Source organism: Pantoea sp. B65, assembly GCF_047308185.1.
Classification (GTDB): Bacteria; Pseudomonadota; Gammaproteobacteria; order Enterobacterales; family Enterobacteriaceae; genus Erwinia.
The window spans coordinates 57,672-115,342 of the sequence record NZ_JAHXPU010000037.1 but is presented as its reverse complement, the minus strand read 5'-3'; the positions used below and the strand labels follow the sequence as shown (position 1 = coordinate 115,342).

At 53.6% G+C, this 57,671-nt stretch carries 54 protein-coding genes and 1 pseudogene; 23 read left to right on the top strand and 32 right to left on the bottom strand.

What is annotated here, in order from left to right:
* Positions 1-977 precede the first annotated feature (977 nt).
* Both JWF83_RS17050 and JWF83_RS17045 read right to left on the bottom strand, forming a co-directional pair.
* The gene (locus JWF83_RS17050) at positions 978-1,928 is read right to left on the bottom strand and encodes an ATP-grasp fold amidoligase family protein (RefSeq protein ID WP_413651602.1); all 951 of its coding nucleotides are present in this window, start codon (positions 1,926-1,928) and stop codon (positions 978-980) included.
* Positions 1,929-1,936: 8 nt separating this feature from the next.
* Positions 1,937-3,193, bottom strand: coding sequence for an oligosaccharide flippase family protein (locus tag JWF83_RS17045; protein ID WP_413651601.1), 1,257 nt, complete (start codon positions 3,191-3,193; stop codon positions 1,937-1,939).
* A 539-nt stretch (positions 3,194-3,732) separates the two neighbouring features.
* Here JWF83_RS17045 and JWF83_RS17040 point away from each other — a divergent pair.
* Positions 3,733-4,131 (top strand): transposase, encoded by a 399-nt coding sequence (locus JWF83_RS17040; protein ID WP_413651600.1) that lies wholly within the window; start codon positions 3,733-3,735, stop codon positions 4,129-4,131.
* A gap of 1,068 nt (positions 4,132-5,199) precedes the next feature.
* Here the strand turns inward: JWF83_RS17040 and JWF83_RS17035 are convergent.
* Both JWF83_RS17035 and JWF83_RS17030 read right to left on the bottom strand, forming a co-directional pair.
* Complete coding sequence (locus tag JWF83_RS17035) at positions 5,200-6,165, bottom strand: DMT family transporter (protein WP_413651599.1); 966 nt, start codon at positions 6,163-6,165, stop codon at positions 5,200-5,202.
* Positions 6,166-6,241: 76 nt separating this feature from the next.
* Complete coding sequence (locus JWF83_RS17030; protein WP_413651819.1) at positions 6,242-7,075, bottom strand: AraC family ligand binding domain-containing protein; 834 nt, start codon at positions 7,073-7,075, stop codon at positions 6,242-6,244.
* A 126-nt stretch (positions 7,076-7,201) separates the two neighbouring features.
* On the opposite strand from JWF83_RS17030, the gene JWF83_RS17025 reads away from it, so the two are divergent.
* A complete protein-coding gene (locus JWF83_RS17025; protein WP_413651598.1) occupies positions 7,202-7,957 on the top strand; it encodes an alpha/beta fold hydrolase in 756 nt (251 codons plus the stop codon).
* A 15-nt stretch (positions 7,958-7,972) separates the two neighbouring features.
* Here the strand turns inward: JWF83_RS17025 and gstA are convergent, their stop codons facing one another.
* Together gstA and cybB are read right to left on the bottom strand one after the other, a co-directional pair.
* Positions 7,973-8,575 (bottom strand): glutathione transferase GstA, encoded by a 603-nt coding sequence (gene gstA / locus JWF83_RS17020; protein ID WP_413651597.1) that lies wholly within the window; start codon positions 8,573-8,575, stop codon positions 7,973-7,975.
* Between the two features lie 163 nt (positions 8,576-8,738).
* Complete coding sequence (gene cybB, locus JWF83_RS17015) at positions 8,739-9,278, bottom strand: cytochrome b561 (protein WP_413651596.1); 540 nt, start codon at positions 9,276-9,278, stop codon at positions 8,739-8,741.
* 360 nt (positions 9,279-9,638) lie between these two features.
* On the opposite strand from cybB, the gene JWF83_RS17010 reads away from it, so the two are divergent.
* Entirely contained in the window at positions 9,639-10,073 is a 435-nt protein-coding gene (locus tag JWF83_RS17010; RefSeq protein ID WP_413651595.1) for an ASCH domain-containing protein, read from the top strand.
* A 160-nt stretch (positions 10,074-10,233) separates the two neighbouring features.
* On the opposite strand, the gene yghX is transcribed toward JWF83_RS17010, so the two are convergent.
* The 3 genes from yghX to JWF83_RS16995 form a co-directional block, all read right to left on the bottom strand.
* Positions 10,234-11,118: a YghX family hydrolase gene (yghX, locus tag JWF83_RS17005; protein WP_413651594.1), complete on the bottom strand. Its 885-nt coding sequence runs from the start codon at positions 11,116-11,118 to the stop codon at positions 10,234-10,236.
* Positions 11,119-11,245: 127 nt separating this feature from the next.
* Entirely contained in the window at positions 11,246-13,114 is a 1,869-nt protein-coding gene (locus JWF83_RS17000; protein WP_413651593.1) for an amidohydrolase, read from the bottom strand.
* A 19-nt stretch (positions 13,115-13,133) separates the two neighbouring features.
* Entirely contained in the window at positions 13,134-13,730 is a 597-nt protein-coding gene (locus JWF83_RS16995; protein ID WP_413651592.1) for an antibiotic biosynthesis monooxygenase, read from the bottom strand.
* Between the two features lie 110 nt (positions 13,731-13,840).
* Here JWF83_RS16995 and JWF83_RS16990 point away from each other — a divergent pair, with 110 nt between their 5' ends.
* Complete coding sequence (locus tag JWF83_RS16990) at positions 13,841-14,749, top strand: LysR family transcriptional regulator (protein ID WP_413651591.1); 909 nt, start codon at positions 13,841-13,843, stop codon at positions 14,747-14,749.
* 45 nt (positions 14,750-14,794) lie between these two features.
* Here JWF83_RS16990 and JWF83_RS16985 read toward each other — a convergent pair whose 3' ends face one another.
* The 3 genes from JWF83_RS16985 to JWF83_RS16975 form a co-directional block, all read right to left on the bottom strand.
* Positions 14,795-16,378, bottom strand: coding sequence for an MFS transporter (locus JWF83_RS16985; RefSeq protein WP_413651590.1), 1,584 nt, complete (start codon positions 16,376-16,378; stop codon positions 14,795-14,797).
* Positions 16,375-16,794: a DoxX family protein gene (locus JWF83_RS16980; protein ID WP_413651589.1), complete on the bottom strand. Its 420-nt coding sequence runs from the start codon at positions 16,792-16,794 to the stop codon at positions 16,375-16,377. The genes JWF83_RS16985 and JWF83_RS16980 overlap by 4 nt, the downstream gene beginning before the upstream one ends.
* Positions 16,795-16,857: 63 nt before the next feature.
* A complete protein-coding gene (locus tag JWF83_RS16975; RefSeq protein WP_413651588.1) occupies positions 16,858-17,499 on the bottom strand; it encodes a hydrolase in 642 nt (213 codons plus the stop codon).
* Between the two features lie 273 nt (positions 17,500-17,772).
* Here JWF83_RS16975 and JWF83_RS16970 point away from each other — a divergent pair, with 273 nt between their 5' ends.
* Positions 17,773-18,594, top strand: coding sequence for an alpha/beta fold hydrolase (locus JWF83_RS16970; protein WP_413651587.1), 822 nt, complete (start codon positions 17,773-17,775; stop codon positions 18,592-18,594).
* A 92-nt stretch (positions 18,595-18,686) separates the two neighbouring features.
* Here JWF83_RS16970 and JWF83_RS16965 read toward each other — a convergent pair whose 3' ends face one another.
* The 4 genes from JWF83_RS16965 to iolG form a co-directional block, all read right to left on the bottom strand.
* Positions 18,687-19,859, bottom strand: a complete 1,173-nt coding sequence (locus JWF83_RS16965) for a Gfo/Idh/MocA family protein (protein ID WP_413651586.1) — start codon at positions 19,857-19,859, stop codon at positions 18,687-18,689.
* A 10-nt stretch (positions 19,860-19,869) separates the two neighbouring features.
* Complete coding sequence (locus JWF83_RS16960; protein ID WP_413651585.1) at positions 19,870-20,922, bottom strand: sugar phosphate isomerase/epimerase family protein; 1,053 nt, start codon at positions 20,920-20,922, stop codon at positions 19,870-19,872.
* Between the two features lie 69 nt (positions 20,923-20,991).
* Positions 20,992-21,846 carry a substrate-binding domain-containing protein gene (locus JWF83_RS16955; protein ID WP_413651584.1) on the bottom strand — a complete coding sequence of 285 codons (855 nt, stop codon included), beginning with the start codon at positions 21,844-21,846 and terminating at the stop codon, positions 20,992-20,994.
* A gap of 316 nt (positions 21,847-22,162) precedes the next feature.
* Positions 22,163-23,158, bottom strand: a complete 996-nt coding sequence (gene iolG / locus JWF83_RS16950) for an inositol 2-dehydrogenase (RefSeq protein WP_413651583.1) — start codon at positions 23,156-23,158, stop codon at positions 22,163-22,165.
* A gap of 695 nt (positions 23,159-23,853) precedes the next feature.
* Here iolG and JWF83_RS16945 point away from each other — a divergent pair.
* From JWF83_RS16945 to JWF83_RS16915, 7 genes and pseudogenes are all read left to right on the top strand, one after another.
* Entirely contained in the window at positions 23,854-24,711 is an 858-nt protein-coding gene (locus tag JWF83_RS16945) for a transporter substrate-binding domain-containing protein (protein ID WP_413651582.1), read from the top strand.
* Between the two features lie 11 nt (positions 24,712-24,722).
* Entirely contained in the window at positions 24,723-25,382 is a 660-nt protein-coding gene (locus tag JWF83_RS16940) for an amino acid ABC transporter permease (protein ID WP_413651581.1), read from the top strand.
* Positions 25,379-26,017, top strand: coding sequence for an amino acid ABC transporter permease (locus JWF83_RS16935; protein WP_413651580.1), 639 nt, complete (start codon positions 25,379-25,381; stop codon positions 26,015-26,017). Before JWF83_RS16940 ends, JWF83_RS16935 begins: the two co-directional genes overlap by 4 nt.
* Before the next feature lie 4 nt (positions 26,018-26,021).
* Complete coding sequence (locus JWF83_RS16930) at positions 26,022-26,834, top strand: amino acid ABC transporter ATP-binding protein (protein WP_413651579.1); 813 nt, start codon at positions 26,022-26,024, stop codon at positions 26,832-26,834.
* A 10-nt stretch (positions 26,835-26,844) separates the two neighbouring features.
* Positions 26,845-28,111, top strand: a pseudogene (locus tag JWF83_RS16925) (M20 family metallo-hydrolase).
* On the top strand, positions 28,080-28,778 hold the full coding sequence (locus tag JWF83_RS16920) for a DUF1989 domain-containing protein (RefSeq protein ID WP_413651578.1): 699 nt from the start codon (positions 28,080-28,082) through the stop codon (positions 28,776-28,778). Before JWF83_RS16925 ends, JWF83_RS16920 begins: the two are co-directional and overlap by 32 nt.
* 81 nt (positions 28,779-28,859) lie before the next feature.
* Positions 28,860-29,450, top strand: a complete 591-nt coding sequence (locus tag JWF83_RS16915; protein WP_413651577.1) for a cupin domain-containing protein — start codon at positions 28,860-28,862, stop codon at positions 29,448-29,450.
* Between the two features lie 305 nt (positions 29,451-29,755).
* Here the strand turns inward: JWF83_RS16915 and ssb1 are convergent, their stop codons facing one another.
* Positions 29,756-30,307 carry a single-stranded DNA-binding protein SSB1 gene (gene ssb1 / locus JWF83_RS16910; RefSeq protein ID WP_413651576.1) on the bottom strand — a complete coding sequence of 184 codons (552 nt, stop codon included), beginning with the start codon at positions 30,305-30,307 and terminating at the stop codon, positions 29,756-29,758.
* 242 nt (positions 30,308-30,549) lie between these two features.
* Between ssb1 and uvrA the strand changes: the two genes are divergently transcribed.
* Together uvrA and JWF83_RS16900 are read left to right on the top strand one after the other, a co-directional pair.
* Positions 30,550-33,378, top strand: a complete 2,829-nt coding sequence (gene uvrA, locus JWF83_RS16905; RefSeq protein WP_413651575.1) for an excinuclease ABC subunit UvrA — start codon at positions 30,550-30,552, stop codon at positions 33,376-33,378.
* 224 nt (positions 33,379-33,602) lie between these two features.
* Complete coding sequence (locus JWF83_RS16900) at positions 33,603-34,667, top strand: NAD(P)-dependent alcohol dehydrogenase (RefSeq protein WP_413651574.1); 1,065 nt, start codon at positions 33,603-33,605, stop codon at positions 34,665-34,667.
* A 122-nt stretch (positions 34,668-34,789) separates the two neighbouring features.
* Here the strand turns inward: JWF83_RS16900 and JWF83_RS16895 are convergent, their stop codons facing one another.
* Complete coding sequence (locus tag JWF83_RS16895; RefSeq protein ID WP_413651573.1) at positions 34,790-35,434, bottom strand: TenA family protein; 645 nt, start codon at positions 35,432-35,434, stop codon at positions 34,790-34,792.
* Between the two features lies 1 nt (position 35,435).
* Positions 35,436-36,281 carry a BtpA/SgcQ family protein gene (locus JWF83_RS16890; RefSeq protein ID WP_413651572.1) on the bottom strand — a complete coding sequence of 282 codons (846 nt, stop codon included), beginning with the start codon at positions 36,279-36,281 and terminating at the stop codon, positions 35,436-35,438.
* Between the two features lie 28 nt (positions 36,282-36,309).
* On the opposite strand from JWF83_RS16890, the gene JWF83_RS16885 reads away from it, so the two are divergent.
* On the top strand, positions 36,310-37,197 hold the full coding sequence (locus tag JWF83_RS16885; protein ID WP_413651571.1) for a PfkB family carbohydrate kinase: 888 nt from the start codon (positions 36,310-36,312) through the stop codon (positions 37,195-37,197).
* A gap of 1 nt (position 37,198) precedes the next feature.
* On the opposite strand, the gene JWF83_RS16880 is transcribed toward JWF83_RS16885, so the two are convergent.
* Positions 37,199-38,146 (bottom strand): substrate-binding domain-containing protein, encoded by a 948-nt coding sequence (locus JWF83_RS16880; RefSeq protein ID WP_413651570.1) that lies wholly within the window; start codon positions 38,144-38,146, stop codon positions 37,199-37,201.
* Between the two features lie 343 nt (positions 38,147-38,489).
* On the opposite strand from JWF83_RS16880, the gene JWF83_RS16875 reads away from it, so the two are divergent.
* From JWF83_RS16875 to JWF83_RS16850, 6 genes are all read left to right on the top strand, one after another.
* Positions 38,490-39,503: a LacI family DNA-binding transcriptional regulator gene (locus tag JWF83_RS16875; protein WP_413651569.1), complete on the top strand. Its 1,014-nt coding sequence runs from the start codon at positions 38,490-38,492 to the stop codon at positions 39,501-39,503.
* A 409-nt stretch (positions 39,504-39,912) separates the two neighbouring features.
* Complete coding sequence (locus tag JWF83_RS16870; protein WP_413651818.1) at positions 39,913-40,659, top strand: ATP-binding cassette domain-containing protein; 747 nt, start codon at positions 39,913-39,915, stop codon at positions 40,657-40,659.
* Between the two features lie 19 nt (positions 40,660-40,678).
* Positions 40,679-41,680 carry an ABC transporter permease gene (locus tag JWF83_RS16865; RefSeq protein ID WP_413651817.1) on the top strand — a complete coding sequence of 334 codons (1,002 nt, stop codon included), beginning with the start codon at positions 40,679-40,681 and terminating at the stop codon, positions 41,678-41,680.
* A 66-nt stretch (positions 41,681-41,746) separates the two neighbouring features.
* The gene (locus JWF83_RS16860) at positions 41,747-42,763 is read left to right on the top strand and encodes a phosphotriesterase (RefSeq protein ID WP_413651568.1); all 1,017 of its coding nucleotides are present in this window, start codon (positions 41,747-41,749) and stop codon (positions 42,761-42,763) included.
* Positions 42,764-42,776: 13 nt separating this feature from the next.
* Complete coding sequence (locus JWF83_RS16855) at positions 42,777-43,535, top strand: glutamine amidotransferase (RefSeq protein WP_413651567.1); 759 nt, start codon at positions 42,777-42,779, stop codon at positions 43,533-43,535.
* Positions 43,532-44,653: a M20 family metallopeptidase gene (locus tag JWF83_RS16850; RefSeq protein ID WP_413651566.1), complete on the top strand. Its 1,122-nt coding sequence runs from the start codon at positions 43,532-43,534 to the stop codon at positions 44,651-44,653. Before JWF83_RS16855 ends, JWF83_RS16850 begins: the two co-directional genes overlap by 4 nt.
* Before the next feature lies 1 nt (position 44,654).
* On the opposite strand, the gene JWF83_RS16845 is transcribed toward JWF83_RS16850, so the two are convergent.
* The 6 genes from JWF83_RS16845 to dnaB all read right to left on the bottom strand — a co-directional run bounded on the left by JWF83_RS16845 (position 44,655) and on the right by dnaB (position 49,688).
* Positions 44,655-45,005 carry an MmcQ/YjbR family DNA-binding protein gene (locus tag JWF83_RS16845; protein WP_413651565.1) on the bottom strand — a complete coding sequence of 117 codons (351 nt, stop codon included), beginning with the start codon at positions 45,003-45,005 and terminating at the stop codon, positions 44,655-44,657.
* Between the two features lie 2 nt (positions 45,006-45,007).
* Positions 45,008-45,424, bottom strand: coding sequence for a secondary thiamine-phosphate synthase enzyme YjbQ (locus JWF83_RS16840; RefSeq protein WP_413651564.1), 417 nt, complete (start codon positions 45,422-45,424; stop codon positions 45,008-45,010).
* A 125-nt stretch (positions 45,425-45,549) separates the two neighbouring features.
* Complete coding sequence (locus tag JWF83_RS16835; RefSeq protein WP_413651563.1) at positions 45,550-46,743, bottom strand: amino acid aminotransferase; 1,194 nt, start codon at positions 46,741-46,743, stop codon at positions 45,550-45,552.
* 62 nt (positions 46,744-46,805) lie between these two features.
* Positions 46,806-47,435: a YitT family protein gene (locus tag JWF83_RS16830; RefSeq protein ID WP_413651562.1), complete on the bottom strand. Its 630-nt coding sequence runs from the start codon at positions 47,433-47,435 to the stop codon at positions 46,806-46,808.
* 229 nt (positions 47,436-47,664) lie between these two features.
* Complete coding sequence (locus JWF83_RS16825) at positions 47,665-48,156, bottom strand: Lrp/AsnC family transcriptional regulator (RefSeq protein ID WP_413651561.1); 492 nt, start codon at positions 48,154-48,156, stop codon at positions 47,665-47,667.
* 110 nt (positions 48,157-48,266) lie between these two features.
* The gene (gene dnaB, locus JWF83_RS16820; protein ID WP_413651560.1) at positions 48,267-49,688 is read right to left on the bottom strand and encodes a replicative DNA helicase; all 1,422 of its coding nucleotides are present in this window, start codon (positions 49,686-49,688) and stop codon (positions 48,267-48,269) included.
* Positions 49,689-49,791: 103 nt separating this feature from the next.
* Between dnaB and JWF83_RS16815 the strand changes: the two genes are divergently transcribed.
* Positions 49,792-50,775: a quinone oxidoreductase gene (locus tag JWF83_RS16815; protein ID WP_413651559.1), complete on the top strand. Its 984-nt coding sequence runs from the start codon at positions 49,792-49,794 to the stop codon at positions 50,773-50,775.
* 433 nt (positions 50,776-51,208) lie between these two features.
* On the opposite strand, the gene pspG is transcribed toward JWF83_RS16815, so the two are convergent.
* The 3 genes from pspG to JWF83_RS16800 form a co-directional block, all read right to left on the bottom strand.
* Positions 51,209-51,439, bottom strand: coding sequence for an envelope stress response protein PspG (gene pspG, locus JWF83_RS16810; protein ID WP_413651558.1), 231 nt, complete (start codon positions 51,437-51,439; stop codon positions 51,209-51,211).
* A 189-nt stretch (positions 51,440-51,628) separates the two neighbouring features.
* Positions 51,629-52,624: a tRNA dihydrouridine(20/20a) synthase DusA gene (gene dusA, locus JWF83_RS16805; RefSeq protein WP_413651557.1), complete on the bottom strand. Its 996-nt coding sequence runs from the start codon at positions 52,622-52,624 to the stop codon at positions 51,629-51,631.
* A gap of 101 nt (positions 52,625-52,725) precedes the next feature.
* Positions 52,726-53,967 carry a conjugal transfer protein TraF gene (locus JWF83_RS16800; RefSeq protein WP_413651556.1) on the bottom strand — a complete coding sequence of 414 codons (1,242 nt, stop codon included), beginning with the start codon at positions 53,965-53,967 and terminating at the stop codon, positions 52,726-52,728.
* Positions 53,968-54,427: 460 nt separating this feature from the next.
* Here JWF83_RS16800 and zur point away from each other — a divergent pair, with 460 nt between their 5' ends.
* Positions 54,428-54,943, top strand: a complete 516-nt coding sequence (zur, locus tag JWF83_RS16795; RefSeq protein WP_413651555.1) for a zinc uptake transcriptional repressor Zur — start codon at positions 54,428-54,430, stop codon at positions 54,941-54,943.
* Positions 54,944-55,078: 135 nt separating this feature from the next.
* On the opposite strand, the gene JWF83_RS16790 is transcribed toward zur, so the two are convergent.
* The 3 genes from JWF83_RS16790 to lexA all read right to left on the bottom strand — a co-directional run bounded on the left by JWF83_RS16790 (position 55,079) and on the right by lexA (position 57,586).
* On the bottom strand, positions 55,079-55,291 hold the full coding sequence (locus JWF83_RS16790; RefSeq protein ID WP_413651554.1) for a CsbD family protein: 213 nt from the start codon (positions 55,289-55,291) through the stop codon (positions 55,079-55,081).
* Positions 55,292-55,527: 236 nt separating this feature from the next.
* Positions 55,528-56,844, bottom strand: a complete 1,317-nt coding sequence (gene dinF / locus JWF83_RS16785; RefSeq protein ID WP_413651553.1) for an MATE family efflux transporter DinF — start codon at positions 56,842-56,844, stop codon at positions 55,528-55,530.
* A 133-nt stretch (positions 56,845-56,977) separates the two neighbouring features.
* Complete coding sequence (gene lexA / locus JWF83_RS16780; protein WP_413651552.1) at positions 56,978-57,586, bottom strand: transcriptional repressor LexA; 609 nt, start codon at positions 57,584-57,586, stop codon at positions 56,978-56,980.
* Between the last annotated feature and the right edge of the window lie 85 nt (positions 57,587-57,671).

Sequence of the window (57,671 nt, the reverse complement as noted above, 5' to 3'; positions counted from 1 at the left end):
CTACAGCTGTCGCAAATTAATTGCGCCATCGGGCGCAACACAAACAGCAAAAACCTGGCAGCATCTCCGGGCCGGCAGCAAAAAAAATTAATAACCAAAAGCAGCACGGATAAATAACCCTGACAGTAATAGTCAGCGCTTCCATGCATCAGGGCAGACAGAATGGACTAAACAGATCTTCCGGTACGGCACAGAGGTATCAGAGTACCGCCGCACAACCTTTAACCTTTAGCGGCAACTGTGGCCTGCAATGGCATACATCATTCCCCTGGCTGTCTGCTGGCAGCCAGGGGAATGATGTCGCCAAAAAAGCACATAAGTAAACATAAATACGCCATAGTATTTTATCCTGTTCCATTATGTATTTGACACTGTTCAACTGTTCAGTGGGATCCGAATTATCCTTAATTTACGTTCGCAATTAATATAATTAAGTCTCCATTCTGGGTATAGAATAAGAATAGAGAATGCCGATTTATATTTTGCAAAAAAAATCCTACAGCCAATTGCTAAACAGTACAACTTTTAACTTGATAGGATTAATCTTAAATGAATTGATTTAGTTGCCCGGACACATTAAATGAATTTACGTTATTGTATAAACACTATATTTCTAATATAATGATATTCATATAACGTATTGATTTTTATATTTTAAAATAAATTAACCACTCTTTTATCCTCATAAACAATCAGCAAAGCTTATCAGTTATAATTTTACCTCTTCACCATATTAACCGCAAAAAAGCATAAAAAATGTTAATCTTGTAGCCCTGTCGGCAGCGAATTAGCTAGCGGCATAATGATATTGGCGTCAGACTTAATAACCTCCAATCGGCCAGATAAAATACGCCATCATCCGTGATGGCAATCCTGATCTGTGCTGAAAGTGACCGCTTAAAAAAACGCTGCGTTATAACGCGCGACAAAAAACGGACCCCGAAGAGTCCGTGTTTATTATCGCTGCTACGATATCGCTACACTTTTTTCAGCATCGCCGGAATATTCACCTCCGGCACGCCGGCATCCGAGCGCGGCGGCTGCAGACGATCCTGAATCCACATCTCTCCCATCATCTGGTCAAGCCCACGGCCAAGGCCGGTGACTAACCCGGCGCCCGGCGTAAAGGTCAGCTCGCCAAAGTACACATGATCCTGGTGGATATACCAGTCAACCCGGACATAGTCGAAGTCGGCGGCCAGCTTTTTGCTCAGCTCCAGCGCTTTCTCCAGCCCCGGCCTCACGCCGGAAAGATCCAGCCCGGTATCACGAATGCGGTGATATACCTCACTCAGATTATTCACGTAAAAATTCATCGACAGCGCCGGACGACCACGGTTATAGATCACCTGCATCACATATTCGAAGGTGCCATCCTTTTTATTGAACATATGAAATTTGTAATCGATCGGCGCGCTTTTACCATCGCCAATATACTTCTCGACCAGAATACGCGGTTTGATATAGCTGTAGTGGATCTCACGGACTTCCCGGGAAAAGTCCCGCCGCAACCATTCGTAGCAGCGATTAACAATCAGCTGCTTTTGCAGGCTGTCCGGTTCTTCCAGCAGGATATCAACCATACCAGAGCCATGATTGGGCTTAATTACTGTACCTTTTAAAGATATTAAGCTGAGTAGTGTAGTCGGATCGTCGGTTTCATAAACCAGCGGTACCAGATATTCATCACCAATGGTGCTGGCAATATATTCGCGCACCAAAAATTTGTCGGAAAGTCTTCCATAACGAAGGTTATCCCCATAGATAAACTTACGGTATAATACCTTTTCGTTAAACAATATGGGTTCACGTATATGAGGCAATCGTTTAAACTTATGAAAATAATAGATGCGGTCCTGTTGCATCCATGGCATTTTTTTGATGAAGTACTTCACGCTTCTGCGTAATTCATCTTTAAACTTCAACATTTTTCACCTCATCTGTAGGTTTTGTAGTTGAGTGAGGAAACCTGTATTTTTTTGATGACGCCATGCTTAAAGAAATAATTCATTACCGTCAGAGATAATAATTCAGTGATAAACACACTCCACGCCGCACCCATTAAGCCAAAAAGATGGATAAGCAGATACGAAGTGGGAAGGCTGATCACCATCAGGCTGATAATTTTTTTCAGCAGATAGTTAAAACCGCCCTCTTTTACCATATAACGATAGGCCACCGTCCCCATTGCCGAAAAACAGGTGGCTATCGACAATAACGTAACCAGACTTCCTGATTGTGTGTAGTCTTGCCCATAAAGTATTATGATGAGCTTTTCACCATAAACCGCTACGAACAGCAGCATCAGCAATGATACCGCCATAACATAACCGTTTAATTTAGCGGCCAGCTTCAATGCCATATCGGAACGTTCTCTGAATATCTCAGTGAAACAGGATGTAATAATCGCTACCGGAATAAAGATCCACGAGGCTGAAACCGTATTTGCTGCGGCAAACAGACCGAGATCCTGTGCCGACCCGACACCGACTAAAAAAAACTGTGCCATTTTCACCTGCAGCGAGATAAAAACACTGGAAATTGCCAGCGGCAGCCCGGCATACAGTAAATAGCGTAAATACTTCTTTATTTTATATTTTGGTGGCGCGCTGACAAAGTTATGCTGATAAAAAAAATAACGTTTAATCTGATAAGGAACCAGCGTCGCCGTAACAATTGATAATGTCAGAAACAGCGGACTCAGTTTCAGCCAGGCAATTAAAAAACTCAGCGAGAAGCTTAAGGTCATCCCCGCCGCATTCGCCAGGGTATTCAGTCGTGATGCCAGACGGGCATTATTGTAGACACTGAAAGTGTCCTGGATAACAAACAGCGCCGCCAGGCAGGAGGCCAGCGCAAAGACGACAAAGTTTTCCTGCAGGGCGTACCAGACGTAGGCCAGTACCGGTAGCGACAGCAGTAGAAAAATAGTCATACGCATTTTTTTGGCCACCACCATCAATTTCACGCCTTTCTGCGCGCTTTTACTGATGCGTTTAAACAGAATGGTTTCCGTACCAAAGATAGCAATAGTCTGTACCACTGAAAACAGCGATGCAGAAAATGCTATCTGTCCAAATACTGTCGGACCAAAGCATTTGGCCACGTAAGACGTCACAAATATCACGCCGAATACAGAAACAATTTTTTCTGACATCATCCAGGCGGCATTTGACATTACACTGAATTTCATTGACTCATCCTTTGTGTTTCCAAAAAACCACCTGATACAACACATCCATGTCCACAACTGACAATTTCATACAGTGCAAAGCGGCGGAAGCGGTTACCGGTTATTCATGTAAAATAACCACTCTGGAGAATTCGCCAAGACACTGAAAATGAAACTTACTTAAGAATAGCCCTGGGTTGGCTCTAATTAATTATGGTTCAGCGTGTAAACGATTTCATAAAATTATTTTTTTGTTTTCAACAGAGAACCCGCTAACTTAATGAAAAGTTTGTCGCTTAAATAACTCTTGCTTTAAAGATGCTTTCCCGATTGCCATGGAACGAATCTATAACAAAAAAACCTTTCCCGAAAGCGATGCAAACTCAATTAATAAAAAATAAGACTATTCCCATGATGCTATTTCTGAAAGATAACTTAACTTAATCCTTGCAATTCAAATCGCGTACTTAAAAACATGGCAATAATATTCTGGACTCTCAGGGCCAGTATTTATTGCGGTTATTCTCATCCATTAATACTTTAGAAAGGAACATGCATTTATGAGAAAGTCACGATATAGCGAAGAGCAAATCACCAACGCTATTAAAGCTTCAGAATGTGGCGTTAAGGTTAAGGAGATCTGCGATGAGTTAGGTATCTCTGAGGCAACATTCTATAGCTGGAAGAAGAAATATGCGGGTTTGTCTTCAGAGGATGGACGTAAAATCAAAGAGTTAGAGGATAAGCTGCAATCTCTGGCGCGCGAAGTGCAGATGTTAAGCTCCGATAAAGAGATGTTGCAGAGCGTGCTCAAACACTTTTTTACCACTAATGACAAGCGCCAGGCCGTTAATTTCCTTCAGGATACCTATGAAATCGGCACGCGTCGCAGTTGCCGCCTGCTGGATATCAGCCGCAGTGTGTACCATTACCCTTTACATTGCGATAGCCATTCATAACTTTATTTTTAAATTTATCTTACGGAGTAATACCGGTTATTAAATATGGACGCTTTTGATTAAATCAGTCAATTTTTAACAAGCATTATGGCTTTTTTCTGATACTTTCAGTATTGGGATGAGGGTGACTATGGCTCTTTTCCTAATCTACTATTATAAAACCCCAATATATCAGGCTATTCGTACGCGTTTATCGGTTTAAAACACCAATAAGCGCGTACGCCATTACTTTATGTTTATTAACCTATTAGCCAGTACTTCCATAAAGATGGTTAACAGTCTTAAACATTGCCCGCGTTTGCCGTCGCTTAGCAGAAAAAACCCATTGGCACTAAGAGCAGAATAACAGCGCCATGCCGTATCGATGCAGTTACTGCCGATCCGCGCTGAGCGGTTCGGCAATATGTGTATCACCGATGGATAAATAATGCTTAAGCCTCACCTGATTGTCCTCTGCCAGCGCCCGCTGCAAATTGCCCCATAGTCTTCACCAGCTTAACTATTACCCGATGTAACTCCCGCTTGCCGCCGGCTGGCTGGGGTGTTTTTTCCACTATCTGCTGGCTCGCAGCTGGAAAAATCAGCGCTAAAAACCAGTTTGCCGCGGCTTCCGGCATTCAGTAGATTGCTTTGAGATTTGTCAGTACCAACAAAATTTTAATAGCGACAATTCTGATAGCTATTTTTGCTCCGCTTATGGCAAGGCTGGAGCGCCATTGATGAAAAAAACAACAACCTTCCCCCGGCTAATAACGTGATAAACATCACATAATAACCCGAATTCGCCTGAGAAACGCACGAAAAACATATAAAAGAAATTTAAACAGTGGCCCGATGCACGCATTTACCGTCGGTAATTAGCGATTAACCCGCCGCTCAATATCTGAGTCGGTGGATTAGCACCCGCATTTATAGAGTGAAAAGTGATAAATAGGGTATTTTTTTAGCGCAGAAAAAGCTTAACGCACGACGACAGGCCAGCTGATAACAGTGCCGGAGGTGGGCATATTCTTAAATAACCTCCCCACTGGCATAATTAAAGCATGCCAGTAGCAACCTGACTGGCGCTCAGTTGGCTGAGGAGATATCGGCTATTGTTACTACCGGCCTGATGCGCATCGCATAAATGACACCAGCAATCAGACAAATAATACCCGATAGCGTGAGTAGTGGCGGCCACTGCTGTCGCAACAGGAAGGTATAAGCCAGACCCGCCAGAATCTCAAAAACAATCAACGGCCCGACCAGTACGGTCGGCAAGCGCTGGCTGGCTTCATTCCAGCACAGCGTTCCCAGCCAGGAACAAAACAGACCAATCACCAGCATCAGCGGAATAAACACTGCAGGCCGCGGGCCAAAAGGCAGGGTGAATGACGGCTGGGTCAACGCCAGCTGTGCTGTCACCACCGCCCCGGCGATTAACGCCACCGGTAAGGTCACAAGGCCTTGCGCCGTTGCCCAGGTGCCGGGCTTTTTATCGGGGTGTTCTCTGAGCCAGCGCGCATTGCGTAATGGATACCAGGTCCAGCAGGCCACCGCTACCAGCGCCAGCGCAATACCCGTGAGATAGCGACTGAGCGTGAAACCAGCCGCAACGGCATGGAGCTCAGCGGCGTTAACACAGACTAAACCCAGCGCGATCAGCAGTAAGGCGGGGGTCAGTTTACGCCACGATAATTTACCGTCGTGATGGCTATACAACAGATTGGCCGTGACTGAAATCACCACCGGTAAAGTACCGATGATCATGGTAGAGATCGGTGCGCCGGTACGCTGAATGGCACTGGCAAGGCAGGTGTAATACAGCAGATTGCCGACTAATGTCAGCCTGAGCGCTTCAATCCAGTCGCTGGCCACCAACTGGCGTAAACGATGGCGCTCATGCCAGGCCAGCGGCAGGGCAATCAGACCAAAAGCCACATAGCGTCCTGCCGATTGTAAAGCGCCCGGATACTCCGGTACAAACAGTGGCCCGACAAAAATTAATCCCCACATTAAACCCGCAGAGAGAGCAAAAAGTACGCCAGCGAACATGATCATTGCCTGAAATGGGTGGAAAGTCGCCGCTACTGTGACGCAAATAGCCGACGAAATATTGTATAAGATTGCGCTATCGCCGACCGCTGATGATCTGCTTCTGATAGCGAATGGGGGTAATGCCATAGCGTTGGCTGAAAGTCCGTGTCAGGTGCGCCTGATCGGTCAGTCCAACCGTCGCCGCCACTTCGGCCGCCGGCATTCCGCGCGTCAGTAGCTGCTTGGCTTCATATAAACGAAAGGCCATCAGCATCTGATGCGGTGTGACATGATGCTGTCGCCTGAACTGACGCAGGAAATGCCAGGGGCTGAGCGATACCAGTGCCGCCAGTTCAGCAAGGGTGATATTGCGTTCAAAATTTTCCCGCAGATAGTCGCGTACCCGGTCAAAACGCTGCGCGGGCTCAACAATCAGCGGTTTTGCCACCCTCGCATGGGGACGCAGCAGCTGCATAATGATCAGCATCTGACTCTCCACCGCCAGCGAATCAGTGGCCTGCCAGAGTAGCGCCAGCGCCTGCGATAGCCGTTGCGAGGTCAGCCGATCTTCGCGTACCGCATCGGTAAACCACCAACCCGCTTCACCGGACAGCGTTTCCAGCATCTGCGGTTCAATATAGATCATGCGGTAACGCCAGCCATCTTGTGTCGCCGATTCGCCAGTATGTAACTCATCCGGATTCATCAGCACCAGCGAATGGGTAGGCGCCACATGATTCACCCCGCGGTAACGAAAGCGCTCCGCACCAAAATCGATGGTGCCCATACCAAACGCTTCGTGAGTATGCGGTTCAAAGGCGTAGCGGGAAATATGCGCGTGATAGAGCTCCACGCCCGGCAGTTCAGGCAAATGCCGAAACCGGGCACGGTCTTTTTCACACGGAAACTGTTGCGGAACGCCTTGCACCACACACCTCCACGACGTTAAACGGCAGCCATACATGGCCGGCAGCCGTGCCGATGATTTTTTACAGCACCTGAGACTGAGAATAGAATGGCAGCAAACCACGCAACCATGCAAAGGAGTTTCGCCTTGAACCACTTTTTTTCTGCCGTGCTTTCGGGGGAAATACGCTACCACGACCTGCCTGGCGTAGGCGCGCCGATTGTTTTTCTGCACGGTCTGGGGTGTGCCTCTTCTTATGAATATCCCCGTGTTGCGGCAGATCCGGCGCTACGCGATCACCGTATTATTCTGGTTGATTTGGCGGGTTCCGGCTTTAGCGATAAGCCTGCCAGTTTCAGCTATACCACCACTGACCAGGCACGAATCATCGCCGAGCTGCTTAACCACCTGGCGTTACCGGCTTTTACCCTGTATGGCCATAGCATGGGTGGCAGTATTGCCATTGAAGTGGCCGCTATGGGAGTAAAAAACCTGACGACGCTGCTGGTTTCTGAACCGAACCTGTCAGCCGGTGGCGGCAGCTTTAGTCGCATCATTGCGGCGCAGGATGAAGTGGAGTTTATCGCTTACGGCCAGCAGTTATTAATCGAGGAAGATAACACCCCATGGGCGGGTTCGATGCAAATGACCTTAGCACAGGCCGCCTGGCGTGGCGCATCTTCGCTGGTGCATGGCATCACACCGTCGTGGTTTGATCTGCTAACCAGCCTGCCACTGCGCTGCGGATTTATAGTTGGTGAACACTCACTACCTGATACAGAGGTTAGCGCTCTGCAAACCGCTGGTATAGCTGTGGCGATAGTCGCCGCTGCCGGACATGAGATGTCGTGGGAAAATCCGCAAGGGTTAGCCGCGGCGATTGCAGCAGGATGCCAGCAATAAGCCGCGGCCTGCGGCTTAAATCAGACCTTCGGCTTTCATTGCCCTAATGACCGCCGGGCGCCGGGCAATATTTGCCCGGTATGCCTGCAGTGTCGGCCATTTATCCAGGCTGAAACCAACGTGACCACTCCAGTTCAGCACGGTAAACAGATAAGCATCGGCGATGGTAAAACCTGCGCCCTGTAACCCGCTTTTGTCACCCAGCGCGGCGGCTAACCAGTCGATACGTTTGGTCAGTGTGGCGGTGACGGCCGCTCTCCAGTCAGCAGACAGCGCCGGATTATACAGTGCGCCCATATTTTTATGCAGCTCGGTGGAGATAAAAGTCATCCACTCCAGCAGCTGGTAACGCGATTCGCCAGCGGCAGGGATCAGCTGCGTTTCCGGCTTCAGATCGGCCAGATATTGCGAAATTACCGCCCCTTCGGTCAGTAACTTACCGTTTTCCAGCTGCAATGCCGGAACATAACCCTTGCTGTTAATCGTCAGGAAATCTTCACCCGACTCAGTGCGGCGGGTTTTTAAGTCCACACGCTCAAGAGTAAAACCGAGACCTGCTTCTTCCAACACAATATGCGGCGCCAGAGAACAGGCTCCCGGGCAGTAAAAGAGTTTCATTAACCGTCATTCCTTACAGTTGTGATGCACAAAATAGTCTGGTACCAGCCCCAGTGTACCGCTTAGTTTTGCAGTAACAAGTATCCGGGGTTGGCTAAGTTATGAAGAAATGGACAGATTCTGACGTTGCGCCGGCTGGCGTATTCGGGGCGGATGAAACTTCCTATGATGGCTTTTTGCCCGGCATCATTCTGAGCAGCGTATTGTCACGCAGGATAAAATGATGGAACAACGCAGCGGCGGCATGCAGGCCAATAATAAAATAGCCCGCGTTAGCGATAAACTCATGAATATTTTTGATATTATGCGATAACGCACCGTCGGGAGTTGCCGCTACCGGCATTGGGACAGCAAAAATCACCCATGGCTGGCCTTTCAGATACAGCGTCAGCATACCTAATAGCGGTAGTGCTAAAAACATTGCGTAGATAATGCCATGGGTGGCGTGCGAAGCCGCAGTCATCCATTTCGCCGGGGCCGGGGTGATCGGCGGAGCGTGGCGCTGAAACCGTACCAGCAAACGTCCTGTCATCAGGATTAACATCAGAAAGCCAAAACTGTAGTGTGTGCTTACAAACCAAAATCTGCCCGCGGTGCCTGACTCCGTGACACCACGTAGTTCCATCGCCGCATAAGTGATCGCCACGATCACCAGTGCTGACCAGTGTAAACAAATCTGTAGTGCAGAATATTTGTTTGTCATACCCAACCCACCTTTGAATAAACTGTGACCATTATAAAACCAGCCTTAACCCGAATGGGTTGCGTAACCCCACGATTTAACAATAAAAAAATATCGGGCCCGCGAGAGATGATACCGCTATCGTTGATGATGATTAGCGACGGGTGGTTCAGAACCGCGCATCGGGATAAAATGATGTAAAGCGGGCAACGCACCTCCCTGCGCCGGAGGCTATTTTGGTAGGGTTTACTCACCGTTGATGGACGACAAATAGCTGCCTGCCATTACCATGACTAAATTTCTTGTTAACCTCGCTCAGATTACAGTCACTGATTTTGCGACTCACACCGGCTCCGATCAATGAGGAATCTCAGTAATATCATGAATAATAAGTTGCCATATTTACAGGCAAAATACCCGGGCGCATTGTCATGGTCCTTTGGCGACTCGGCGGAAATGGCGAATAACCTGGCCGCCCTGGTCATTCAGCAAGTTAAGAGCGCCAGTTGTGGTTCACTGCATGCTTACCTGCAGGAAACGACCCCGCCGACCGTCGGTAGTTTCAGTATTATTTTAGATGGCAGTAACCAGCCAGTTTGCGTTATCAGGACCATCGCACTGCGTATTATCCGCTTTTGCGATGTCACGGCCGAACTGGCCAGCAAAGAAGGTGAAGGCGATCTCAGTCTGGCATACTGGCGCAAGGAACATCAGGAATTCTTCACCCGCGCCGACAGTTACGCGGAAGATATGGAACTGGTATTTGAAGAGTTTCAGCTAGTGGAAGCGATTTCGCCGGCGGACGAAAGTCACTAATCAAATAAGCAAATTTGACGCCCTGCTACCGATTTTTACCCAGGATTGGCAGGTAATTCCGCCCGTCACTCTGACGAAGCCAGACGACGACAGGATGGCTATTTGCAGTACTGACGGACGCCACGATGAGCGGCGTCGTCAGAAAATAAACTGGCGGCCATTACACCAGGTAGCGGCGGAACCAGGCCATAGTGCGATCCCAGGCTAACTCCGCCGCCGCTTTATCGTAACGTGGCGTCGAATCGTTATGGAAACCGTGATGCACTCCGGGATAAATATAAGCTTCGTAGGTTTTATGCGCCGACTTTAGTGCCGCTTCATAAGCTGGCCAGCCTTCATTTATCCGCGTATCCAGTCCCGCATAGTGAATCAGCAACGGCGCTTTAATGCGCGGTACATCTTCCGCTTTCGGCTGGCGGCCATAAAACGGCACCGCCGCCGACAATTCCGGATAGGCCACCGCCGCCGCGTTAGCCACGCCGCCGCCATAACAGAAACCGGTGATCCCGACTTTGCCATTAACCTGTTTATGCTGCAGCAGAAATTCGATAGCGGCAAAGAAGTCATTCATAAGTTTGGTCGGGTCGATGGTCTGTTGCAGTTCACGGCCTTTATCATCATTACCCGGATAACCGCCCACCGGACTGAGTCCGTCAGGCGCCAGGGCGATAAATCCGGCTTTGGCCACCCGGCGCGCCACATCCTCAATATAAGGATTCAGCCCGCGGTTCTCATGCACCACCACCACGGCGGCTACCGGTGCGGTTGCCGCCGCAGGACGTACCCAGTAGCCGCGCATTTTCTGATGGCCATTGGGCGAAGGGTATTCAATATATTCCGCGACAATATCAGGATCGGTAAACTCCACCTGTTCAGCCAGCGCATAATTGGGCATCAGCGCAGCCAATATCGTCGCGGCGGTACCGCCGACGGCGAACTTCGAGGCGAGGGAGAGAAATTCACGTTTGGTGATCTTGCCATGCACGTAGTGGTCATATAGCTCAAGCAATTCCGGAGAGAAGTCTTTTGCCGTCAGACGGGCCATATCAGTGCTCCTTTCACATCAGCGAAGTGGGAAAAGTGGTCTCTACACTATGGCTGAAGCTACGCAAAGTTGCGAACAGAAAGCCCGGGCACAGGTCCGGCGACTGACGGACCTGCGCTGATAGCCGTTAAAACGCGAAGCAGGAACAGCCCAGCGCCCCCCAGAAAGCGTTGTCATCCGCTACCGGTACTGACGAGCGACGAGCAACATCGTGCTGATGCTGATGTACGCCGCAAGGGCCGCCACAGTGGTGAACCTGCGGCATCATCCCCACCCGGCCATTGGCCAGCGGCGGCGCGCTGCGATAGTGCCCCGGCACGTTAACCACCGGTGACCAGTCAGGCAGCACCGGAATCGACGGCGGCGCCAGCGGGCCGAAGCGTCCCGCCGCATAGACAATTTCGCCATCCACCACGGTTAACACCGATTCGATGCTTTTAATCGCCTCTTCCGGCACGCTGAAGTAGTCCTGCGACAGAATCACCAGGTCTGCCAGCTGTCCGACCTTAATCTGGCCTTTTTTCCCCTGCTCGCTGGAGAACCATGAGCTGCCCTGGGTCCAGAGCATCAGCGCGGTTTCACGATCGAGTCGGGCGCTGTCATCATACATTGCCATACCACCGACGGTGCGACCGGACACCAGCCAGTAAAGCGCGGTCCATGGATTATAACTGGCCACCCGCGTGGCATCGGTACCCAGTCCCACCGGTACCCCGGCATCCAGCATACGCGCCACTGGCGGAGTATGTTTAACCGCCTCTTTACCATAGCGTTCGGCAAAGTATTCGCCCTGGAATGCCATACGATGCTGCACCGCAATCCCGCCTCCCAGCGCCTTCACCCGTTCAATATTGGCTTCAGTAATGGTTTCAGCGTGATCAAAGAACCAGTGCAGACCATTGAACGGAATATCACGGTTCACCTTTTCAAACACATCCAGCATCCGGCTAATTGATTCGTTATAGGTGGCATGCAGACGGAACGGCCAGCGATGCTCCACCAGGTGACGCACCACCCGCTCCAGTTCATCCTCCATCCCTGGCGCCAGATCGGGACGCGGTTCGAGAAAATCTTCGAAGTCCGCTGCCGAGAACACCAGCATTTCCCCGGCGCCATTGTGGCGGTAAAAATCAGTGCCCTGACCTGGTTTCAGCATATCGGTCCACTTTTCAAAATCTTCCAGCTCATGACCCGGGCGCTGGGTAAACAGGTTGTAGGCAATGCGGATGCTAAGCTGCTTTTTACTGTGCAGTTCGGCGATCACTTCATAGTCATCGGGATAGTTCTGGAACCCGCCGCCCGCATCAATCGCGCTGGTCACACCAAGACGATTCAGTTCGCGCATAAACTGGCGCGTCGAATTCACCTGCTGTTCCAGAGGCAGTTTTGGCCCTTTCGCCAGCGTGGCGTACAGGATCATGGCGTTCGGGCGGGCAATCAGCATGCCGGTGGGATTACCTTTGCTGTCACGCTGGATCTCGCCACCCGGTGGATTAGGGGTATCACGGGTATAGCCCACCACTTGCAACGCGGCCCGGTTCAGCAGGGCGCGGTCGTAAAGATGCAGAATAAACACCGGGGTATCCGGCGCCGCCTGGTTAATCTCATCCAGCGTTGGCATGCGGCGCTCAGCAAACTGAAACTCGCTCCAGCCGCCGACCACCCGCACCCACTGCGGCGATGGCGTACGCAGCGCCTGTTCTTTCAGCATGTGTAACGCATCAGCCAGTGACGGCACCCCTTCCCAGCGCAGCTCAAGGTTGTAGTTCAGGCCGCCGCGAATCAGATGAAGGTGGGAGTCGTTGAGCCCCGGAATAGCCGTGCTACCCTGTAGATCCACGACTTTGGTTGCCGCATCGGCGAACTGCATCACCTCCGCTTCGCTCCCTACCGCGAGAAACTTGCCCTCTTTTATCGCCACCGCCGTCGCCTGCGGATGTTCGCGATCCACTGTATGAAACTTACCGTTGGTCAGAACTAATGAAGCTGTTGTCATTACTTTTCTCCAGGTAAGGCTAACCACGAGGGATCAGCCAGTTTTTTAACACGCGTGTCATCGCCGGCATCCATAACCACACTACCAGCGCCACCACGCAGGCATCGTTCAGCAGATGTCCCCACAGGGTGCCTTTACTGTCAGGCAATAACTGACTCCAGAACCAGGGAACCAGGTTGGTCGAAGGAAAGATAACCGCCAGCGTCACCAGGAATTGCTTCCAGCGCGCCGGGGCCGGAGAGGCTGGCGTTGCCGGAGTGAACCAGAATGCCGCACCCGGACGCATTTCAATATGTTCCTGTCCGAGCAACATTTCCGGCAGTTCAGCCACCAGCACCTGACGTTCACTGGAGTGGATCCAGTGATAAAGATTATCCATGCTGTCGAATCTGACCAGTATGGTCCAGGTCAGCTCGCCATGGACCGGACGCAGTACGTTAACCCCCAGATGACCGGGAAACAGCGCCGCCTGCGGCATAATCTTTTCCAGCCAGCGCTCATAGTCAGCCTGTTTACCCGCCAGCAGGCGGTGGGTAATCACCAAAGTGATATGGTTCGGTTGATGCGGATAATCCACGATACTCTCCCCGGTTTGCCGGCCAGCTATGCCGATCATTTAGCCGATTAAGGTTGCGTTACGTGGTAAAACAATACAAACCAGGCATTGTTATTGATAACGGAAAGATTTTGCCATGTTGTTAAATAAATTTGGGGGTTGGATAAACCATGCGATTAAACCTTGAAGCGCTGCTGATCCTGGATGCTCTGGATCGCCATGGCACCTTTGCCGCCGCCGCGGCGAGAATGTTTAAAACCGCTTCCGCACTCAGTTATACGATCCAAAAAATGGAAAGCGATCTGGGCATCACCCTGCTGGATCGTTCCGGTCATCGCGCCACGTTTACCGCCACCGGCCGTCTGATGCTGGAAAAGGGGCGGGTGCTGCTGCGCGCGGTTGGCGAACTGGAACAGCAGGCGAAATATGTCGAGAGCGGCTGGGAGAGTCGGCTGACCATCAGTCTCGACGCCTCGGTGCCCTTTTCCCTGTTGTCGCCACTGATTGATGAGTTCTATCAACAACATCAGCATACCCAATTACTGTTCCGCCACGACGTGCTGGCGGGGTGCTGGGAGGCGCTGAGCTACGGTGATGCCAACATCGTGTTTGGCGCCGTACAGCAACCCGCCAGACACAGCGGCATTCAGTGCAGCCCGATTGGCTGGCTGGAATATGTGTTCGCCATTGCGCCGCATCATCCGCTGGCCTCACTCCCGGAGCCGCTGTTGCGTGAGCAGATCCGCCAGTATCGGGCGGTAGTAGTGCATGATTCTTCCCGTCATAGCGAAGGTATCGATTTGCGTGTGCTGGATGAGCAGCCAATTCTGAGCGTGCATAGCTTTAGCGATAAAGTGCAGGCTCAGCTCGACGGGCTGGGTTGTGGTTATCTGCCGCGCTATCTGGCGACCCCCTATCTGGCCGATGGCCGTCTGGTTGAACGTCAGCTCGATAGCGAAACCCGTCGCGATCAGGCTTTCCTCGCATGGAATGAAAGCGCCAATGGCAATGCCGCGCAGTGGTGGCGGCAGCGGTTACAGAGCTTCGAGGGTATTCGGGCAGTCTATATGGCGGAATAGACACCGCTATTACCGCCAGAACCGGCGCATCGGTTAACGGCCCGTTTAATGGAGTGACAGCAGGTGATGTACCACTGGCTTAGCATCGCCACGATGGAAACGCACCACCTCACGTTGCAAATCAGCATCGGCGTTCGAGACACGCCGGTGCTGACGTAAGTGCTCCTGCCACGACTCCACCAGAAACCACTCCACCAGCGTATCAGGTTGCGCGCTATGTTCGGCAATGCCCCACGCCGAGGCGCCATCACGACGTCGCACCAGGGAAAGCTTGCGGATGGCAGCCAGAAACGCCGGACGATCCGCCATCGCCACCTGATAGTGGATCTGAATCATTACCGGGCCGCGATCGCCATTGTCGTCGCCTTCCAGCTGTGGCGTATCCCAGTGACCCGAGGGTTGTAAATCGGCGTCGCCAGCCGGCAGTTGCAGGCGCCAGCACAGTAGCGCCGCAACGATTAACGCGCCCCCCGCCAGCAGCAGCGTGGTCACTACGCCGATCTGACCGGCCACCAGTCCCCAAAACAAGCTGCCGCCGGCCATTGCGCCGTTAAACACCATCAAATAGACCGACAGCCCACGGCCACGCACCCAGTCCGGCAGTACCGCCTGCGCCACGCCGTTCAGGGTGGTCAGGGCAATAATCCAGCCGACGCCAAGCACCACCATAAGCGGCAGGGCCAGCCACTGTTGCGGTATCAGCGCCAGTAACATCATCACCAGCGCGGAAAGCGCCGCCGAGAGCAACATCAAGCCATCGCTATGCAGCAAGCGGCGTAAACGCGCCAGCAGCAGCGCGCCGACAATAGCGCCCACGCCCACCGCCCCGAGCATAATGCCGTAGAATCCGGCGCTACCCTGCAGCAGATGGCGCGCCACCAGCGGTAACAGAGCCCAGATGGCGCTGGCAAACGCAAAATAAATCGCGGCACGCAACAATACCCGATGCAACTCGCGACTGGCTTTTACGTAGCGCAGGCCGGCACGAAACGCGCCGAAAAAGTGCTCCTGTAACGCATCCTGCGCTTTATGTGGCCGCTGCCACCACAGTAAAGCGGCAATAACAAACACATAACTCAGCACGTCGGCGCCATACGCGGCCCAGGCGCCCAGGGCGGCCAGCAGTAAGCCACCCGTTGCCGGACCGACAGCGCGCGCAATATTAATTCCCAGCGAATTTAGCGCCACCGCATTTCTCAGCTGCGGGCGTGGCACCAGTTCCGGGACAATCGCCTGCCAGGCCGGCCCCATTAATGCCGCCCCGATACCGCCGACAAAGGTCAGCGCAATCAGATAATCCACCGTCAGCAGATTAAGGTGCGACAGCAACAGCAGAGTGGCGCTGACGCTGGCCAGCAGCAGCTGAACAAAAATCAGCAATCGCCGCCGATCAACAATGTCCGACAGTACGCCGGCAGGTATCGCCAGCAAAAAAATCGGCAGGGTAGCGGCAGTCTGCATCAGCGCCACCGCCGCCGGATGAGATGACAGCCCGGTCACCAGCCATGAGCTGGCGACATCGCGCATAAAACTGCCGGTATTACCCAGTACCGTAGCCGCCCAGATCACGGCAAACAGCCCTTGTTTAAGCGGCGCAAACGCGCCGGCGGATTCCGTCGTCTGGCTCATGCTTTGCTCCGCAGATCATTCAGCGCCACATATAGCAATGCGCCGACCAGCGCGATATGCTCAAAAAAGGCGTTCATCACCATGCCACGTTCCCCGGCGCTTAACAGCCAGTAGCGGTTGGCGATAAAGGTGGCGGCAAGCGTAAATATCGCCAGCGCCAGCGCCGCAAGCCAGCGCATGCGACCAGTAAGGATCAGCAGTGAGCCCCCCAGTTCAAGCAGGATCACCGCCACGGCAAAAGGCGCCGCAGGTAACAGACCAAAATGCTGCATTTCCGCCACCGCGGCGGAGAAGTCTGACAGTTTAACCAGTCCGCCTTGCAGCCAGGGAGCACAGATCGCCAGCAATAACAGCCACTCAATTCGCTTTACCGGCGTCGCCCGGACAGCCGCCGCAGAAACAGGGAAGTTACGCATTATTCTCTCCTGCCGGAACCGCAGAGTAATACGGCTCCGGCGTTAGTCGGGAAGGAAGCCGGCTTATGCCTGACGAGCCGGGGCTTTATGCACCATGGTGTAGGCGTAGTCGACGCCCATACCGTAAGCGCCGCTGTGCTCACGCACCAGATCCATCACCGCGTCATAGGTCTCTTTACGTGACCAGTCGCGCTGGTACTCCAGCAGCACCTGCTGCCAGGTAACCGGCACCGCGCCAGCCTGCACCATACGGTCAATGGAGCGCTCATGGGCATCTACGCTGGTACCGCCAGAGGTGTCAGTCACCACATAGACTTCATAGCCGGCTTTCAGCGCCATCAGTGCCGGGAAAGTCAGACAGACTTCAGTCCACAGGGCAGAGATAATCAATTTCTTCCGACCGGTAGCCTCCACTGCCTTTACAAAGGCCGCATCTTCCCAGGAGTTCATCGAGGTGCGTTCAATCGGCTGTACATCCGGATGTACCGCCAATAGTTCCGGCCAGATATAGCCGCTGAAGCTCTCCGTTTCCACCGAGGTGTAAATCACCGGCACGTTAAAAACCTTGCCCGTTTTCGCCAGGGCGACGGTATTATTTTTAAGCTGCTGACGATCAATATTGGCAACGCCGAAAGACATTTGCGGCTGATGGTCGATAAAAATCAGCGTGGAATTCTGTGGGTCAAGCAGGTCGAGTGTAGACATGATTATTTCCTCTCAGGATAGTGTTTTCGGTTAGTGTTGTGCTGCTGGAAATCACAATACGAGAGGAACCGGCTGACAGATAGCGGAAATATTTTACCAACTTGTTAAGAATTTTTTGACAGCGTTACGCGTATAAATATCCATTAAAGTCAGCGTGATAGCTTGTCAAAAATCGTTCAACAACTCGTTAAAATTAATGCCTTATCATTCCCGGTAACCAATGGTTAACCTGATGTTGAGCAACACGACATCACACCATCAGAGGGAAACATCATGAGCACATTCAACACGCAAGACGGCACGCAGATTTATTATAAAGACTGGGGCACAGGTAAACCGGTGCTGTTCAGCCACGGCTGGCCGCTGGATGCCGATATGTGGGACAGTCAGCTGAATTTTCTCGCCGAACGCGGTTACCGGGTCATTGCCTTTGATCGCCGCGGCTTTGGCCGTTCCGATCAGCCGTGGTCAGGCTACAACTACGACACTTTTGCTGCGGATATTAACGACCTGATTAATCATCTCGACCTGCAGGAGGTCACGCTGGTCGGCTTTTCGATGGGTGGCGGTGATGTCACTCGTTATATTGCCCGCTACGGCAGTGAGCGTATCGCCGCACTGGTGCTACTGGGCGCCGTCACGCCGCTGTTTATCCGGACGGACGATCATCCGCAAGGGGTGGCGCCAGAGGTATTTGACGGCATCAGGCAGGGATTGCGTGCCGATCGCGCCCAGTTTATCAGCGATTTTGCCACCCCGTTTTATGGTACCAACCAGGGTATGCAAGTCTCCGCCGGGGTGATGACTCAAACCCTGAATATCGCGCTAATGGCGTCGCTAAAAGGCACCATTGACTGTGTCACCGCTTTTTCAGAAACCGACTTTCGCGCCGATATGGCCAAAATTGATGTACCCACGCTGGTGATCCATGGCAGCAACGATCAAATTGTACCTTTCGAGGCCACCGGCAAGCTGGCAGCGGAGATGATCGCGGATGCCCGGCTGAAAGTGTATCAGGGTGCGCCACATGGCTTTGCGGTAACCCATCAGCAACAGCTGAATGACGATCTGCTGGCTTTTTTACAGCGCCAGTGAATTCCTGCACTGAACAAAGATAGCGGCCCCGCATCACGCGGGGCCGCTTATTTTCCGCCAGAGCATGGATTGCCCGAAAAGCGGGCCAACCGTCAGCGGTATTTCGGCGTTACCCAGCGCGTATTTTGTTCGTGGCTGTCTACCACCGCATCAACAAATGCCACCCCTTTCAGGCCATCATAGATTTGCGGAATATGGCGTCCAGCCCCTGCCGGCTCGCGCTGTTCATCGCGCGCGCGTAGCGCTTCGGCAAAACCCGCATACAGATTGCTGAACGCTTCAATATACCCCTCAGGATGCCCGGGCGGTGTACGGCTGCGTGCGGCAGTCAGCGCATCAAGATCGGCGCGGCCACGCTTAATAATGCGGGTATTTCCCTCAAGTGGCGTGTAAATCAGTTCATTGGGTTGTTCCTGAAACCACATCAGACTGCCTTTTTCGCCAAAAACACGTAACCGCAGCGAATTTGAACAGCCAATAGCGACCTGTGATGACCAGAGCAGTCCACGCGCGCCGCCCTGATAACGAATCATCACGTGCGCGTTATCATCCAGCATCCGGCCCTCAACGAAGGTGGCGAGATCAGCCACCACACTCTCGGCTTTCAGCCCGGTGACATAGCCGGCAAGATGATAGGCATGGGTACCAATATCGCCAACCGAGCCGCCGCGACCATTTTTTTTCGGATCCACACGCCAGGCGGCCTGCTGGTTATGGTTAAATTCAATACCTGTTGCCATCCATTCCAGTGGATACTCCACCTGCACCGTACGTACCCGGCCAATTAAGCCGGCTTCCACCCTTTGGCGCGCTTCCGCGATCATCGGGTAACCGGAGTAGGTGTAAGTCACCCCCAGAAACCGGCCGGTGTTACCGACCACCTCCGCCAGCGCCTCTGCGTCGGCAAGGGTGCTGGTGAGCGGTTTTTCACAAATCACATCGATGCCCGCTTCCAGGCAGGCGCGCGCAATCGGGTAATGAGTGAAATTGGGAGTACAGATGGCAACCACATCAACGCCATCTTCACGCCGCGACTCCGCGGCGATCAGCGACTGATAATCATCGTAAGAACGATCGGCGGCGATAAAGTTCTGCGCAGCAAAAGCATGCCCGCGTTCCGCGTTGACATCAAATGCACCGGCAACCAGTTCAAACTGATTGTCCAGACGCGCGGCGAAGCGGTGAATGCCGCCGATATAGGCGCCCTCGCCTCCCCCCACCATGCCGAGGCGGATACGGCGTCCTTTCAGTGTCTTGTTAGCCATGTTGTTCCCCTTAAACACCCAGTATTTTTCTGTTGAGTGAGCTATCGGCATATGACTTACAGAAGTCATCAAATGATTTATCTGTCACGCGGATGATATGGTCGCTAATAAAACGCGCACCTTCCCGTGCTCCGTCTTCCGGATTTTTGAAACAACACTCCCACTCCAGCACGGCCCAGCCATCGAAGTCATAGCCCGTGAGCCGGGAGAAAATAGCCGCGAAATCTGTCTGCCCATCCCCCGGGGAGCGAAAACGTCCGGCCCGGCTGCTCCATGGCTGATAGCCGCCATAAGCGCCCGTCTTGCCGTTCGGACGAAACTCGGCATCCTTAACGTGGAATGCTTTGATATGCTGGTGGTAATGGTCGATGTAGGTCAGATAGTCGATCCCCTGCAGCACCAGATGGCTGGGATCGTACATAATGTGGCAACGCGGGTGATTGCCGGTGCTGGCCAGAAACCGTTCAAAGGTCAAACCGTCGTGCAGATCTTCGGTGGGGTGGATCTCGTAGCAAACATCAACCCCCTGCTCATCAAAAGCGTTGAGGATCGGCGTCCAGCGCCGCGCCAGTTCGCTAAATCCCTCTTCAATCAGGCCTTCAGGCCACTGTGGGTAAGGATAGAGATACGGCCAGAGTAGCGTACCGGAAAAGGTGACGTGCTTCGTCAGGCCAAAGCGCCGCGATGCCTTTGCCGCCAGCAGCAATTGTTCTGTCGCCCAGCGCTGGCGTAGCCGGGGATCATTACGCACCTCTGCCGGTGCGAAGCTGTCCGCTGGCAGATCAAATGCCGGATGAAGCGCGACTAATTGCCCCTGCAAATGGCTGGCCAGATCGGTCAGTACCAGTCCGTGCTTATCCAGCACCCCCAGTATTTCATCAACGTATGTCTGGCTTTCGGCGGCTTTTTTCAGATCGATAAGTCGGCTATCCCAACTCGGGATCTCAACGGCGCGAAACCCTTTTTCTGCCGCCCAGCCAGCCATGCCATCCAGCGTATTAAAAGGCGCACTGTCTCCGGCGAACTGCGCCAGAAAAACGCCAGGACCTTTAATTGTCTTCATAACGACTCCCGAATTAAAAAGAGCACCTGCAAATTTCACAGGTGCGAAGACACAGAGAAAACGCTGACATTAATTGGTCATAAATTTCTGATAATTCTGCGGTGTAACCAATTGGAAAGGAATAAAGTTAATATCTTTAATGCTTTCACCTTTCGCGGCTTTGGCAGCCATATCAACCGCGCCGAATGCCTGCGATTTTGCATCCTGGAAAACAGTCACCGTCAGCATGCCGCTTTTAATCGACTGCAGCCCATTAGGACCACCATCTGTTCCGCCGACCAGAATATCCTTACCAATAGTCATGCCATTACTTTTGATAGCCATCGCGGCGCCAATTGCCATTTCGTCAGCATTTGCTGAGAGAATATCAATTTTATCTCCTGATAATATCCAGTTATTCATCAGGTTCATGCCATCTTCACGCATCCATTTAGCGGTATCTTCAACGATAACGTGCATATTAGGATGTTTAGCAATAATCTCTTTCGCGCCCTGGGTTCTGAAACGGGTGGCGTCATTACTGAGCAGACCTTTCATAATCGCCACATTTACGCTGGGACGGTCTTTCACCATATCGGCCAGATATTGCATTTGCAGGCGTCCCGCCTCGATCTCGTCGCTGCCGATATAGCTAATGCCATCACCCATTTTGGAGTCAGAAGGCATTCGGTTGAGATATATCAGCGGTATTTTCGCTGCCCGTGCAGCATCACTCATATTTTTAGTGCCCTGCGTATCAACCGGATTAACAATAATCACATCAACCTTACCGTTGATAAAACTCTGGACCTGACTCAACTGTTTATCTACAGCACCCTGAGCATCCTCAAACTGCAGTTTCATATCCGGATAAGTTTTAGAACGGTCAATAACGTATCCTCTCAGTCGGGAAAGAAATACATCATCCATTTGCGCAATACTCACACCTACCTGCAGAGCGAATACAGAAGGGCTTATTACTGAGAGTAATGTAAGACAGAGTAAGATTATTTTCTTCACGATAGTTTACCTTCATAGTGTGCATCAGATATTTCTGATTAGCAGGATTTTATTATTTACCGCTATTATGTAGGGCCTGTATTGACTACAGTTGAAACTCAGCATGGCACGCTGCTGCGATTAATCGCAGCAGGTACAGCACTTACTATAATTCTCGGTGATAATTTTATTTTTACCGCTCCCCTTATTCCGCCGGGGAGCGTAGCGTCAATGCGCTGTTGGCTTAAGGCTGCCGTTTGCTTTAAGCCAGGCTGACTACCGCGTGCGTATCCGCTGCCAGTTGTGCGGCATCCGCCAGCTTCAATGCCTGACAACCATCTTTAACCGTAACCGGCATCGGTTTGTCATGTTTGATCGCCGTAATAAAGGCGTCGATCTCCAGACGGTAGGCCTCGGTATAGCGCTGCATGAAAAAGTTCAGCAATGGTCCGCGCACCTCGGTTTCCTGCGCACTAAAACGCCGGGTGGTGGTTTCTCTCAGGTTGTCATTCAATATCATCCCGCCTGAGCCAAACACTTCCATACGCTGGTCATAGCCATAGACCGCCTGGCGGCTACAGTTGATCTGACACTGCTTACCGGATGCGGTACGCATCTGTACCATCACCGTGTCATAGTCCCCCATGGCTTCCAGCGCAGGTTCAAACATACGGCTCCCGCAGGCGGAAATTTCAACCGGTTCTTCACCCAGTATCCATCTTGCCAGGTCAAGATCATGAATCATCATGTCGCGGAAGATTCCTCCCGAATGCTTCAGGTAATTCATCGGGGCCAGGCCGGGATCGCGGCTGGTAATGATCAGCTGGTGAAAATCACCGATATCCCCCTCGGCAATACGCCGGTGAATTTCACTGAAACTGGGATCGAAGCGGCGGTTGAATCCCAGCATTACCCGCCTGGCACGTTCGCCCAGCGCGTTTTCCGCCGCATAAGCCTTAGCGATGTCGAGATCAACCGGCTTCTCGCACAGCACCGCTTTACCCGCTTTGGCGGCAGCCAGCATCAGTTCTACATGCGTGTGGGTGGGGGTGCCGATCACCACCGCATCAATATCCGGATGGCTGATGGCCTCCAGCGGATCGGCCAGCGCAATACCGCCATAAGCCGTGGTCAGCGCCTGTGCGTTTTCAATCAACGGGTCGACCACTGCCGCCAGGGTAGCCTCTTTATGCTGCGCAATATTTGCCGCATGTACCTGCCCAATACGGCCCGCTCCGAGCATTGCGATTCTGATCATTGTCTTCTCCGGGTAAGAGGTTGCGTTATTTTTATGCGATTTGGCTTATCGGTGTGTTGAGCGCAGACATTTGCTTAACCCATTCCCGGCGGCGGAAACATCGCCGCACGGCACCATTTCTTGCAATAGTAGTATTATGGCAACAAAAATTGCAACAGCGTTACATTGTCGTCACAAGTTAGATAAAATTGAAAATATTCAGATTAAAATCATATGGTTATTAAATAAATTCGCGTTATGCGGCGTTTTTTCTGCAGATATTCAGGCGAATTTTTAGAGACAAATCACAAATATCAGCAACAATTTTTCACCATCACCGGTGAAAAGGAGAGAAAAATTGCATGGGGTTTTACTTGCAATTTTTATTGAGCTGTCACGTAGCGAACCGCGGTTGCTGTGTCGATGACAGAAAAGGAAACCGTGCTGCGCGCTAAGCGCCACAGGAGTGTGCACAACAAAAGCGCAAATCTGCACTTTTTCTGTGCGCGACCGAGGTACTGCCTCCTGCCGCCTCTCTGCTGCAACCGTTTATTCGCCTGCGTCAGATTAATATTTATCGATTAAATTACAATGAGTTAATAGAAACCCAGCCCATTTTCCCTGCCTCTTATGCCAGCTGGCATAATTCATGCTTGTATCAATTGCATTCAAGTTACTTGAATTAACTTCATATCACTTTCACTGGGGCGGCAATCATGACACGACGTAAACAGACGATATCTTTGTGCTGGACAATGCTGTGTGCTGCCAGCGTATTTTCTGCCGCGGCTCATAGCGCAGACTTGCTGGATCGTATTAAAACCGATAAAGCGATCACCATCGCAACGGAAGCGCGTTATGCACCTTTTGAATCGGTGGAGAATGGCAAAATTGTGGGGTATGACGTTGATTTAATGAATCATATTCTGCAGAAAAAATTACCGGGCGTTGAGGTTAAGCAACTTGATTTACCTTTCCAGGGCATTCTGCCGGGCCTTGATGCGAAAAAATTCGATTTTGTCGTGACCGCCGTAACGGTGAATAAACAGCGCATGGATCACTTCGCCTTTACCGTTCCGATTGCCGAATCAACCGTGGCGCTGCTCAAACGTGATAATGATACCTCGCTCAATAGCTTAGATGACCTCAGTGGCAAAGTCGTGGGATCGCAAGCCGGTTCCGGTCAGCTTCAGGTATTGCAGGCATTCAATGAAAAACTAAAAGCCAGCGGTAAGCCCGGCATCAAAGAGATCAAGCAGTATGTCTCTTTCGACGAAGCCTATGCTGATCTGGCGAACAAGCGTCTGGATGGCGTTGCGCAATCGCTGGCAAATCTTGGCCCCCTGATCAAAACCCGTCCGGGAGTCTTTACCACGCTAAAACCAATGTTAGGACCAACCACCTATTTTGGCTGGGTCGGGCGTAAAGATGATGACAGCGCCAAGCTGGTCAGGCTTTTCAGCGACGGCATTAGCGAGGCCAGTCATGACGGCACGATGAAGGCGTTGCAACAGAAATGGTTCGGCTTTGTGATGGACGTTCCGGCTGACCAGATGCCGGTACCCGCGCTATAGGGGGAGTGAATATGGGCGAATTTTTCCCATTGCTGAGTTCCTGGCTGCCGATGCTGACAAACGGCGCGGTGACCACGGCCTCGCTGTGTATCGTCGCCATTGTTGCCGGTTTTTTTATCGGTGTGGTGATTTACCTGATGGAAAGCGGTCACTCACGCACTGGCAGAGGATTCGCCCGCGTCTATATCAGCCTGTTCCGTGGCACTCCAGTTCTGGCTCAGGTTTTATTGTGTTTTTACCTGCCGGGGGAATTGGGGTTGTCACTTCCCGGTTATCTGGCAGCGGTACTGGCGCTAACCCTCAATACCGCCGCTTATCAATCGCAAATTCTGCGCAGTGGTTTTAATGCCATCCCGGGCGGGCAATTAGAAGCTGCGGCAATATGCGGGTTAACTCCGCGCCAGATATTGTGGCATATCCAGATCCCACAAGTGTTGCGGCTGACCATGCCGTCCCTGATTTCCGAATTAATTGATGTGATCAAAGCCTCGGCGGTGGTGTCGGTGATCTCCATTACCGATTTGATGCGGGTGGGTCAACAGCTGGCCTCAGCAACCTACCGTCCGTTAGAGGTATATATAGCGATTGCCCTGTCTTACCTGGTGCTGACCAGTCTGCTGACGCTGTCAGGCAGCTATGTTGAACGGCGCTGGCGCAAGGAGGGCCAATGAGCGATTTCCTGCTTTATCTGCCGGACTTTGCCCGGGCGCTGGGCGTTACGCTGAGCATCAGCATCAGTGCTGCGGTCCTCGGCGCCTGCGCCGGGTTTATCCTGCAGGCAGTGTGCCGCCATAACCGCTGGCTGCTTTGGCCGTGGCGCATCTGCGTGTGGCTGATCCGCGGCACGCCTTATCTGGCGCAGCTGGCAGTGTTCTATTTCGGTTTACCGGCGATTGGTGTGACGTTGAGCGCCGTCGAAGCCACGGTGATATCGCTGGCAATCTACAGCTCTGTCTACTTCGGTGAAATCTTCCGCACGGCGTGGAAAAGCATCGGACAAGGACAGCTGGAAGCAGCGCAGGTGCATGATATTTCGGCCTGGCAGAGTTTCTGGCACATCCAGACGCCGCAAGCGTTGCGTTTCAGCCTGCCACTGCTGGGTAATCAGTTTATTTCCACGATTAAAGAGAGTTCAGTGGCGTCGATTATTACCGTCCCCGAGCTGACCATGACTACCGGGCAGATCGTCGCCAATACCTACACCTACATTGTGCCTTATAGCTTGCTGATCCTCAGTTACTGGCTGCTGGCGCAAGGGATTAGTGTCAGCGTGCGGCTACTCAGCCGCCAGGCAATCGAGGGATAAAACGATGAGTCACGAACCCATTATTGAATTACGTAACGTCGGTAAATCGTTTGCCGGCAGCCGGGTGCTGAAGGGAATTAACCTCACGGTGAGCGCCGGCGAAATTGTCACGTTGATCGGCCCCTCCGGCTCAGGAAAAACCACGACGCTGCGCTGCATGAATTTTCTCGAAGCCTATGACGAAGGGGATATTTTGATCAAAGGACAGCTGCTGGGCTATAGCAGCGCGGGGCGCGAAGTTAAGCACCGCGACAGCCCGGCGCTGATTGCGGAGGTTCGTCGCCCGCTGGCGATGGTTTTCCAGCAATTTAACCTGTGGCCGCATATGACGGTGCTGGAAAATGTCTGCGCGCCGTTAATTCTGGGTAAAAAACTGCCGCGCGATGAAGCCCGCAAAAAAGCGGCGGCGGCTCTGGCACAGGTCGGCATGTCGGACAAGGAGCAGGCGCGTCCGGCACGTCTTTCCGGTGGGCAACAGCAGCGGGTTGGCATCGCCAGAGCGCTGGCGCTGGGACCAGAGTTACTGTTGCTGGATGAGCCGACTTCCGCACTGGATCCTGAGCGCGTGGAAGAGGTGCAGGATGTGATTAAAGTGCTGGCGAACCACGGTATGACCATGGTGATGGTGACGCACGAAATGTCGTTCGCCGCGCGAATTTCTTCCCGCGTGGTATTTATGGCGGAGGGGGCCATTATCGAAAGCGGCGCCCCGGCGAGCCTGTTCCGTCAGCCGCAGACCGACCGTTTAAAATCATTTCTTGCCCCGTGGTTTAAGCGCCCGCTACAGCTGGATGAAGCGGAGGCCGGATATGCCTGATGCAGTCAGTATGCAGTTAGCCGGTTTTATCAGTCAGCAGCGACTGATGGATAAACTGACGCAGTTAGCCCAGTTTGGCGCGCTGGAAAATGGCGGTGTTGATCGGCAGGCCCTGTCGGCCGAAGAGTTAGAAGCCAGAGCCTGGCTGATTGACTGGGCCTGTACCCTCGGCTGCGAAGTTATCACCGATGACTGCGCAAACCTGTTTATCCGCCGCGCCGGTCGTGAGGACCTGCCGCCGGTGGTCACCGGCAGCCATATCGATACTCAGCCATGCGGCGGCAATCTTGACGGCTGTTATGGCGTGATTGCCGGTATGGAGTGTCTGAGCGCCCTGGCTGACGCGGGGATCACCACGCGGCGCCCGATTGAAGTCGCGGTGTGGATGAACGAAGAGGGTAGCCGTTTTTCTCCCGGTGCGATGGGTTCCAGCGCCTTCGTCCAGCCGCAACTGCTGGCGGGCTACCTGGGCCACCAGGATGCGCAAGGGGTGACGCTGGCCCAGGCGCTGGCGCGCTGCCACCAGCGTTTCCCTCAGTTGCCGCGCCGCGCTCCCCTGCCAATGGCCGCTTTTGTGGAGTTACATATTGAACAGGGACCGGTACTGGAGCAGGCCGGTCAGCCGCTGGCGGTGGTACGGGGGATTCAGGGCGTGCGCTGGTACCAGGTTACCTGCCAGGGACAATCGGCCCATGCCGGCACCACCCCGATGGCCGATCGCCAGGATGCCATGACGCTGGCGCGCCAGACGGTACAACAGCTGGAGCAACGGGCAGCCACCCTGCCGGCGGATGAACTACGCCTGACTTTTGGCCGCTGGGAAATCGAGCCTAACGCGATTAACACCATTGCCGGTCGCGCCACCTTTACTCTCGATTTTCGACATGCCGATGCGGCGGTATTAGCGCAGTTTGATCACTGGATGCAGCAAATCGCGGCGGACAATGTGGCAGTGGAGTGCGTATTCAGCCACTCGCCGGTAGCGTTCAATACGCAATTACAGGCGCAACAATATGCCTGCGCCCGGGCCTTGCAGATAGATACCGCCACTCTGACGTCCGGTGCATTTCACGATGCGATGCATCTGGCCAGTCATTGCCCTACCAGTATGTTTTTTGTTCCCAGCCATCACGGCATCAGCCATAACCCGGCTGAATACACCGATCCTCAGTATCTGTACCTTGGCGCAAAGGCATTAGCCTGTTGCCTGACAGAACTGGCTAATCAATCCACAGGAGTTACCCAATGAGCACCCACACTTATCCCGCCTGTTGTGAAAAAGACAATGGCAGCGCACTCGGCGCCAACGCGACCTTATCCGCGCCAATCTCTGCTGACGGCACCCCGGTTATCGGCGAACGGTACACCGTACCTGCCCGCTGTGGCCGCGCCGTACGTTTGAGTAAAGGGCAGGTTATCCGTATTATCAATACCCCTGGCAGTCAGGTGTGCGATACCTGGTTATTTAACAGTGCCGATTTGAGTGAGTTCTCCTCAATGGAACATACTCGCGCCTTTATTGATAAAATCATCCCGCAGGTGGGTGATGTATTAGTCACTAATCAGCGCCGCGCGATTGGCACGCTGCTGACGGATACCTCTCCGGGCGTGCATGACACGCTGATTGCCGCCTGTGACCTTTATCGCTATAGCAATATGGGCATTACGGAATACCACGACAGCTGTGCCGACAATATGCGGCTGGCGCTGAATGCCATCGGCCTGCGCGCGCGCGAAGTCCCACAGCCGTTGAATCTGTGGATGAATACGCCAGTCAATGCGGATTACACCATTTCCTGGTTACCGACGGTGAGTAAAGCCGGTGATTATGTCGAGATCCGCGCGGAGCTGGACTGCATTGTGGTAATGTCCGCCTGCCCGCAGGATATCGTGCCGATCAATGGCTGCAATCCGCAGGACGTACATTTTAGCGTTGCCGGGTAATCAGCCTTTTACCCGCAGGGAAAACGGCCCGGCACGACGTTGTCGGGCGTTTGCATTTCTTTCAGTAGCAGATATCAATTTATGAAAAAAAACGGTGATACTGGCGGTTTTGTTTTATCTGAGTTAGGGATGCGTCTGCGTCATGCGCGTTTGGCACAAGAGATCACCCTAAAGCAGCTGGCGCAGAAAGTCGGCTGCTCAGAAAGTTTATTGTCCAAACTGGAGAATGAAGTGGCCTCCCCCTCGCTGGCTATGTTGCATCGGCTGGCCAGCGCTCTGGAAACCAATATTTCTGATTTAATGGCGGAAAGCTGGGTGGCTGATTCACCGGTGCTGAAAGCAGATCAACGTATCCGTAAACGTTTTGTCCATCGCAATAAGAAAGGCGGTATTGAGCTGGAAAACCTGACTCATCACCACAAAGGCGGCCTGTTACAGGGCAATATTCATATCATTGAGCCGGGTGTCGCCAGCGACGGGCAGATTGAACATCATGGTGAGGAGATGGGCTATGTACTGGAAGGGGAGATCGCGCTCTGTTTAGGTGAGCAGACCTTTACCCTCGCTGCGGGAGATTCATTTTATTTCCCCAGCAATGTGCCCCACGGTTATCGCAATATCGGTGAATCGGTGGCGAAAGTGCTGTGGGTGAATACGCCGGTCACATTCTAAGCTTGCGCATAAAAAATCCGTCGCCTGCATGCGGCAACGCCGTGGTTTTTTATTCATACGTCAACGTCTCGCACCTGTCTGGTTCAGCGGTGACCAATAAATTAAGCCAATGCCGGTTTACGCTCTGGCTTGCTGATACTCGGTTTGATCATAACGATATGGTCACCCCATGGGTTGGCCACAGGGATAAGCGCCATCCCTTCCCGGTCATAATAATATCGATTAATATCAATTTGTTATATAAAAAAAGCCTCGTAGAACGAGGCCTTGGTATGAGCTTTGACAGAATGTGTCTGAGGTCAACCTCAGAACGGAATGTCGTCGTCAAAATCCATTGGTGGTTCATTATTCGCTGGCGCACTATTCTGCTGCGGGCGAGACTGCGCGCCGCCGCTGAACTGATTGCTGCCGCCGCTCTGGGCTGCCTGTGGCTGCTGTGGCTGACCCCAACCATTATTGTTGCCCTGACCAGCGCCCTGACCGCCTGCTGGCGCGCCGCCGCCCTGTGCACGGCCACCCAGCATCTGCATGGTGCCGCCCACGTTGACCACCACTTCAGTGGTGTATTTTTCCACGCCAGCCTGATCGGTCCACTTACGGGTCTGCAGGGCACCTTCGATATAGACCTGAGAGCCTTTACGCAGGTATTCGCCCGCAACTTCTGCCAGCTTGCCAAACAGCACTACGCGGTGCCACTCGGTTTTCTCTTTGGTTTCGCCGGTCGCCTTGTCACGCCAGCTTTCGGACGTGGCCAGGGTAATGTTGGCAACCGCTCCACCATTCGGCATATAACGGACTTCCGGATCCTGACCCAGATTTCCGACAAGAATCACTTTGTTAACGCCTCTGCTGGCCATGTTGGTGTCTCCGATGAATATTCAGTAAAGTCTAAACCCTAAATTCTAACATGGCATTCAGCCAGTTCCTACTTTCAGATCACCCTCGAAAAAAGGTGAGCCTTGTTGCAGCGTTGCAGACAAACACTGGATATCCATTCAGGTTTTTTTGTGTCATAATGACATGTTTAGTTCTGGCTGTGCCGGGCCTGGCGATGACGGGCGAAGGCACGGTGTGGTCTGCGTTAATCCGGGAAACGTGCATGGATAAGATTGAAGTCCGGGGTGCTCGCACCCACAATTTGAAAAACATCAACCTGACCATCCCTCGCGACAAACTGATCGTTGTCACCGGCCTGTCAGGTTCCGGGAAGTCCTCGCTGGCGTTTGATACGCTATACGCCGAGGGACAACGCCGCTACGTGGAATCGCTTTCCGCCTACGCGCGTCAGTTTCTCTCCTTGATGGAGAAGCCGGATGTCGATCATATCGAAGGCCTGTCGCCGGCGATCTCGATCGAGCAGAAATCAACCTCTCATAACCCGCGCTCCACCGTGGGCACCATCACTGAAATTCACGACTATCTGCGCCTGCTATTCGCCCGCGTTGGCGAGCCGCGCTGTCCGGATCATGACGTGCCGCTGGCGGCGCAAACCGTCAGCCAGATGGTCGATAATGTGCTGGCGCAGCCGGAAGGCACGCGTCTGATGCTACTGGCGCCGGTGGTGCAGGATCGTAAGGGCGAACATACCAAAACGCTGGAAAACCTCGCTTCGCAGGGGTATATCCGCGCCCGTATCGACGGCGAAGTATGCGATCTCTCCGATCCGCCAAAGCTGGAACTGCAAAAGAAACATACCATCGAGGTGGTGGTCGACCGCTTTAAAGTGCGTGAAGACCTGGCCCAGCGGCTGGCGGAATCGTTTGAAACCGCGCTGGAACTCTCCGGCGGAACAGCGGTGGTCGCCGATATGGATGATGCCAGCGTCGACGAGTTACTGTTCTCGGCTAATTTTGCCTGCCCGATTTGCGGCTACAGTATGAGCGAGCTGGAACCACGTCTGTTTTCGTTTAACAACCCGGCCGGTGCCTGCCCAACCTGCGATGGTCTGGGGGTACAGCAATATTTTGATCCGGACCGCGTGGTGCAAAACCCCGATCTGTCACTGGCCGGCGGCGCTATCCGCGGCTGGGATCGACGCAATTTCTACTACTTCCAGATGCTGCGCTCCCTGGCGGAACATCTCGATTTTGATATTGAAGCGCCATTTAATCAGCTGGATGAGAAATCCCGACAGGTGATCCTGTACGGTTCCGGTAAAGAGAGTATCGAGTTTAAGTATATCAACGATCGCGGCGATACCTCGGTGCGCCGCCATCCGTTTGAAGGGGTGCTGCATAATATGGAGCGCCGCTACAAAGAGACCGAATCTGCCGCTGTACGCGAGGATTTGGCTAAGTTTATTAGCAATCGCGCCTGCACCAGCTGTGAAGGCACCCGTTTGCGCCGCGAAGCGCGTCATGTGTTTGTCGAAAACACCACGCTGCCGACCATTTCAGATATGAGCATTGGTCACGCGATGGAGTTTTTCCAGAATATGAAGCTCAGCGGGCAGCGGGCGCAAATCGCGGAAAAAGTGTTGAAAGAGATTGGCGACCGCCTGAAGTTCCTGGTTAACGTCGGCCTGAACTATCTGTCGATGTCGCGCTCTGCCGAAACCCTGTCCGGTGGTGAAGCCCAGCGTATCCGTCTGGCGAGCCAGATTGGCGCCGGACTGGTTGGCGTGATGTATGTGCTGGATGAACCCTCGATTGGCCTGCATCAGCGTGATAATGAACGCCTGCTGGAAACCCTGATCCATCTGCGCAACCTTGGTAATACCGTGATTGTGGTAGAACACGATGAAGATGCGATCCGCGCGGCGGACCACGTTATTGATATCGGTCCGGGCGCCGGGGTGCATGGCGGTGAGGTAGTGGCCGAAGGTACGGTCGAGGATATTATGGCCAGCGAGAATTCGCTTACCGGCCAGTTCCTCAGCGGCAAACGTGAAATCCCGATTCCGCAGCAGCGCGTAGCGGCCGATCCGACCAAAGTGCTGAAGCTGACCGGCGCCCGCGGTAATAATCTGAAGGATGTGACCCTGACCCTGCCGGTCGGTCTGTTCACCTGTATTACCGGCGTCTCCGGATCCGGTAAATCGACGCTGATTAACGATACCCTGTTCCCGATTGCCCAGCGTCAGTTAAATGGCGCCACCATCGCCGAACCGGCGCCGTATCGTGATATCAGCGGGATGGAACATTTCGACAAGGTGATCGATATCGATCAAAGCCCGATTGGCCGTACGCCGCGTTCAAACCCGGCCACCTATACCGGTATTTTTACCCCGGTACGCGAGCTGTTTGCCGGCGTGCCGGAATCACGCGCGCGTGGTTATAACCCGGGCCGCTTTAGTTTTAACGTCCGTGGCGGTCGCTGTGAGGCCTGCCAGGGCGATGGCGTGATTAAGGTTGAAATGCACTTCCTGCCGGATATCTATGTGCCGTGCGACCAGTGTAAAGGTAAGCGCTACAACCGCGAAACGCTGGAAGTTAAATACAAGGGCAAGAGCATTCATGAAGTGCTGGAGATGACCATTGAAGAAGCGCGTGACTTCTTTGATGCGGTGCCCGCGCTGGCGCGTAAGCTGCAAACCCTGATCGATGTCGGTCTCTCCTATATCCGCCTCGGCCAGTCGGCGACCACGCTGTCCGGTGGTGAAGCGCAACGCGTGAAGCTGGCGCGTGAACTGTCAAAACGCGGTACCGGCCAGACGCTGTATATTCTCGATGAGCCAACCACCGGTTTGCACTTTGCCGATATTCAGCAGTTGCTGGAAGTGCTGCATCAGCTGCGCGACCAGGGCAATACTATCGTGGTGATTGAGCACAATCTTGATGTGATCAAAACCGCCGACTGGATTGTCGATCTCGGACCGGAAGGCGGCAGCGGCGGCGGCGAAATCCTGATTTCCGGTACGCCGGAGACGGTTGCCGTCTGTGAGAAATCGCATACCGCGCGCTTCCTGAAGCCATTGTTAAAAATCTAATCACTGTCGGGGCCGGCGAATGCCGGCCCCGCGTTTCCCCGCTGTTCATCGTCGTTACCGCTGTGCTTATTTCCCCATACTCTTGCAGGATCAGGCAAGATTTAGACATTTTCAGGCATACCCGGATCTCCCTCCATTGACTAACCTTAGGGTTCGCTTCTTTGCTGTTTTTTGATTTATCGCAGTAGCTCAACAACACGTCATCAACGCTATCTGGAGACACCATGAATATTACGCACGCCTATGCCGCGCAGGATGCCAAATCCCGTCTGGCGCCATTCGAATATAAGCCGCGTGAACTACGTGAACATGATGTGCAAATTGAAGTGCTGTTTTGCGGCGTCTGCCACTCAGACCTCCATCAGGCACGTAATGAGTGGCATAACACCATTTTTCCGGTGGTGCCGGGGCATGAAATCGTTGGCCGCGTCACCGCGGTCGGTGGCCACACCCACAAATACCAGGTCGGCGATCTGGTCGGCGTCGGCTGCCTCGTCGACTCCTGTCGTACCTGTCCCAGCTGTGAAGAGGGCTTAGAGCAGTATTGCGAAAACGGCTTTGTCGGCACCTACAACGGACAGGATCGTCATAGCGGCGAGATCACCTACGGCGGCTACTCGACGCAAGTAGTAGTACATGAAGACTTTGTGTTGCGGGTACCGGAAAACCTCGATCCAGCGGGTGCGGCGCCACTGCTGTGCGCCGGTATTACCACCTTCTCGCCGCTGCATCACTGGGGCGCTGGCCCGGGCAAGAAAGTCGGTATTGTCGGTCTTGGCGGCCTCGGCCATATGGGCGTGAAAATTGCCCATGCCATGGGTGCGCATGTGGTGCTGTTTACCACATCAGAATCGAAAGTGGCAGACGGTAAACGCCTCGGCGCCGATGAAGTGGTGATTTCCAAAGATGCCGATCAGATGGCGCAGCATGCCAATAGTTTTGACTTAATCGTCAATACCGTTGCCGCACAGCACGATCTGAATCCGTTTATCACCCTGCTGCGTCGTGACGGCACCCTGGTGCTGGTCGGCGCACCGGAACACGATCATCCGTCACCGCAGGTGTTTAACCTGATTTTTAAACGCCGCAGCATTGCCGGTTCACTGATTGGCGGCATCGCAGAAACCCAGCAGATGCTGGATTTCTGCGGTAAGCACAATCTGGTTTCCGATATCGAACTGATTAAGATGAACCAGATTAACGAAGCCTACGAACGGATGCTGAAAAGTGACGTGAAGTATCGCTTTGTGATCGATCTCGACAGCCTGCGCAGCGAAGCCGGGGTGTAAGAAACCGCTTAGCGGGAGCCATAAATGGCTCCCCTACCGTACAGATCCGTAGAGACAGCGCCGGATATTGAGCTTCAGGACGGTAGCTGACATTGGCTATCAAATCGACCGACGGTGATCATTCAGTCGGTATAAGCGGCAGTATGGAAATCAATCTCCCACTTCAGCACCTTGCCATACAGCGTCGACAACGCCATTTTTTCTTCCGCACTCAGCGTCTGCGCACACCGATCTAATTCATCTTTTAACCAGCGCGCCTGCTGATAAAACGCATCCTCCGCATGCAACTCAACCCAGCGCCGCAGATCTTCATCACTCTGGGTCTGTTGCGCCACGCGCGCGCACCACTGGTAATACATCCATTCAGCGCCAAACATTAAGGTAATGATCTCCTCATAACTGCCCTGCTGCGCCACATGCAGCATGCCGTCACGAAAGCGGCGCACCGCGGGCAGATCGTCAGGATAATCCGCGCTGACGACCTGGCGCTTCGCCAGCACCTGCTCAAACCAGGCGATTTGCGTATCCACCAGCGCATTAAGTACATCAATCAGCCAGCGCTGCTGACGGATATCAGGCGCTTTACTGACGCCAAGCGCGAAAATGGCGATGGCCGTCGCGACAAAGTGACCTTCAAACACCAGATAACGATTAAATACCGCAGCGGGCAGACAATCCTGCTCAATATCCGCGACAAAACGATGAAACTGCATCGCCTGCCAGTCCCCCTGGTGCTCACGCAACAGGCGATCGCTAAATGTTTCCATATTACTCCCCCGCCAGCACTGAACGTGCCGCCGCCATAAAATGTTTCACCCGCGCCAGTTCGACGTCATTCCACCATACGCCTCCCTGCTTTAATGCGCTGGCGACAATCACTCCCTGGGTGCGCGACAGAATTTGCCCGACGTTATCCGCCGTCACGCCGGACCCCACCAGCAGCGGCAGCGCGGTGGCGCCACGGATCTCATCAATCTCTTCCAGCGTGGCGCTATCACCGGTACGCTGACCGGTGGCGATGACCGCATCGGCCTGGAAAAAGTCCACATCGCGGGTTAACTCGCTAATCGAACGATCGGCGACAATCGCATGGCTGCCATGTTTCACATGGCTATCGGCAAACACCCGGATATGCTCCGCGCGCAGCTGGCTGCGATAGCGCAACGCTTTCGCCGCCGCCCCTTCAATAAATCCCTCATTGGCAATATAGGCATTGGCCCACTGATTGACGCGAATAAAATCAGCGCCGCCGGCCAGCGCGGTCGCCAGCGCCGGGATCGCCGCATTAGCCAGCACGTTAATCCCCAGCGGCACATCAAAACGGCAGCGAATTTTCTCGCTGATCACCGCCATCAGCGCTGAGGTTTCCGGTCCAATATCTTCGGGTTTGGCAAACGGGATATCACCATGATTTTCCACGATCAATCCATGAACGCCACCAGAAATATAATTATCAGCATCACGAATCGCGCGCTCGATAATATCGCCCACTGATTTACCACTGTATTTAGGCGAGCCCGGAAAGGGATCGCAATGAATAACACCAATAACCACTTTGCTACGTGAAAATATCGCTTGTATCGCGTTAGTTTTTTCTGCTGATATAGAAACCATAATCTTCACCTTACATCAGGGAAACGTTATGCATGTTTATGTCACCGGTAATATCACCGTCGATGAAACCTGGGAAATAGACCATATCCCACTGAAAGGATCATCTATTCATGGAAAAAAACGTTCACAGGACCTGGGCGGTAAAGGGGCGAATCAGGCTATTATCCTGTCACGCTGCGGAATAAACACCACCTTAATCGCTGCCACTGGCAATGACGATGATGGCCGCTGGCTACGGCAAGTGATTGGCCAGGAAAACCTGTGTCTGTTGCCCGATTATTCATTAGCTGTTCATAGCGACACCTCAATTATCTTTAATATTGCCGACGGCGATAATGCGATTATTACCACTACCGCAGCGGCCGACAGTTTAGATCTGGCAATTATCACCCAGGCGCTTAATGATGCGCTGCCGGGGGATATTTTGCTGCAGCAGGGCAATTTTCCGCTGGAAAAAACCCGGCAAATTTTCCAGCTGGCGCGACAAAAGCAGATGATTAGCGTATTTAACCCCTCACCGGTGAAAAGCGGCTTCGCCGCACTCTGGCCACTGATTGATATTGCGGTACTCAATCAGCCTGAAGCCGCAGAACTGCAACCGGTATTAACCCGTCCCGCCAGTAGCCTGGTGATCACCGAAGGCGCCAGCGGCGCATGGCTGTATCAACAGCAGCAGCGCGACTTCGTACCAGCAGCGGCAGCAGTGGCCATCGATACTACCGGCGCCGGCGATACCTTTCTGGCAGTGATGCTGGCCTCTGCGCTGCGGCGCAACGTCGCTATTGATCGTCTGGCCCTGACCCATGCGGCGGAGGCTGCGGCGATCACCGTCAGTCGGCGCGGGACCCTGAGCGCCTTTCCCACCCGCAGCGAACTCGCCGCACTGCTGGCAACCGGCCAGCAGGCGGCGAACTGAATTACTTAAACAGTGGGCGGTAAGGGTCGACGTTCGCTTTCGTCACCACTTCTGCCGGCACCAGAATAGTCTTCTGCACGCTTTTCCCGGCGCTAATCGCATTCAGCGCGTTCAATGCTTCCGCGCCCATTTTTTCCGGATCCTGCTGTAGCACCGCGGCAACATAGCCCTGGTCGATACCGCTAATTGCGCGCGCGGTCAGGTCCCAGCCAAAGACTTTGATATCTTTCTGCCGCCCCTGATTTTCTACCGCCGCAATCGCCCCCAGCAGCGCCGGTTCGCCGGTGGCATAAATGGCGGTCATATCCGGATTGCCGGTAATCAGGTTTTCCGCCGCGGTCATCGCATCATCCTGAATATTACGGCCATCAACCACGTCAGCCACACTGATCTGCGGGTTAGCTTTGATGGTGTCCTCAAACCCTTGCTGACGGGCGTTCTGGATCGCCGAATTCAGCGCACCGACGATCCCGACGCGCGCTTTGCCCCCCATCTCTTTCTGCACATAGTCGACAAAATGCTTACCGAGGATCTTGCCGCCCTCGATATTATCGACGCCGACCTGCGCCGCCTGCGGTCCCGCCGGCAGCACCGCATCAATGGCGATTACCGGTATTCTTGCCGCTGCGGCTTCTTTAATCGCCGGCATAATGCCATTAACATCAATCGCATCCACCAGGATGCCTTTTACCCCCTGCTGAATATAGTTTTCAATCGCATCGTTTTGCGCCACCGGATTATCGTTGGCATTAAAGATCACTAAATTTTTTCCGCTCTCTTTGGCTGCCGTTTGCGCCCCCTTATTCATCAGATTGAAGAACAGTGCCTGCTGGTTAATTTGCACCAGCGCATAGGTGGGAGTTTCCGCCAATGCATTAGCGATCATAAAAACAGAAGCCAGTAACGTGCAGGTAATAATGCTTTTTTTTCCGCTGCTGAATAACATCATGAATGCCCTCGTCGGAATAGCGTCGCCCACACGACATACGTGCGGAACTGTTTTTTGGCGGGACAAATATCGTAAGCACACGACAAAAATAGCCGTATGTTATGGCAAACGCTGCTTTTTCATTTCGGCTGCCGGTCCATGTCGGTGCCTGGGTGAAATGTCTGAGTAACGTCAAAGTGTGGTGCAGGTAAACTGGTTATTAAAATTCTCTTCTGCGCGAAAATTGTCAAGGATTAATTTTCGCCGCCGTTAACCTCGCGACGAACCGGACAACAGAAAGTGCTATAACTGCCGCTTGCTATTATGCTACTGATATTCATCCTCCCTTCTGCTGGTACGGCCAATGATTAAAAAACGCGTGCTGCTTTCCGATGTCGCTAAGCTGGCCGGATTATCGAAAGCCACGGTATCACGCTGGCTGAATAACAGTATTGTGCTGCCGCCAGAAACCATTGAGCGCATTCAATCCGCCATCAGCCAGCTTGATTATCGGGGTAACAGTCTGGCCCGCCGGCTCAGCAAAGGCGGCAGCGAAACCCTCGGTTTAGTCCTGCCCGATATTACCAACCCCTTTTTTGCCGAGCTGGCCGATGCTGCTGAAGAAGCGGCTTCTGAGCGCGGTTATAGCCTGGTGCTGTGTATTACCCGCAACAACCCGGACAAAGAGAGTCAGTTTATTCGCTGGCTTGATACCTGTCAGGTGGATGGCCTGCTGTTTACCACTAACCGTCCGGATAACGGTTTGTTGCGTAAGGAGATAATGCGCCAGCAGCGCATCGTGCTGCTGGATGAAGATATTCCCGGTAGTCAGGTGCCGAAAGTGTTTGCCGATAACCTGCAGGGCGGCAAAATCGCTACCGAACAGCTGATTGCCGCCGGGCACCGACGCATCGCCTTTGTTGGCGGCCCGGATGCGTTGATGAGCGTGCGCGAACGCTATCAGGGCTTCTGCCTCGCCATGGAACAGGCCGGGCTCAGCTGCCCGCCGCACTGGGTAATGTTTGGCGCCTATCAGCGCGAGTTTGGCCAGCAGGCGCTAAATCAGCTCTTCAGCCATGCGGAGCGGCCAACGGCGGTATTTGCCGCCAGTGATTATCTGGTGTTAGGCCTGCTGGATGGGCTACGCCAGCGTGGTTTGCAGGCACCGGAAGCCCTGTCACTGGTGGGATTTGATGACGCCAGTTATGCCGAATTCACCCAGCCGCGCATCTCCACCATCCGCCAGCCGGCACGTCAGATGGGCCGCACCGCAGTGGATATGATGCTGCAGCTGCTAACCGGCAGAGATGAAATTGCGGCGGAAATACGCCTGCCGGTCGAATGGATCGGTCGCGACTCAATCAAATCTCTGGTCTGAACGCACCAAAGTGGTGCTCAGCGCACAAATTACGCACATAAAACCGTCAATAGCTGGTCATTTTTTAATCAATTTACTAAACTCATCTGGCAGCGAGTAAACCGGTTTACCGATTGTTGATTTTTTTTGTGCTTTCTTTCCATACAGTTAACCACAATAAAATCGATGATTTTTTAATCTGGCATGGTTGCTGCTTTATTCAGCATGGCGAACAAATATCTTTAAGTAATGTTGTTATATCTGTGGTGACGTTAGCCTGTCCGCGCGCATTTTGGTAAACCGGTTTACAAGGCATGTAAACCGAAAATGCGCGCCGTTCTGGCGCTCACCACCGATATTCTCCGCTGTGGAATACAGCACCGGGAGTGATCAGATGCGACAACAGCAAGCTGCCCCATCGCGGGTAGAAATGGTGAATATCACCAAGAGTTACGGTTCGATTCAGTCGCTTCGTGGCGTCAATCTGCAGCTGGCCGCTGGCGAAGTACTGGGATTAGTCGGCGACAATGGCGCGGGTAAATCGACTCTGACCAAAGTGCTTTCCGGCGCGGTAGTCCCCACCAGCGGCACCATCCGTATCGACGGCCAGCAACAGCACTTTGCCAACCCGGCCGATTCACGACGTTGCCATATCGAGATGGTCTATCAGGATCTTTCGCTATGCGACACGGTCGATGTGGCAGGTAACCTGTTTATGGGGCGTGAACCGCTAAAGCATCATCTGGGCATGCCGTTTCTCGATCAAGCCAAAATGCATGCCGATGCGCGTGAGATGCTGAAAGGTCTGGGCATTTCGATTCCGGATACCCGCCTGCTGGTACGCAATCTCTCCGGCGGCCAGCGCCAGGCGATCGCCATTGCGCGGGCTGCGGCTTTCGACCCCAAAGTGCTGATTATGGATGAACCCACCGCTGCCCTGGCGGTGGCGGAAGTAGAAGCGGTACTGGAGTTAATTAAACGCGTCAGTGCACGCGGCGTCAGTGTCATTCTGATCACCCACCGCCTGCAGGATCTGTTCCTGGTCTGTGACCGCATTATGGTGATGTATGAAGGCACCAATGTCGCTGACCGCCTGGTGTCGGAGACCAGTCTTGGCGATATCGTTAACCTGATTGTCGGTGAGAAGTTTACCGCACATTCAGCCCGCGCCCATTAAGGGAAAAGCAATGAGTATGATTAACTTATCTGGCTCACGCACCCTCCGGCACGCACTGCCGCGCCGGCTGTTGCATAACCACTCCGGGGTGGTCAGCATCGCGCTTTTTTTTGTTTTTTGCTGCGTGGTGTTCGCACTGATTACCGACAACTTTCTCAGCAGTACCAACTGGCTGAATATCATCCGCCAGAGCGCACCGCTGCTGATTGTCGCCACCGCCATGACGCTGGTGATCACCACCGGCGGTATCGATCTGTCCGTCGGATCCACCCTCGCGCTGGTCGGCGCACTGTCGGCTATCGCGCTGAATTACTGGCATCTGCCGTGGCCGCTGGTGCTGATCGGCGGCCTGCTGCTCGGCGCTCTGGTGGGGGCAATTAACGGCTTTTTTATCGCTTATGAAGGTATTCCGGCCTTTATCGTCACCCTTGCCACCCTGGCCGTAGTGCGTGGCGTCGCGCTGCTGGTGACCCAGGGTTATTCAATACCGATCCCAGCCGACAGCCCGTTTACCGTGATCGGACGCGCCTGGGTGCTCGGCGTGCCGATGCCGGCGCTGATTGGTATCGCGGTGCTGATCGTCGGCCATCTGGTATTGCAGAATATGCGCTTTGGTCGCTATGTCACCGCTATTGGCGCCAACAGTGAAGGCGCGCGCCGTAGCGGCATCAATACCAAAGCGGTAACCATGAAGGTGTATATCATCAGCGGCATGGCGGCGGCGCTGGCGGGGATGATTATTACCGCGCGCCTTGGCAGCGGATCCTCTAACCAGGGTGAGGGTTTTGAACTGCAGGTGATTGCGGCGGTGGTGTTAGGCAGTACCAGTCTGTTTGGCGGCTTTGGCACCGTTATCGGCACCCTGCTCGGCGCACTGTCGATTGCCATCATCCAGAACGGGTTGATTCTTTCACATATCTCGCCGTTTTATACCCAGATCGCCACCGGCGCCATCATCCTGTTAGCCATCTGGCTCAATACCCGCATTCTCAATCCGACCCGTTCGGCGGCAAAAGGATAGCGTATGAAAGGTTCTCTGTTTCGCCATGCTGACCCGCTACCGGTTGGCGTTGCCAGTGGCCATGTGATGACCGTGACCGGCCCACTGCCGCTGGAAAAGATGGGCGTCACCCTGATGCACGAACATATTTTACTGGATGCCTCCGGTAAATGGGTTCCCCCCTGTTGTTGTAGCGATCGCCATATTGCCACGATGCCGGTACGTATCGAAAATCTGGGCGAACTGTCGCTTAACCCTCTGATGAGTCGCGATAACTGCCAGCTGTTTGATGTTGATGTGGCGATTGAAGAGCTGATGAAGTACCGCGCGCTGGGCGGTGAAACCGTGGTCGACCCCACCAATATCGGCATCGGACGCGACCCGCACGCGCTACAGCGCATTTCACGTCTTACCGGTCTGAATATCATTATGGGCACCGGCCTCTATCTGGAGCCTTCCCATCCGGAGTGGGTGAAAACCATCAGCGTCGAACAGTTAAGCGAAAAGCTGATTTACGATCTCGGCGGCATGAGCGAGAAACCCGAGGTCATTGCCGGTCTGATCGGCGAGATTGGCATCTCCAGCCGTTTTACCGCCGATGAAGAGAAATCGCTGCGCGCCGCCGGGCGTGCCAACGCCGCCACCGGTGTCGCAATTGAAGTTCATCTGCCTGGCTGGGAGCGGCTGGGGCATAAAGTACTGGATATCCTCGAACAGGAAGGCGCCGATCTGCACCATACCGTGTTGTGCCATATGAACCCCAGCTTTGCCGATAAGCAATACCAGCGGGAACTGGCCAGCCGCGGGGCATTCCTCGAATACGACATGATTGGCATGAGCTACTACTACGCCGACGAATCCGCCCAATCCCCTTCCGATGAGGAGAATGCCCGGGCGCTGTGCGAGCTGATCGACGACGGCTATATCAATCAACTGTTGCTGTCGCAGGATGTGTTTCTGAAAACCATGCTTACCCGCTATGGCGGTCACGGCTATGGCTACATCCTGCGGCATTTTGTGCCGCGTCTGCGCCGCCACGGCGTTAGCGGCGGGCAACTTGAGACATTAATGATTGCCAATCCACAGCGCGTATTTGGTGGATAACAAGGAGATAAAGATGCAGAAGAAGGTACTGCTGGTCGGAGAATCCTGGACCAGTACGGCAACGCATATCAAGGGGTTCGATCAGTTTGCCACCGCCACCTGGCATAACGGCGCCAGCGAGTTTCTCGCTGCGCTGGCCGATAGCGAATACGCCATTACCCATATGCCAGCCCATGAGGCGCAGAGCAGTTTCCCGCTGACGGCGGAAGCGCTACAGCAGTGGGATGCGATTATTTTGTCCGATATCGGCGCCAATACCCTGCTGTTGCACCCGGACACCTGGCTAAAAAGCCAGCGCACCGCCAATCGCCTGACGCTGTTGCACGATTACGTCGCGGCAGGCGGCGGCCTGATGATGGTTGGCGGCTACTACAGCTTTCAGGGTATTAATGGCGGCGCGCGCTATCGCCATACTGCGGTGGAGAAGGTGCTGCCGGTGCGCTGTCTGGCGTGGGATGACCGTATTGAAACCCCGGAAGGCTGTTTTGCGGAAATTCAGCAACAGCATGTCCTGTTCAGTCAGCTGCCGGCGGAATGGCCGTGGCTGCTGGGCTACAATGAAGTCGAAATGCATCCTGAAGGCCAGTTGCTGGCCACCATTGCCGGTAGCGGCCATCCACTGGTCGCCACCCGTCACTATCAGCAGGGACGCTCGCTGGTATGGACCAGCGATATGTCGGCACACTGGCTACCGGCAGCCTTTTCGCAATGGCCGGGCTATCGCCAGCTGTGGATTAACTGCCTTGACTGGCTCACCGGGAAAACCACATGAGCCAGCCGACCGCGTCGCTGGCATTAGCCCGGCAACTGCTCGGCTTTGACACCATTAACCCACCGGGCAATGAGGCTGCCTGCATGCAGTTTCTCGCCGACTGGCTGCAGCAACGCGGCTTCGCCGTCACCCTGAGCCAGTTTGGTGAACGGCGGGTTAATCTGCTGGCGCAGCTTGCCGGCCACAGCGGCGAGCCACCGCTGGCCTTTACCGGCCATCTTGATACCGTGCCGCTCGGCAATCAGCCGTGGCAATACGATCCGTTTGGCGGCGATGTGGTTGCAGGCAAACTGTATGGCCGCGGCGCCAGCGATATGAAAGCGGCCGTCGCCGCTTTTGCCGTCGCCTGCGTACAGCAGCAGCAGCTGATCCGCCAGCGGCATGGCGTGCTGCTGGTGATCACCGGCGGTGAAGAGACCGGCTGCGACGGCGCCCGCGCGCTGATCGCCGAGGGGCCGCTGCCGCAGCCCGGGGCGCTGATCGTCGGCGAACCAACGGCAAATTATCCGGTAATTGGTCATAAGGGAGCACTGTGGCTGCGCTGCGAAACCCGCGGTAAAACCGCCCACGGCGCGATGCCGGAGCTGGGAATTAACGCCATTTATCTCGCCGCCGATGCGCTGGGTAAAATTCGCCAGTTTCAGCCTGGTTTAGCCCATCCGCTAATGAAGCAGCCAACGCTAAATGTCGGACGGATTCAGGGCGGGCTGAATATCAATTCGGTGCCGGACCGGGCGCAATTTGACGTCGATATCCGCACCGCGCCGGATTTGCACCATGCGGAGCTTCGCCAGCGGCTGGCGGCAACCCTCGGGGATACGGTGTCAATTGACACGCTGGTCGATCTGCCAGCGATACTCACCGGCGAGGAACATCCGTGGATCCGCCAGGTTTATCAGCGTTGTCAGCCGCTGCATGATTTAGCGCTGACCGCGCGCGTGGTGCCCTACTTTACCGATGCCTCGCTACTGCTGCCGGCGCTCGGCTCACCGCCCTGCATTATCCTTGGCCCAGGTGAACCGGCAATGGCGCACCAGACCGATGAATATTGCGAGCTGCAAAAACTTCATGCCGCTGAAGCCCTGTATGGTCAGCTGATTGCCGACTGGATGGCATAAATCACGGCTGGGAGTGATTCACTCCCGCCGAGCGGGTATTTAACGCCTGTTGTAACGAGGCATCCACCAGATAGTAGATCTGCGAATCTTTCAGCGATCCATCGAGAAATACCGTGCTCCAGTGCGTCTTATTCAGATGCTCGCTGGGCAAAACATCCTGATGTTTATCGCGCAGTAATTCGGTCAATGCCGGTGAAGCCTTCAGCGATACCGCCGGACGTCCCTGCACATCGTGCACCATGGCAAACAGCACATCATCGGTTTTAATCTGCGTGGCTTTCCAGTCACTATGGACGCTCTGTTCCGCACCCGGCTTATTCATACAGTAAGAAAGCAGATCCGAAGTTTTCATTGTTACTCCCCTTGTAGCGTGGCAACGATCTGGCGCGAACCGCCGTGAATACGATGTTCGCCAAGCCAGATACCCTGCCAGCTACCCAGCACCAGACGCCCACGACTGACCGGCAACACCAGCGAAGTGCCTAACAGCGATGACTTAATATGGGCCGGCATATCATCGACCCCTTCATAGTTATGCTGATAAGGCGCATTTTCCGGAACCTGACGTAAAAAATGGTGTTCCATATCGCTACGCACCGTGGGATCGCAATTTTCATTCAGAGTCAGTGAGGCCGAGGTATGCTGCAAAAGCAGGTGCAACAGGCCGATCTGTACATCCTTCAGGCGACGTAACTCACCGACAATCTCATCAGTAACCAGATGAAAACCACGCGATTTTTCGCCAAGGGTAAGGGTCTGCTGATACCACATCTGATAATTCCTTTGCTGAATGACTCTGGTTAAGTGTGCAGCATGTGAGCGAAAGGTAAACCCACAGCGAAAAAAAAAGCAGCAGGCAAGGCCTGCTGCTGAGGTTCTGACCTGCTGCTGCGGATTTACATCACGGCAGCAAAGGCTTCCGCCACCTGATGAACGTTGTTGGCATTCAGACCCGCCACACAGATACGGCCGCTGGAGACTAAGTAGATGCCAAACTCTTCACGCAGACGATCAACCTGTGGTGCGCTCAGGCCGGTGTAGCTAAACATCCCACGCTGTTTCAGCAGGTAGTCGAAATTAGTGCCTGGTACCGCCGCCGCCAGCACCGCGACCAGCGCCTGACGCATTTCCAGAATACGCAGACGCATCGCTTCCACTTCGGCCAGCCAGCTGGCTTTCAGCGCCTGGTCATTTAGCACGCAGGAAACCACCTGGGCGCCGAAGTTCGGTGGGCTGGAGTAGTTGCGACGCACGGTAGCTTTTAACTGACCCAGCACACGTGCGGCTTCGTCGGCGTTATCACACACCACTGACAGACCACCAACGCGTTCACCGTACAGCGAGAAGATTTTAGAGAATGAATTGCTGACCAGCGCCGGCAGCCCCGCCGCCGCAATGGCGCGAATAGCATAAGCATCCTGCTCCATACCCGCGCCAAAGCCCTGATAGGCGATATCGAGGAATGGCACCAGTTCCTGCGCTTTCAGCACTTCAGTGGTAATATCCCACTGGGCATCGGTCAGGTCAGCACCGGTCGGGTTATGGCAGCACGGATGCAGCAGCACAATACTTTGCTTCGGCAGCGTTTTTAATTTGGCGATAAACGCCTCAAATTTCACACCGTTTGATTCCGTGTCATACCACGGGTAAGTGCCGACTTCGATACCGGCGCCGCTGAAAATAGCCACGTGGTTTTCCCAGGTCGGATCGCTAACCCAGACGCCAGAGTTCGGAAAGTAGCGTTTCAGGAAGTCAGCACCAACTTTCAGCGCGCCAGATCCGCCCAGCGTCTGAATGGTGGCGATACGGCCGGCTTTCAGCGCCGGATGATCGGCGCCAAACAGCAGTGGTGCAATGGCATGCCGGTAGGCAGGCAGACCTTCCATTGGCAGATAGAGCGAGGCGCTGGCTGGTTGTGCGTTCAGGCGCTCTTCCGCTGCCGCCACCGCCTGCAACTGAGGGATCACACCCTGTTCGTCATAATACAAACCGATGCTCAAATTCACCTTATGCGGTCGCGTGTCCTGTTTAAAGGTCTCCATTAAGGAGAGAATTGGATCGCCGGCGTAGGCATCAACGTTTTGAAACACGGTGCAGATCTCCATAGCTTGGTTTTAAAGCAACCGCGCTGACTGCGCGGTTGTAATGTTCTTCAGACGCCGCTGTAACGTCCCGGGCGATGATTCATGGCGATCATCAAATTCAGGATCAGCGCGCCCGCAATCGATGCTGCCAGCATCGGCAACGACACCACAAACAGTGAGGCCAGTACCACACAGGTATCCACTGCCATCTGCAGTTTCCCGGCGCGAATACCAAAGCGATCCTGTAGCCACAGCGACAGAATATTGATTCCGCCGAGGCTGGCTTTGTGGCGAAATAGCACTATAAACCCAATTCCGGCGATCACGTTACCGAACAGTGTCGCATAAAACGGGTTCAGTGCATCAAAATGAATAAAAAGTGGATGCAACTGAGTAAAAAGGGACACCAGGCCCACCGCAGAGAAGGTCTTCAGGGTAAACGCCCAGCCCATACGGCGCACCGCCAGCCAGTAGAATGGCAGATTAATTAAAAAGAAAGCCGCGCCGAAGGAGCAGTGGGTCAGGTAGCTGATTAAAAAAGCGATACCTGCGGTACTGCCGGTCAGGGCGCCAGCCTGTTTCATCAACATCACACCAAACGAGACCATCAGCGTCCCGGTGAGGATGGCGATAACGTCTTCAATAAGGCTATGCGGGATTTTTTCCGGTACTGCGAGGGGTTGAGCGGTGTTATCCATCAGTCTGATTCTCAAGTTATTGACGCGATCAGACTGCAAAAATCGCACCAATCCGGCAACTTACTCCCCTGCCGGATGGTGCCAAAGAATTAACCAATTGATAACTAAGGCGCTTTATTGCTCATTTTTGTGCATGATCTCATCCTAAAACAATCAGATCACGCACATAATACTTTTATCATGCACAGATTGCGCAGCAATGATGATTTTCATGCACCAAAACTGCACATTACGCACCATTTTGGCGCAAAACACCTGCCGGCAGCATCATTAAGCCATTCTCTTTCAGGCGATTGAGCACTACCGAGGTTTTTACATGGGCCACACTTTGATGTCCGGCGACTAACTGGCTGATTAATGAACTTAATCCTGCCAGATCGGCGACGGCAACTTTTAACAGGTAATCCGCATCGCCGGTGGTTTTGTAGGCATCAACAATCGACGACTGTTCCGCCACCATCCGATGAAAACTTTCCACATATTCCGGGGTGTGATTAATCAGCCGGACTTCGATTAAACCGATCATGCCAAGCCCCACCGCATCCGGCGACAGCCGCGCGTGGTAACCGAGGATCAAATTAGCCTGTTCCAGATTAATGCGGCGACGCGAACACTGTGAGGCCGAGAGGCCCACTAAATCGCTCAATTCCTGATTAGTCAGGCGGCCATTGGTTTGTAATAAGGTCAGTATTTTAAGGTCAAAATCGTCGATGCTGGTCATTACCGATCCGTGTTATCTGTAAGGGCGTCGTGCCCTTACAGATAACCGCAATCTTTGCGCTATTGTCCAACACTATTTTCTGATGGCAGAAAAGCGCGACAGCGGAAAAATCACTCGTCGTCGTATTGCGGGCCGGCATAATTATCAAAGCGCGACCACTGACCGTTAAAGGTGAGACGCACGGTACCGATTGGACCGTTACGTTGTTTACCGAGGATAATTTCAGCGATGCCCTTCATATCGCTGTTTTCGTGATAAACCTCATCACGATAGATAAACATAATCAAGTCGGCATCCTGCTCAATGGAACCCGATTCACGCAGATCCGAGTTAACCGGACGTTTATCAGCACGTTGCTCCAGCGAGCGGTTAAGCTGCGACAGCGCCACCACCGGCACCTGCAACTCTTTTGCCAGCGCTTTTAACGAGCGGGAGATCTCGGCAATCTCCAGCGTACGGTTATCCGAGAGCGACGGCACGCGCATCAGTTGCAGGTAGTCGATCATAATCATGCTCAGGCCGTCGTTTTCACGGAAAACGCGTCGCGCACGGGAGCGCACTTCGGTTGGCGTCAGGCCGGAAGAATCGTCGATATACATATTCTTCTTCTCCAGCAGGATCCCCATGGTGGCCGAGATACGCGCCCAATCCTCGTCATCCAGCTGTCCGGTACGAATACGGGTCTGGTCGACGCGCGACAGGGAGGCCAGCATACGCATCATAATCTGTTCGCCGGGCATCTCCAGACTGAAGATCAGCACCGGTTTATCCTGCAGCATCGCCGCGTTTTCACACAGGTTCATGGCAAAGGTCGTTTTACCCATCGACGGACGCGCGGCGACAATAATCAGATCCGAGCGCTGCAAACCGGCGGTTTTTTTATTCAGATCCTGATAGCCGGTATCCACCCCGGTAACGCCGTCGTGCGGCGTCTGATACAGCGACTCAATACGCGAAACGGTGGCTTCAAGGATCTGGTCGATGCTTTTCGGCCCTTCATCTTTACTGGCACGGTTTTCAGCAATCTGAAATACCCGTGACTCCGCCAGATCGAGCAGATCTTCACTGCTGCGCCCCTGCGGGTCATAACCGGCGTCGGCGATTTCATTGGCCACCGAGATCATTTCGCGTACTACCGCACGTTCACGTACAATGTCCGCGTAAGCCCCGATATTCGCCGCACTGGGGGTGTTTTTTGACAGTTCCGCCAGGTAAGCAAAGCCGCCGACCATATCCAGTTCACCCTTCTGCTCCAGTGATTCGGAGAGGGTAATCAGGTCAATCGGCTTGCCCATTTCCAGCAGGCGCTGCATTTCACCAAAGATCAGGCGATGCGGACGGCTGAAGAAATCCTGCGCCACCACCCGTTCGGCAACGTTATCCCAGCGTTCGTTATCCAGCATCAAACCGCCCAACACCGACTGCTCCGCTTCCAGCGAATGCGGCGGCAGTTTCAGTCCTTCCATCTGCCGATCGCGAGTTTCGCTCGCACGGGTTTCGTTCGATTTGTTGGTGGGTTTATTTCCTGCCATAGTGAATGCAATACCGAAAATCAGTTGAGAAGACGCGCAAGTATAACCGTTTGCACGCTTTACGTCCTCTCCCATCCATCATGCTAAATCAACAGGAGTGACCATGGCAAAGCGTATTCAGTTCAGTCAGTATGGCGGCCCGGAAGTGTTACAACTGGCAGAGTTTGCGATCGCCGATCCTGCCGCCAGTGAAGTGCAGGTGGAAAATAAAGCGATTGGTATCAACTATATTGACACCTATATTCGCAGCGGGCTCTATCCGGTAGCCAGTTTGCCCTCCGGGTTAGGTACCGAAGCGGCAGGCGTGGTCACTAAAGTCGGCACGGCGGTCAGCGCGCTAAAGCCCGGCGACCGCGTGGTGTATGCGCAGTCCGCACTGGGCGCCTACAGTGAGTTGCATAATGTCGATGCGGATCGTGTCGCGCTGTTGCCTGACGCCATCTCCTTCGAACAGGCGGCAGCGTCGTTTTTGAAAGGGCTGACGGTGCACTATCTGCTGCGTCAGACCTATGAACTGCAACCGAATGAAACCTTTCTGTTTCATGCTGCCGCAGGCGGCGTCGGTCTGATCGCCTGCCAGTGGGCAAAAGCACTGGGTGCGCATCTGATTGGCACCGTCGGTTCAGCAGAGAAAGCCGCGCTGGCGAAGCAGGCTGGCGCCTGGGCCACCATTAATTACCGCGAAGAGAATATTGCCCAGCGGGTCAGTGAGCTGACCGACGGTAAAAAGGTGCGCGTAGTGTATGACTCCGTCGGCCGGGATACCTGGGAAGCATCGCTCGATTGCCTGCAACGCCGCGGCCTGATGGTCAGCTTTGGCAACGCTTCCGGGCCGGTTACCGGGGTGAACCTCGGGTTGTTGTCGCAGAAAGGTTCACTGTATGTCACGCGCCCGACGCTATTTGGCTATATCACTAACCGCGCCGAGCTGGAGCTGGCCAGCAATGAGCTGTTTTCACTGATCGCCAGCGGCGCGATTAAGGTTGAGGTGCCGGAGCAGCAGAAATTTGCCCTTGCTGATGCTCAGCAGGCGCATACCACGCTGGAGAGTCGCGCCACTTATGGCTCCAGTCTGTTGATTCCCTGATCGGCAGATACCGGTGGGTCTTGCGCCAGTGAGCCCCACCTTGAACTGGCGGCCTGCGATCCAGCAATAATATCCTTTTGCAAACTGATGATTATTCTCTTAATAAGACAGTTAATCCATGAATCGCAAAAGAGTATTTCACCGCAGTATCGGCGTTGCTTCAACAAGCGGAAAAGAGTTAGAGGTATCAACTTCAACCAGCGACAAATGCAAACGGGGCTTCCCGAAGGAAGCCCCTTGTTTCTTTCTTTTTTTAGTTCGCGCTGTTTGTAGGGTCAGCGGCGATGAATTCATATGTCACTCAACTGAAGCTATCCTGGCAGAAAACATAAGTAAAAAATATGTTTAATTGCATAAAACAGCTAAGCAAAATGCCATGTTGTGATCCAGCCCGCATTAAGCCAACCAGTTAATCACGCAAGTTATTGATTATTCAACGTGATGTCCAGTTACCGCGTCTTATCCTGGGCTTCTGGCAGGCACGGTAGATCCACACCGTCACCAGCGCCAGCAGCAGCCACGGCAACAACTTTATAACAAAAACAAATAAGCCGCCCACCATCATGACCAGGGTGGCGACCACTAACGCCGCCAGCACGCCGAGTAACGAGATGCCGGTCAGCAGCAACATCAAAAAGAATCCAGCAACAAACAGGATTTCCATACGCCAGGCTCCGTAATAAGTTAGTACCGCAGAGCTATTACAAGAAACATGCCAGAAATCAGACCAGGCTAACTGATTGAAAAACGGAGCTTTAGTGGCAACAGGCGGCAGAGAAGTTGGTTAAATTGCTTAATATTTGGCGAGCTTTTGACCAGGCAGGGCCAGCAGCGCCGCCCTGCTGTAGTCTGATCAAACGCTGGCGGGAATTTTATCAGCCACCAGCGACAGCGCTGTTTCCAGCACCGCAACATCAGCACCCGCTTTATGCGCGTTTTCGCTAAGGTAACGGCGCCACTGGCGCGCACCCGGAATGCCCTGGAATAACCCCAGCATATGGCGGGTGATATGGCCAAGGTAAGTGCCCTGCGTTAGCTCATGCTCAATATAGGGGTACATGGCGCGCACAACCGCCAGCGGATCGCGGTCCGCCACCGGCAGGCCAAACAGTTCACGGTCCACCTGCGCCAGAATGCCCGGATTCTGATAGGCCTCACGCCCCATCATCACCCCATCCAGATGCTGCAGGTGCAGTTTCACCTCATCCAGCGTTTTTACGCCGCCATTCAGCGCCATGGTCAGCTGCGGAAAATCCCGTTTCAGCTGATAAACACGCTCGTAATCCAGCGGCGGAATTTCGCGGTTCTCTTTCGGACTCAGACCGGAAAGCCACGCCTTACGCGCATGAATGATAAACATCTCGCAGCCGCCCTGCGTGGCGACGGTACCAATAAAATCACAGAGAAATTGATAACTATCCTGCTCATCAATACCGATACGGGTTTTGACCGTCACCGGTATCGACACCACATCGCGCATTGCCTTAATACAATCAGCCACCAGTGCCGCTTCGCCCATCAGACAGGCGCCAAAACGTCCGTTCTGCACCCGATCGGACGGGCAACCGACGTTAAGATTGATTTCGTTGTAGCCACGCGCTGCGGCCAGTCTGGCACACTGCGCCAGCGCTGCCGGATCGCTGCCGCCCAGCTGCAATGCCACCGGCTGCTCCTCTTCACTCCAGGCGAGATAATCTCCTTTGCCATGAATAATCGCCCCGGTGGTCACCATTTCGGTGTACAGCAGCGTTTGGCTGCTCAGCTGACGATGAAAATAGCGACAGTGGCGATCGGTCCAGTCAAGCATGGGAGCAACAGAAAAGCGATGAGCGGGTAGATTCTGGGTCATGAAAAACGATAACTCTGTGGGGGTGAATCGATGTCGATAATATGCGCAATGATATCACAGAATGGCGCAGGGGCGAGGGATGCCTCGCCCAAAAGCCACGATCAGAAGTTAAAACCAATTTGCGCCATCGCCCCCCAGGTGTTGTCATTGCCGACAGAACCCGCCAGATCGAGATGCACTGAGTTATTAAAGGGTGAGATACCAAAACCCGCGGTCGCAACATTCGCGTCGTTTGACTTCATATCCGCGCGATAACCGGCACGCAGCTGTAACCAGCTGAAAAGACGATACTCAGCGCCGACACCAGCGTACTGACTCTCCTGCTGGGTTTTAAAGCGTTTGGTTGGGGTTAAATCAATGTCCAGGCTGGTGGTCAGTTTTTCCGTATGCCAGGAGAGGCCGCTGGTGACCAGTGGGCGAATCTGATAGGTATCGGTGTAACCACTCACCTCTTTGGTATCGATATCACGTGAAATCAGGTTTTGCGCGCTTAAACCCAGCGTCCAGTTATCGCCAAAATCCGTCGCCAGACCGGCATCAAGGTTAAAACCGGTATTGGTATTTTTATAGCGGCCTTCAGTAAAGGCTGACTTATCGTAGTTGTAGACCGATACGCTGTAGTTATACAGATAAGTTTTCTGCAGCTTAGGCGTTACGCCAAGTGATACCGGATGGCCCGCCAGATTAAACTGATGCGCCATGGCAATGCCGTAGTCGGTAACAATCGCTCCACGTCCCAGCCCGGCAGAGGTTAAACGGTCTTCATCGCCAGCCAGCGGGATGATGGTGCCATCCGCCACGCCCTGTAAATAATCAATATCGCTTTGTGAAACATCGGTCGCCAGATGAGCGGTGCCGTAGACTTTGCTGACAAAGGCAAAAGGTAACACCTCATTCGGTATCGCCACGACGATGGCCGCGCCGGCGCTGCCGGTTGCGGTGTTGTTGCGGATATCACGCAGTCGGTTGGCCAGATCGCCTGCCGCCGCCTGTAGCTTTGGATAATCAGCGAAGGTGAAGCTGTCGGTCAGACCGCGGTAGCTGTCAACCGTATTGGCAATATCGTCGACTTTGTTGACCAGCTTATCTTTATCGGTTAACTGCACGCCTACGGAAGGGATAATCACGCTGACATGATCATCAGGCTGCGCTTTGGTCAACAACGCCGGATTTGCTAACGGCGCGGTGCCCCAGCTGGATGACGCGACACCGGTGCCCCCCATTGCGTCATTACGAGCATCATAGTAATTTCCTGCCGCCATGCCGCTGAACGGCACCAGTAACAGCGCTTTTAACACGATGGGATGAAAAGTCCTGAAAATACGCTCTGATATATTTGCCATTTGCCTGAAACCACCCGAATTGAAATTAACACGCTAAATGCACGCAGAATGCCCCAACCCAAATAATGCGCTTCGGGCGGACAGTCGTTGCCGTGAACTCACTCGCTTTCAGTGGGCTTATCTGGTGATTGGAGTTTTTATAATCTGTTAATGGCTAATCATTAACCCGGGCAGAGGTGGAGTAAATCCGGTTAGCCAGATAAGCATCATTTAACAGTAGACCGCTTTATTTTGTATCGCAAATCACAGAATTAGCGCAGGAAAAGATAAGTACAGGATTTAACTTAAGATAAATGAGTAAGTTGCATTACTGATTGGGCGTAATGTCAGATAAATATTATTTAACCTATCGCGACGCGGAAGGTTGGCAGCCGCGCCACTGGCGAGACGAAAACAGAGGGTTCGGCGTTTTTTGCGGTACGTGATAAAATAACATCTCATTACGGTCTGGAGATTCATCATGAGCGCCACCCTTCCTGAACAACTTCTGTCGCAGGCAGAACAACTCTGTCAGCAGCGCAATGTGCGTCTGACACCGCAACGTCTGGAAGTTTTACGTCTGATGACTGAACAGAAAGGCGCCATCAGCGCTTATGACTTGCTTGATCTGCTGCGGGTATCCGAACCGCAGGCAAAGCCACCCACCGTCTATCGCGCACTCGATTTTCTGCTGGAGCAGGGCTTTATCCATCGTGTTGAATCCAACAATAGCTACGTGGTGTGTCACCATTTTGAAGAACCGCAACACAGCTCGGCGATGCTGATCTGCGATGGCTGCGGTTCAGTAAATGAAAAACACGCCGCAGGCGTTGAAGATATTCTGCAGGTGCTGGCGCACCAGTCAGGTTTCGCCTTACGCCACAGCGTCATTGAAGCCCATGGATTGTGTGTCAGCTGTCAGGAAGTAGAAGCCTGCACGCATCAGGAAAGCTGCGAGCATGATCATTCGGTGGTAAGTAAGAAACGGGGACGCTAAATGGCGGGCGGTCTGAAGCGGCACTTTCCTTGTGCCCGGCAGGAGCATCGTCCTTAAATGGGCTTGAGATCAGATAATTCAGTCTGCATCACTGTTGCCGGTGCGGGCGGCGCTACTGCCGCCCCTGGCAAATGATTACCAGCGATAGTCGCTGTTGTGGGTTTCCCACTCCTTAACTTCTTTTTCCGCCTGATCCTTAGCGTAACCATAACGTTCCTGGATTTTACCTACCAGTTGATCGCGTTTACCTTCGATCACCGTCATGTCGTCGTCAGTGAGCTTGCCCCATTTTTCCTTCACTTTACCTTTGAACTGTTTCCAGTTACCGCTGGCTTGATCGCTATTCATAATGTGATACCTCCAGGTGATAAAGTTTCAGTGTTTCATCTTATCCATCTGCATGATGTCAGAATAAAACGCTATCCATTTGCTAAACACAGAGTTAATTGTAGTCGTGATTCGCGATAATGAGGTCACAATGCAGCAATTAACACTAATTAGCCCGTAGCAAAACAGAGTAACCACCTGAAAAACATCTATATTTAAGCCATTATTTCTGCAAAACAGTCCGGTAAGCAAATATTTCAACCAGCGAACCAGCTGTTACGCTGCCAGTGCCGCCGCCAGATAAACCACAGCGACAGGCCACGCAGCAGCAGAAACACCATCACCGCCAGCCATAAACCGTGGTTGCCTAACCATGGCAACGTCAATAAGGTGAGCGCATATCCCAGCGCGGCAATCGCCATACCGTTGCGCATTTCGCTGCCGCGGGTGGCGCCAATAAACATACCATCCAGCAGATAGCACCAGACACCAGCCAGCGGCAGAATCACCTGCCAGATAAGGTAGCGATCGGCCATATCACGCAACTCGGGTAATGACGTCAGCATAGCGACTATCGCTTCGCCGCTGCAGGCATAGAGCAGCGAGAAACTCAGCGCCACCAGCCCGGCCTGACGGCAGGACGCATGCCATACGCGCAGCAACTTATCGCTGTCGCGCGCGCCATATGCTTCGCCGGAGCAAGCTTCCACCGCATAGGCAAAACCATCCAGCGCATAGGCGGTAAAGGTGAGGAACATCAGCAGCACCGCGTTGACCGCTACCACCTCACTGCCCAGCCGCGCGCCGAGGATAGTTAATGAGGCAAAGCAGAGCTGCAACATCAGCGAACGCAACATGATGTCGCGGTTCAGCCGCATCAGGCGGCGAAGATCGCCGTACCAGCTATTTTTCAGCAGGCTAAAGGCAATTCCGCGCAGCTTTAGCACCCGCCATACCATCACCAGCCCGATAAGCAGCGTGACATACTCGGCGATTGCCGTCGCCGCTGCCGCGCCGCGCACTCCCCAACCGAGGCCGGTAACGAACCACAGGGCAAGCAGGATATTGACCAGATTGCCCACTACCAGCAGGATCACCGGCGCACGGGCATACTGCACGCCAAGCAGCCATCCGAGGAGCACCAGATTTGCCAGCGTCGCCGGAGCGCTAAGCCAGCGCACCGACATAAACAGTTGCGCCTGACGCAATACTTCGGGGTTACCGCCAACCAGCGAGGTGGCCAGCGTACTCAGCGGCTCTTTCAGCATAATAAACAGCAGACCGGCCAGCAGCGCCATGGATAATGGCTGCATCAGCGCACGCGCCAGCGCCGGTTTATCACCAGCGCCAAAGGCCTGAGCGGTTAAACCGGTGGTACTCATCCGCAGGAATAGCAGCAGCATAAACAGAAAACTGGTGGCGGTGGTGCCTACCGCCACGCCAGCCAAATACGTTGGACTGTCAAGATGGCCAATAACGGCAGTATCCACCAGACCCAGCAGGGGCACGGTGATATTGGAAAGGATCATCGGCAGCGCCAGCCGCCAGAGGTTTTTATCGGTAGCAGTAAACAATCGCCCAGGCTTCCACAACGCGATTAAGCGGCACAGCCACGCTGGCTGGCGCAAAAATGGGGTGAGACCAACAAGTTTACCTTACGCGTGCCTCAGGAAGACATCAGCGCGCGTAAGGAACAAGAGAGGTAACTTACAGCCAGTTGCCGTTGCGGATTACGCCAACCGCCAGACCTTCAATCGTCAGGGATTGCTGACGCAGATCGACCACGATCGGCTGAAAGTCGCTGTTTTCCGGCAACAGTTGCACAACATTGCCCTGTTTTTTCAGGCGCTTAACCGTGACTTCATCATCAATGCGTGCCACCACTATCTGGCCATTACGCACATCCTGAGTTTTATGCACCGCCAGCAAATCACCATCCATAATACCGATGTCTTTCATTGACATGCCGCTGACACGCAGCAAAAAGTCAGCGTTAGGTTTAAACAGATTCGCGTCGACCTGGAAATGGCCTTCAATATGCTGTTCTGCCAGTAATGGCTCGCCGGCAGCAACGCGCCCAATCAGCGGCAGCCCGGTTTCCTCTTCCATCATCAGCCGAATACCGCGCGAAGCGCCGGAGACGATCTCAATCACGCCTTTACGCGCCAGCGCTTTCAGATGCTCTTCCGCGGCATTAGGGGAACGGAAACCTAATTGCGAGGCAATCTCGGCGCGCGTAGGCGGCATACCGGTCTGACTAATATGGTCACGAATCAGATCATATACCTGCTGCTGCCTTGCCGTTAATGCTTTCATTCCGCCCCCTGGTTGTTTATACAGTCGCTGTGAGTATATACAGGTATTGGTGGCTTGGAAACCTAAAGCTGTGTAAAAAACAGCA

Excerpts from the sequence above, each read along its gene's own strand:
- JWF83_RS17050 (WP_413651602.1), bottom strand. The coding sequence starts at position 1,928 with ATGTTGAAGTTTAAAGATGAATTACGCAGAAGCGTGAAGTACTTCATC.
- JWF83_RS17045 (WP_413651601.1), bottom strand. The coding sequence starts at position 3,193 with ATGAAATTCAGTGTAATGTCAAATGCCGCCTGGATGATGTCAGAAAAA.
- JWF83_RS17040 (WP_413651600.1), top strand. The coding sequence starts at position 3,733 with ATGAGAAAGTCACGATATAGCGAAGAGCAAATCACCAACGCTATTAAA.
- JWF83_RS17035 (WP_413651599.1), bottom strand. The coding sequence starts at position 6,165 with ATGTTCGCTGGCGTACTTTTTGCTCTCTCTGCGGGTTTAATGTGGGGA.
- gstA (WP_413651597.1), bottom strand. The coding sequence starts at position 8,575 with ATGAAACTCTTTTACTGCCCGGGAGCCTGTTCTCTGGCGCCGCATATT.
- cybB (WP_413651596.1), bottom strand. The coding sequence starts at position 9,278 with ATGACAAACAAATATTCTGCACTACAGATTTGTTTACACTGGTCAGCA.
- JWF83_RS17010 (WP_413651595.1), top strand. The coding sequence starts at position 9,639 with ATGAATAATAAGTTGCCATATTTACAGGCAAAATACCCGGGCGCATTG.
- yghX (WP_413651594.1), bottom strand. The coding sequence starts at position 11,118 with ATGGCCCGTCTGACGGCAAAAGACTTCTCTCCGGAATTGCTTGAGCTA.
- JWF83_RS17000 (WP_413651593.1), bottom strand. The coding sequence starts at position 13,114 with ATGACAACAGCTTCATTAGTTCTGACCAACGGTAAGTTTCATACAGTG.
- JWF83_RS16995 (WP_413651592.1), bottom strand. The coding sequence starts at position 13,730 with ATGATCGGCATAGCTGGCCGGCAAACCGGGGAGAGTATCGTGGATTAT.
- JWF83_RS16990 (WP_413651591.1), top strand. The coding sequence starts at position 13,841 with ATGCGATTAAACCTTGAAGCGCTGCTGATCCTGGATGCTCTGGATCGC.
- JWF83_RS16985 (WP_413651590.1), bottom strand. The coding sequence starts at position 16,378 with ATGAGCCAGACGACGGAATCCGCCGGCGCGTTTGCGCCGCTTAAACAA.
- JWF83_RS16980 (WP_413651589.1), bottom strand. The coding sequence starts at position 16,794 with ATGCGTAACTTCCCTGTTTCTGCGGCGGCTGTCCGGGCGACGCCGGTA.
- JWF83_RS16975 (WP_413651588.1), bottom strand. The coding sequence starts at position 17,499 with ATGTCTACACTCGACCTGCTTGACCCACAGAATTCCACGCTGATTTTT.
- JWF83_RS16970 (WP_413651587.1), top strand. The coding sequence starts at position 17,773 with ATGAGCACATTCAACACGCAAGACGGCACGCAGATTTATTATAAAGAC.
- JWF83_RS16965 (WP_413651586.1), bottom strand. The coding sequence starts at position 19,859 with ATGGCTAACAAGACACTGAAAGGACGCCGTATCCGCCTCGGCATGGTG.
- JWF83_RS16960 (WP_413651585.1), bottom strand. The coding sequence starts at position 20,922 with ATGAAGACAATTAAAGGTCCTGGCGTTTTTCTGGCGCAGTTCGCCGGA.
- iolG (WP_413651583.1), bottom strand. The coding sequence starts at position 23,158 with ATGATCAGAATCGCAATGCTCGGAGCGGGCCGTATTGGGCAGGTACAT.
- JWF83_RS16945 (WP_413651582.1), top strand. The coding sequence starts at position 23,854 with ATGACACGACGTAAACAGACGATATCTTTGTGCTGGACAATGCTGTGT.
- JWF83_RS16940 (WP_413651581.1), top strand. The coding sequence starts at position 24,723 with ATGGGCGAATTTTTCCCATTGCTGAGTTCCTGGCTGCCGATGCTGACA.
- JWF83_RS16935 (WP_413651580.1), top strand. The coding sequence starts at position 25,379 with ATGAGCGATTTCCTGCTTTATCTGCCGGACTTTGCCCGGGCGCTGGGC.
- JWF83_RS16930 (WP_413651579.1), top strand. The coding sequence starts at position 26,022 with ATGAGTCACGAACCCATTATTGAATTACGTAACGTCGGTAAATCGTTT.
- JWF83_RS16920 (WP_413651578.1), top strand. The coding sequence starts at position 28,080 with ATGAGCACCCACACTTATCCCGCCTGTTGTGAAAAAGACAATGGCAGC.
- JWF83_RS16915 (WP_413651577.1), top strand. The coding sequence starts at position 28,860 with ATGAAAAAAAACGGTGATACTGGCGGTTTTGTTTTATCTGAGTTAGGG.
- ssb1 (WP_413651576.1), bottom strand. The coding sequence starts at position 30,307 with ATGGCCAGCAGAGGCGTTAACAAAGTGATTCTTGTCGGAAATCTGGGT.
- uvrA (WP_413651575.1), top strand. The coding sequence starts at position 30,550 with ATGGATAAGATTGAAGTCCGGGGTGCTCGCACCCACAATTTGAAAAAC.
- JWF83_RS16900 (WP_413651574.1), top strand. The coding sequence starts at position 33,603 with ATGAATATTACGCACGCCTATGCCGCGCAGGATGCCAAATCCCGTCTG.
- JWF83_RS16895 (WP_413651573.1), bottom strand. The coding sequence starts at position 35,434 with ATGGAAACATTTAGCGATCGCCTGTTGCGTGAGCACCAGGGGGACTGG.
- JWF83_RS16890 (WP_413651572.1), bottom strand. The coding sequence starts at position 36,281 with ATGGTTTCTATATCAGCAGAAAAAACTAACGCGATACAAGCGATATTT.
- JWF83_RS16885 (WP_413651571.1), top strand. The coding sequence starts at position 36,310 with ATGCATGTTTATGTCACCGGTAATATCACCGTCGATGAAACCTGGGAA.
- JWF83_RS16880 (WP_413651570.1), bottom strand. The coding sequence starts at position 38,146 with ATGATGTTATTCAGCAGCGGAAAAAAAAGCATTATTACCTGCACGTTA.
- JWF83_RS16875 (WP_413651569.1), top strand. The coding sequence starts at position 38,490 with ATGATTAAAAAACGCGTGCTGCTTTCCGATGTCGCTAAGCTGGCCGGA.
- JWF83_RS16870 (WP_413651818.1), top strand. The coding sequence starts at position 39,913 with ATGGTGAATATCACCAAGAGTTACGGTTCGATTCAGTCGCTTCGTGGC.
- JWF83_RS16860 (WP_413651568.1), top strand. The coding sequence starts at position 41,747 with ATGACCGTGACCGGCCCACTGCCGCTGGAAAAGATGGGCGTCACCCTG.
- JWF83_RS16855 (WP_413651567.1), top strand. The coding sequence starts at position 42,777 with ATGCAGAAGAAGGTACTGCTGGTCGGAGAATCCTGGACCAGTACGGCA.
- JWF83_RS16850 (WP_413651566.1), top strand. The coding sequence starts at position 43,532 with ATGAGCCAGCCGACCGCGTCGCTGGCATTAGCCCGGCAACTGCTCGGC.
- JWF83_RS16845 (WP_413651565.1), bottom strand. The coding sequence starts at position 45,005 with ATGAAAACTTCGGATCTGCTTTCTTACTGTATGAATAAGCCGGGTGCG.
- JWF83_RS16840 (WP_413651564.1), bottom strand. The coding sequence starts at position 45,424 with ATGTGGTATCAGCAGACCCTTACCCTTGGCGAAAAATCGCGTGGTTTT.
- JWF83_RS16830 (WP_413651562.1), bottom strand. The coding sequence starts at position 47,435 with ATGGATAACACCGCTCAACCCCTCGCAGTACCGGAAAAAATCCCGCAT.
- JWF83_RS16825 (WP_413651561.1), bottom strand. The coding sequence starts at position 48,156 with ATGACCAGCATCGACGATTTTGACCTTAAAATACTGACCTTATTACAA.
- dnaB (WP_413651560.1), bottom strand. The coding sequence starts at position 49,688 with ATGGCAGGAAATAAACCCACCAACAAATCGAACGAAACCCGTGCGAGC.
- JWF83_RS16815 (WP_413651559.1), top strand. The coding sequence starts at position 49,792 with ATGGCAAAGCGTATTCAGTTCAGTCAGTATGGCGGCCCGGAAGTGTTA.
- pspG (WP_413651558.1), bottom strand. The coding sequence starts at position 51,439 with ATGGAAATCCTGTTTGTTGCTGGATTCTTTTTGATGTTGCTGCTGACC.
- dusA (WP_413651557.1), bottom strand. The coding sequence starts at position 52,624 with ATGACCCAGAATCTACCCGCTCATCGCTTTTCTGTTGCTCCCATGCTT.
- JWF83_RS16800 (WP_413651556.1), bottom strand. The coding sequence starts at position 53,967 with ATGGCAAATATATCAGAGCGTATTTTCAGGACTTTTCATCCCATCGTG.
- zur (WP_413651555.1), top strand. The coding sequence starts at position 54,428 with ATGAGCGCCACCCTTCCTGAACAACTTCTGTCGCAGGCAGAACAACTC.
- JWF83_RS16790 (WP_413651554.1), bottom strand. The coding sequence starts at position 55,291 with ATGAATAGCGATCAAGCCAGCGGTAACTGGAAACAGTTCAAAGGTAAA.
- lexA (WP_413651552.1), bottom strand. The coding sequence starts at position 57,586 with ATGAAAGCATTAACGGCAAGGCAGCAGCAGGTATATGATCTGATTCGT.